The organism is bacterium, from assembly GCA_018830565.1.
GTDB lineage: Bacteria > UBA9089 > JAHJRX01 > JAHJRX01 > JAHJRX01 > JAHJRX01.
Genome location: JAHJRX010000071.1, coordinates 1 through 40,533 on the forward strand (window position 1 = coordinate 1; position 40,533 = coordinate 40,533).

Here is a 40,533-nt window from a genome sequence, read left to right on the forward strand (position 1 = left end):
GAAAGAGCTATTTGAATTTATCAACAAAAACATGTCTTGCACTTTGGCAACATGCGTTGATAACAAACCACATGTTCGGTGGATGTGGATGTATAGAGCCGACGAGAACGGGATTATATTTCACACTGGGGTTGTGAGAGAGGTTTATAAGCAACTTCAGGCAAATCCTAATATTGAACTATGTTTTTACAATGGTGATCCGCAAAATATGGTTCAAGTCCGCGTCAGCGGAATTGCTATGCAAGAAAACGATATGAAACTGAAAGAAGAAATCATTTCCAACAGGCCTTTTCTTAAAGCCGTTATTGCTCAACATGGGCATGAAATCATTGCAGTATTTCGGGTCCAAAAAATGGTGGCTACTGTTTGGTCCATGGCAAAAAATCTTGCTCCGAAGGAAGTCATTAATATAACATAATTTCTAACAAGTCGTTGCAGCGGACGGCGAGTACGCCGCTGAACTCTATCGTTAGACATACAAGAGAGCGGAAGATGGCAACTCAGAGGGAAGATATCACTCGGACAGAAGATAGCAATCAAGCGTAAGTTAGCAACCAAGCCTAACACGGCGATACGCCTAACAGCGGGGACTGGGTATCGCGATTAATGTTTTTGACTTATCAATATTTTATTTTACACATAACGGTTTGTGGTTATTCTCCCCGCTGATAGGTGAGCTTTACCGTTCAGTGAAGATATAAAGGACTACACATTTTGGAAAAGAAGTGCTATATATTAGCTGGTCCCAATGGAGCAGGAAAAACGACCTTTGCAAATGAGTTCCTTCCGATTGAAGCAGAATGCCTTAATTTCATAAATGCGGATTTAATCGCGCAAGGTCTTTCACCATTTCAACCCGACAAAATGGCAATTGAATCAGGAAGACTAATGGTTGAACATATTGATGATTGTGTTAGGAAAAATGAATCATTTGCATTTGAGACAACGCTCAGCGGAAAGGGATACATCAAGAAAATAAATGAATGGAAAAAAGAAAAATATGAAATCATCATTTATTTTCTGAAGCTCCCATCGGTTGAATTCGCAATCGAACGTGTAAAATTGAGAGTTGCCCATGGTGGACACAATGTTCCAGAGCAAGATGTTCGAAGGCGTTTTGAAAGAAGTTGGTATAATTTCACCATGTTTTACAAATTCTTAGCTGATTCATGGATTGTTTTTGATACGTCAGGCAATATACCAGTTATTCTTGATGAATCGGAGTGAATACTATGAAAAAACATAATAAGTATGCTATCATTGGATTAAAAGCCTTACAAAGAGCTGCAGAAAAGGTAGCTGAAAATGCAAGAAAAAATAAGCATAAAATCCCTGTATGGCGCAACGATCGTATCGAGTATGAAATTCCAGGAATTACCACCGAATAATCGTGTCAATTGGATATCGAGAAAGATGGTGCATTTGGCGTTAATCTTAGGCATCGTTGCCGCTTACACGCAGCGTTAGGCTCACAAGAGAGAGCGGAAGAACATACTCGGGCGTGAGAAAACGGTCAGTCGCGAGATAGCAACCGGGAGCAAGATAACAACCAAAGCCTAACAAGAAAAATCAACCTGACAAGGAGCAGGTTATTTTTATGGTTAGATGTTTGAAATAAACGATAATTTTATGTTCAACCGTTACGGAGTAAGTTGAATACATGGGAAAGTTTAGTATATACATAGAAACTTCGATTATTAGCTACTTAGCGGCTAAGCCAAGCCGAGACTTGCTTACGGCCGCATGTCAGCAAATTACAGCTGAATGGTGGGAGAACAAGCGAAATGAATATGATCTTTTCACCTCTGAGCTGGTAGTTGCTGAAGCCAGAGCAGGAGATCCAGATGTAGCAGCAAAACGACTTAAGTTACTCCAAGGAGTTTCTGAACTGAAAATTACTGATGATGTTCGTCAGATAGCTGACACATTGATAGGACAAGGTGCTCTTCCTGATAAAGCCCAAGCTGATGCACTTCATATCGCAACAGCTGCTGTTCATGGCATAGATTACTTACTAACATGGAATTGCCGTCACATTGATAATCCTGCGACGAAACCTTTAGTACGCAAGGTGTGTAGTGCAGAAGGTTACTTATGCCCGGAAATTTGCACCCCAATTGAAATTATGGAGGTAAGTGAAAATGCAAAATGAAATTCTATTAGAAGTCTGGCAAAACAGAGATGAATTCGCCAAACGATATAATTACGACCTTAAGGCAATGGTTGCGACATTGCAAGAGATGGAAAGTCATCCATTGAATGCTATAGTTGACAGAAGAAAAGAAATATCTAACCAAAAAAATGAACCAGGCAGAGCTGGTTATTTTTGTCGTTAGACAAAGAAAAAGAACCGAGAGGTCAAGCAACAGCAACCGAGAGATCAGGCGGATAACCACTCAACAAGTTGCTAACAAGGCAATCCAGCCGACCTCGTATCTTGTCGGCTGATTTTGTCATTCGGCATACTTGTTATCTGCACTTCGTGTGCTCAATTGTCTGATGTGCAGATAAAACTCGGAAGCGATACAACCGTTGTTTTCGCCACCGTTGATGAAGGCAAACAGATTCTCACTGCGCAAGATGACTTTGTTCGTTGCATGAGTCCTTTCGACCGTGCTGCTAGGATGAAGACGGACAGTGATGTCTCCGAAAAGGACTACCTGGAGTTTGTCGGTAAGAACGTTCTCGTGTGGAATGATGCTGAGAAGCAAAAAATTACTTCCTCCTTTCAAGGCATTCAGACAGAACTTAAGGCTTTGTCTTTGCCTTTTCCGAAGAAGGTGCTCCTCATCAAGACGACAGGAAATGAAGAAGGTGAGGCTGCATACACCCGAGCCAACGCCATTGTCTTCCCCAAAGACGATCTGAAAGCACCCACCGCGAAGATCCAGAAGACTATCTGCCATGAACTCTTTCACATCATATCCCGGGCGAATCCAGACTTGCGTGAGAAACTTTACACAACCATCGGTTTCGTAAAATGTAGCGAGGTTGCATTTCCATTGGAGTTGAAGTCGCGGAAAATTACAAATCCTGACGCACCGAGGAACGATCATTGCATCCGTCTTCAGGTCGGTGGCGCAAAGCGTTGGGCCGTTCCCATTCTCTTTTCGAGCGATGAGAAATACAACATGGGGCGAGGGGGCGAGTTCTTCGACTACCTCCAGTTTCAGTTCCTGTTGGTTGAACGAAACGACGATTCGTCCACTGTTAAACCGATCTATGATAGTCAAAATTCGAAGCTTGTAGGTATGCAGCAGGTATCCGGCTTCTTTGAGCAAGTTGGCGAGAACACAGAATACATTATCCATCCCGAGGAGATACTCGCTGACAACTTCACACTCCTTGTGTTGCAAAATCGTAACCTGCCCTCACCAGCAATAATCAAGAAGTTGGAAGGAACACTGAAAGACAAGAGGAACGCCGAACCAAACGCTCCAGTTAATGCGAAATAGCCCAGCGTAAAAAGCACGCTGGGCTATTTCGCATTAACTGAGCTAAAATAGAGGAAAACAGAGGAAAACAGAAGGACACATCCCAAGTTTTCTAATGAATTCCTCCAAGCATTTTACTATTTTTTCTTGATTTGAGTGGTTTTCATAAGGTATAATATTCATCAGATAAGAGAGAGTAAGATTCAGACCTTAAATGTTGAATTCACAATATTTCGGTAAACGAAAAGAAAAGAAAAAGACAGAGAACCAAAGCCTAACAAGAAATTAAAGGCATAAAAAATAATGAGAATCGTCACTTGAAACCTTGGTTATTGGCAACATAGTTTGTAGCATGTTTTATAAAATTTTTCTTGACTTGAGTGGCTTTTATATGGTATGATTTCCACAGATAAAGGAAATTATAGAGAAAAAATGCGATTGGAGGGCTAAAAGTAATGCATAAAACTATTCAAAAGATACTTCGGTGGATATCTTACACCTCCCCCAAAAATCAAATTTCCTATCATCTGTACAGAAAGAGAAAAAATGTTTAATAATTTAGAAGAAAATAAAATAACAGAAATAAACAGCTCGATAAAAAAAATTTCTAAAATCTGGAGTAGCATAAACAAATCTATTCCTTCGTGGGATTTTAATACTTTAAAAACATCGATGGAAGATTTTGATAAAAAGTTGATAACAGCAAATAAAGAGTGGGAAATCTTTAAAAATACTATTATTGAGAATATAGACAATAACTCAAAAAAAGTTGGTGACAAAGAATATATCACGGACTTAGATATAAGTTTAAGAGAACAAAAATTACCACTCATAGGAGAGTTTCCGGAATATTTAATTCCACCTTTTAAATTAGCAATAAATAAGGAATCCTTTGAAATCAAATTATTTTTTGGAAGAAAATTTGAAAAAACAACAATAATGAAACCCAAAGAAATCGCGATATGGGTACAAAATAAATATAAAAAAATTACTAACAAAAAATTTGACCCCTCAATCTTTATGAAAGAACTTATTGAAGCTTATAAATGGGGTAACAAAAATATTTATAGAGAAAAAGAGGTTTTATGGGGTAAAGCAGTAAAGCTTTTAGAGATATATAGTATTTTAACTATAAAAAGAAGTACAAAATTAGATTATCCAAAACAGTTGTATATGTATGAATTGGCACAATTAAAAGAAAATTCAGAAATGGTTTATGAAGATTACAGGTTTGAGCTCGGATTTGCCAAGAATCCAACAGATGCAATCGTTATTGTTGATAGTAAAGGGGTTGAATCAAGGGTAAGTAGTCTTACTATCTACAAAGAAGGAAAATAAAATGGAAATTACAACAAAAGATCTTTCTTTATTAAAAGAAGGAAAACCTCCTGAGAGTAAAGAGCTATTATTAGAAATGACTCTTGGTAAAGAAAAATGGTTAGATATTTTTACTAAATATTACTTACAAAATTATATCAATAATGGTGGCAGTAAGGTTAAAATACTCATTGGGAAGGAAGGCACAGGTAAAACCCATCTATTAAAGTTTTTAGAATATACCGCCAAAGAACTTGGATATAATGCTATTTATTTTTCAGCTAAAGATATAAGTGGAAAAATAAGCGATATTTCAAATTTTTATAAAATTATTGCAGATTGTATAGATCAAGAGCAACTAATTAAGGGATTAAGCTTAAAGGTAGCCAAACAAATGGGATTCTCCATAGAAAGATATGATGGAAAGTCAAAATTATTACCTTTATTAATAGAAGAAGGTCGGGGCCAAAATGATGCTGGTAGAGAAATAAGAAAAGCTATATATAACACCTTTAAAAAAGCCGATTTGAGTCCCTCTTTTTTTACATTTGCATTATTAGTTGCAGGAGATAGGCTTATAGGTTTAGATGATACTGATGAAAGTACAAAAATAGCATTTAAGTGGTTAAAAGGAGAAAAACTCGAAAGATTTGAAAAACGAGATACCCATCTTTTTGAAACTTTACAAAAATCAAATGCAAGATATTGGTTAAATGCTTTAATAAAAATACTTAATTTTGCCGGAATCAAAGGTTTGGTAATATTGTTGGATGATTTAGAGGTTTTAGCTGAAAAAAAATTAGATGGAAGATTTAAATATACCACAAACGCTGTAAAAGATGCCTATGAATTGTTAAGACAACTTATTGATGATATGGAGCTTTTAAGTAACTTTCTACTAATTCTTGCCGGTGATAAGGTTTTAATTGATGATGATGAAAGAGGACTTAAAAGTTATGAAGCCCTATGGATGCGTTTGCAAACAGGACTTGTTCCATTAGACAGATTCAATCCTTTTGCAGATATGGTCAATATAGATTTACACTTAAAATCCCTTGGAGAAGATTTTCATGAACAAGTTATGAAGAGATTAATAAAATTGTTTGAAGTAAGTGGATTAAAAAGAGATGGGACTATTCAGACGCCCGATTTATCAAAGAATAGTTTATTGAGAGCGGCAGTAATAGAAACTGCATTGAGAGCAAAAAAACTGGAGGAAGAATAAATGAAAATAATTCCAGAAGAAAGTTTAAATGCAATCTTTGCCATAGAATCCTTGAGAGCTGGAATTCCTACCCGTAAATCTACCAGAGAACTTCCAGATTTGAGAAAAGACATTATTAGTACAATTAAAGAAGATCTTGGAAAATTCCAAAATGGAGAAATACCATTAGGAAGATTAGTTTGGGGTCAGTATGGACAAGGCAAGACACACTTGCTAACAATGGTTGAACATATAGCACTCGACATGAATTTTGCGGTAAGTCGTGTTTCTTTAAGCAGAGAAGTATCTTGCCATAATTTATTTAAATTTTACACAAGAGTTGCTCCACGAATTATAACTCCGGATTCTACTGCATACGGTATCCATAGAATATTAAGTAAAAAAGAGGTAAAATATTTACCCGATACACCGATACAAAACTTTGATAGATACATCCATCCTTTACCAGCATTAATTTTTGAAACATCCCTTTCTACTGAAGGTGAAGAGCAACATAGATTTTATAGTGATCTTATGGGTGAAAGAGCACCAAAAGGAGAATTTAACAGAATTTATAGAGAATTAAAAAAAACAGCTCCTCCTAAGTTTGACACCTTTAAGCAAACCGACCATGCAACTGCATATTTTGGCTTGCTTGCAGATGTAACAAAATTTTGTGGCTATAATGGGTGGGTTATTTTAATAGATGAAGTAGAGTTAATGGGTAGATTAGGGAAGGTTGCCAGATTAAAAGCTTATCAGAATTTAAACTGGCTTTTAAATTGGTCAAAGGAACAAAAATACCCAATCTATACACTTGCGGCTGCAGCTAATAGATTACAGGATGATATTTGGTTTGGAAAAAACGATAATGATAGAGATATTATGCCAGAATTAGCTCAAGAAAGGTTTGGTGAAAAAGAAAAAGAGGAAATTAAATCATTTTTTTCAAAAGCTATTAGTGAACAATGCTTAAATGTATTACCTGTAACCGATGAGGAACTTGCACAATTATTAGATAAAGTAGCCTTGCTTCATAACAAGGCATATAGTTGGCAATCAGAGATTCCTTTTAATTCTTTGGAATTGATACAACGACAAGGTAGCCAACCTGTTAGAACTTATATCCGTGCAGCAATAGAAACCCTTGATATGCAATATCTATATAAAGATGATATACAACTAAATACCACAAAGTTGATTGAACAAGAATTAACTGAAGACCATGATTTCTTTGTTGAAAATGATAAACAAGATTAATGGAAGGGAAAAAATAGATTAAGGTTGGATTAGGGTCAAACCTTGAATGTAGAAAGCAGAATTTGCTCAACAGAAGAGAAAAAGAGAATAAAAGAAAAAAGACAGCGAAGTAAAGCAATTGCCTAACAAAAAAAATGAACCAGACAAGGAGCTGGTTATTTTTATGGTTAGACAAAGAAATAATAATATAAAGTGATGAAAAGTGCTACAATAAAACGAGGTTAAAAATGCAAACTTTAGTACAGTCAATTTATTATCCGATTTCATTAGATGAAATAAAATCAAAAGTCGCAAGAAAAAATGGCAGACGTAATGGCTTATCTGATAGTAAGCTTCAACAAACGGTTTTATTTAGTAATCATCAATTAGATAATATTAAAGAAATAGTAAATGAATTCGGAGAAAAAATTATTCGAGTTGATGGAGAAATTCCGCCAGATTTACCAGTTAAAGACGGAGATAGATTTTTATTTATCAGCTATGACCAAAGTATTCTTACCCACGGCTTACACAAATATCCTGCTAAATTTTTCCCCGAGCTTCCACGATGGCTTATAAAACGCTATTCTAAAGAAGGCAACTTAATTCTTGACCCATTTGCAGGCAGTGGCACAACAAATATAGAAGCACTTCTAACAAGAAGACCCTCTATTGGTATTGATATTGACCCATTTTCTCGCTATCTTTCAAAAGTAAAGATTACACCTTTAGATGAAGACGAATTGCAGTTAGCTCAAAAATATCTTTTGAGATTCATATTGAACTATAAACCTTCAAAAATTTCTGAAGAAGACATACCTGTTTTCCCTTACAGAGACAATTGGTTTAATAAAGAAATTATTCTTGAACTGGCATATCTAAAAAAAATCATAAACGCTCTTGATATATCTAAAAATATAAAAGATTTCTTCAGAATTTGTTTTTCGTCTATAATACGTAGTGTGTCAAATGCTGATGATAATTGTACAAGAACTGTAATACGGAAAAAATTAAATAAAAAAGTTTACCCTGCTGATGCCCTGAAAAAATTTACTGAAGTTATACTGATTAGTGTCCCAAAAATGATAGAGTTTTCTCAAAACTGTCCGTTGGGTATAAGTGTTAGTTTTCCTGATACAATAGATGCGAGGAATATTAACTATCAAGACTATTTTGACTTAGCAGTAACCTCCCCACCATATGCTAACGCGGTGGATTATCCAAGAACACACCAACTTGAAAGCTACTGGTTAGGATTAACCAGCGGCTCATTAACTCCTTTAAAGAAAAAATATGTAGGAACAGAGAGTGTTTCATCAAGCGAATATAAGAAATTACATGAAATCGGGGTTGAGGAAGCAGATATAACTCTTTCAAAAATTTTCAATAAGGATCCAAGGCGGTCATATATAGCTTTTAAATATTTGGACGATATGAGATTAAATTTATTAGAGGTTTATAAATCCTTAAAGAAGGAGGGAAGATATATAGTCGTTGTTGGAAATAATAAAATCCGAGGTGAATTATTTGAAAACTGGAAATACATAATGGAGTTAGCTAAGAATATCGGTTTTAAGGTTGAAAATTATTTTGCCTCAGAAATTATAAAACATTTTATAAAAGTTCCAAGAGGGGAAAGAATTAATACTGACTGGATTATAGTTTTAAGGAAGTAAAATATGCCAAATACAGAAGACAAAGGAAGACAAGCATCAATAGAAGGTTTTGCTAATGAGCATATCGTTGTTGGTCTTTTAATGAAAAAATATCAAAATGTTTCTCTTGTGGATTTACCTCTATCACCTTACGACATAATAATTGTCAGAAAACTTGAAACAGGCGGTGAAGACATTATTAGAGCACAAGTTAGAACAGCAAGAACAAATGTAAGTTTTACTGGAGGCACAAGAGGTGGAGTTGACAGAGAATATAAATCTGATGTTAAAACCTATACCCAATCTCCAGAAATTTCTGATGTCATCATTGGTTTAAAACCATTGGAGAATGGGGCATTTGATATGTATTTCATTCCGACTATCCTTATTGCCATCTGGGGAACAAAAAGCAAGGGACTTGGAATTATTGAGCCATTGAAAAATAATTACTCTATTCTTGAAAACTGTAAGAACAAAGATTTGATACTTAATAAATGCAAAGAATATGGAATTATTTGATTGCTATATTTCTTGTCCTTCAATATTCAGCAATTCTCGGTGAGACAGAGTTGGGGTCAGACCTTAAATTGAATATGGAATTCACAATAGTTCGATAAACCAAAAGAAAAGACAGCAAAGCAAAGTCTAACAAAAAAATGAACCAGGCAGAGCTGGTTATTTTTGTCGTTAGGGCGATAAACAAAGAAGGATAAAATGCCAGAAATAACAAGATTCTACGGAATTATAATCAAATTATTCTTTGGAGATCATCCACCACCACATTTTCATGCCATATATGGAGAATATATCGCTTTGTTCAATATTGAAACATTAGAAATGATAGAAGGTGATTTGCCAACTCGAGCAAAGAAATTGGTTAAGGAATGGGTAATAATGTATAAAGATGAGTTAAAAAACATCTGGGAAACACAGGAGTTTAGAAAATTGCCACCTTTGGAGTGATAACCATGAATATTCCAAGAATTCAAGATGTACAAATTTCTGACGCATATACACTTATCATTAAATTTACTAATGATAAAAAAAAGAGCTATGATGTCACCCCTTTATTAAACCGTGAGATGTTTGCTCCTTTGAAAAGCTTCGCTTACTTCAAGAATGTACATGTGGAACCAGGTGGTTATGCAGTTGCTTGGGATGCAAATATAGACATCAGTGAATATGAACTTTGGAAAAATGGGAAAGAAATGCCCTAACAAGTCGTTGCAGCGGACGGTGCGTAACGCCCAGCAAGCACAGTTACTATGCCTATAAGAAAGCTTACCACAAACAACAGGATTGACCAAATCCACCACACCGTTAAACACACCATTAAAACCATCTCCTGACGAGATAAAAGCAGAGGAGTCCTGCGCCAAACCCAATAGCCATATTCTTAGTCAGCACTGAGATGAATATCGTTATGCTCATAGGGAGAAGATCTTTCTTTGTCACATCCTTGGCAAACTTTAAGAGGGATATTCCAACCATAATGAGCATCGCTCCAATAATAGACCGAGGAAAGACATAGAAGATAGCGACAATGGATGAGGATAAAAACAGCCCTAAACTTATCTCAATTAAGCCCTCTATAATATTTGTCCCGCCTGTCCTTGCCCCAAAGTAGTATTGCCCGGCAAGACCTCCGGCACCATGACACATTGGCATACCTCCAAAGAATGGGGTAATAAGGTTCATCACCGCTTGATTGACAAGGAGCTTCTTCTCTGAAACGGGTCTGGCTGGAAAATACTCTCGAATAAGTGCGGCACAGGCAATGACGGCATTGGTCAGGGTCAAGGGAATCTGGGCAATCCCAGCTAAAATAAAGGTTTTACCCATCTCCTTTAGTTCTGGGATAAATATGGGTGGAAGGGAAACCACCAGGCTAACCTTTCCAGCTAACTCCCCTCTCAGGGCTGGAATTGCTACCCCAAGCACCATCAGAACAATAGCCGCTGGTGCAAATCTATTCTCTCTAAGAAGAATAATAATAAGAATAGAAAGTGCTCCCAAACCCCATCCATCTAAGGTTACACCTTTTATCATAGAAAGCCCAAAAATCCCAAGCATTATACCCAGTGAGACCTGAATCCCACGGACAACACATCTTGGAATAAGCCTCAAAACCTTCTCCATCAGCCCACTGAAGGAGAGAATGAGCCAGAAAAGCCCCAGACTAAACCCACAGGAATAGACCATAGACGGTGTCCAATGGTTAGCTATGGCATAGACGGCTACTGCCTTTTTTGGCTCAAGGGGCATCGGCAGTTTATAGATTAAACCAGTGACGATATTTGTCAACCCCATCATCACCAAAAATCCTGCTGGATTTAACCCACAGACAACAATATAGCCAATAGCCAGCGGAAACAAGGTGCCAAAATCACCCATAGACCCTGCCAATTCCCTCAGGCTAAACTCAAAACTTCTTATCTTCATCATCTTGTCTTTACTCCTTCAGGAATAAGGATATAGCTCTTGGCTTGCTCTTTTCTCTTGCATCCGGCACAGAGTTTCTTTATCTCAGGGATGTCCACATTTTTCTTTAGCAGGTCTGGTTCATTATAACTACATTGACAGTTTAAGGTTGTAACTTGTTCATTTTAAAGGGAATTTATTAATGGTAGGGGGAAGTTCCGTTTCAAGCACGGTAGAAACCTTTAGAATTGTTGCATAGGCTTCCAGGATAAACTACGGTCCATCATCAATAGTTAAGGGATTAACAATAAAATCAAGCGGCTTAAACGTATGGCTTACGGATACAAAGATATTGAGTCCTTTAGGCTGAAAATTCACCAGCCTTGCGGGTTACTAAATCATAGAAGATATCCACAATAACGAAAAACCAGAGTTTTTTGCAAACCAGTTTTCATTGGGCATAACAACTGACTAACTTCCAAGTCCTATTCACCATTAATCTTTTCTATTCCCACGAGGTGGTGATACCAATCTTGAGATGATAATACTCAACTCATAGAGCAGAAGAAGAGGTATAGCCAGAAATAATTGATTGACTATATCTACCGTTGGCGTAAGAATTGCAGCTACAATAAAAATGATTAAGATGGCGTATCTGCGATTCCTTGAAAGGAATCGAGGTTTTATAAGACCAATTCTTGTGAGAAATAATACCCCCAAGGGTAATTCAAAGGTTATCCCAAAAGAGATAAGAAGCGTCATCACAAAGGAGAGATAGGTCATGATGGAGATCATCGGCTCAAGAGACTCACCACCATAGCTAAGGAGAATCTTCACCCCTAAGGGAAGGACAAAAAAATAACAGAAACCTACCCCGACCAAGAAGAGAAGAATAGAGAAGGGAAAATAAATAAGGATGTATCTCTTCTCCTTAGCAGTCAGTCCACAGGAAATAAATCCCCAAACCTGATAGAGGACCACCGGTAGGGCAAGAAAAAATCCACCAAAGAGGCCAAGTTTTAATTTAGCCATTAAGGCCTCGGTTGGAGCAAGAAAGACAAGTTTACCAACCGGACGGACCAGGATAGATAAGAGCTTATCCGAAAATAAATAGCCTGGAATGGCCGAAAGGCCAATGGCAAAAAGACATACTATCAGTCTCCATCTTAACTCATTAAGATGTTCAATCAGGGTAAGCTTCTTAGTGTCCTCTTCTCTTCTCAATCTTTTGAATCCGGCTTTACCTCTTCTTCTATGTCCTTGATGCCTCGTTTGAACTCCCTTATCCCTTTACCCAGGGAAGAACCGATCCCCGAGAGTTTGTTTGCCCCAAAAATAACCAGGGCAATAGCCAGAATAATCAGAAGTTCTGGCATACCAAGATTAAACATAGTTCACCTCCTATCTTGAAAACGTTGTCAAGCATTTTCTTCTTAAAATCTTTAATTTACAATTTAAACCCAAAATTATTAAATCATAAAGTATATTAATCTGTCAAATAAAAAGTTTTAATGTGTCATCCGCAAATGAAAATGTCCCAATATCCGTAAATAAATCCTTTACATTTGCCACAAGATATAGTATTAGTAAAGTGTTTTTTTGGAAAATAATGGAGAAATTTTAGTCTAAAAATACCTTATCCGAAAGATGGTGAGAAATTAAGAGGCTTCTTAGGTAAAATAGAGTGAATTTATGCTTAGAGATAATTATCATCGTCAAATAAACTACTTACGGCTTTCTATCACGGATATGTGTAATCTACATTGTATCTATTGCCAATCATGGAAAGAAGTAGATAAGAAAAGGCAAAGGGATATCTTGAGCTACGAAGAAATTATCCGGCTTACTTTACTTCTGGTTCGGTTAGGTGTTAGTCGGGTACGGCTTACTGGTGGGGAGCCTTTAGTTAGACAGAATATCATCTATCTTATCAAGGAACTGATAAAAATAAAGGGGCTTGAAGAGATATCTTTGACTACTAATGCTGCCAAATTGGCAAAGTTGGCGGTAGGATTAAAAGAAGCAGGGATAAGAAGGATTAATGTGAGTCTGGATTCTTTAGATAAGGAACGTTATGCCAGAATTACTGGCGGTGGAAATTTAAGTGATGTGCTTGCTGGAATAGAAGAGGCATTAAGGGTTGGGCTTGGTCCTCTGAAGATAAATATGGTGGTTATGAAAGGAATTAATGATGACGAGGTGGAGAAGTTTGCTAACCTGACTTTGGATAAGCCAATTCAGGTTAGGTTTATAGAACTTATACCTATTGGACAACAAAAGGATTTTTGGGTAAGACGATTTTTATCTACCAATCTTATTAGGAAGAGATTGGCAGATAACTTTAATCTTATTCTCAGTGATGGGTTGCCGGGCAATGGTCCAGCAAAATACTATCAAATAACTGGAGCCGTAGGAAAGATTGGGTTTATCTCACCAATAAGTGACCATTTCTGTGAGAGGTGTAATCGTATTAGACTTACTCCAGATGGCCATTTGCGGCTTTGTTTGGGACAAAATATAGAGGTTAACTTGAAACAAGTTTTGCGTCAAGGGGCATCAGATGAGGAATTAGAAAGGATTATTGTTCAGGCAATGAGTGATAAACCAGCTGCTCATCAGTTTCAACTAAAAAGCCCAACTGGTCGTCAAATGTCAGCTATTGGAGGATAGGATGTATAGAAGATGACTAAAACAATTGCTCAGATTAATGAGCAGATGTATAGAAGATGACTAAGACGACAATTGCTCAGATTAATGATAGGATGTATAGAAGATGACTAAAACAATTGCTCAGATTAATGAGCAGATTAAAAAAGGTCAGGCCGTGGTGGTAACCGCCGAAGAGATTATTGATTTAGTGGATGAGAAAGGCCTTAGCCAGGCAGCCAAAGAGGTGGATGTAGTTACTACTGGTACTTTTGGTCCAATGTGTTCCTCTGGAGTCTATTTTAACTTTGGCCATTCTAAACCTAAAATTAAAGCCCAAAAAGTCTGGCTAAATGATGTTCCTGCTTATGCCGGATTAGCAGCGGTAGATGCTTATCTTGGTGCCGCCGAGCTTTTAGAAAATGACCCAACCAATACTATCTACCCAGGAGCATTTAAGTACGGAGGGGGACATGTGATTGAAGAATTAGTGGCGGGGAAGGATATTCGATTGAAGGCTACCTCTTATGGAACAGACTGTTATCCAAGAAAAGAACTTGAAACTTGGATTAATATTAAGGACTTAAATGAGGTGGTACTCTTTAATCCGAGAAATGCTTATCAGAATTATAATGTAGCGGTGAACCTTTCTGAGAAGATTATCTATACTTATTTGGGAGTCTTGTTACCCAAGTTAGGTAATGCTATTTACTGCAGTGCTGGGCAACTTTCTCCTTTATTAAATGATCCCTTATACCTTACCATTGGCATTGGTAGTCGCATCTTCTTGGGTGGCGGTATAGGATATGTAGTCTGGCAAGGAACTCAACATAATCCAAAGGTCTTCCGGGGAGAGAATGATGTCCCGAGGTGCCCGGCTGGAACTTTAGCGGTGCTTGGCGATCTAAAGCAGATGAAATCACAGTGGCTTAGAGGAGTAAGTATGACTGGTTATGGCGTTACTTTAGCGGTAGGAATTGGGGTGCCTATTCCCATTCTCAATGAAGAGATTTGTAGATATGTAGCCGTTAAAGATGAGGAAATCTATACCCAGGTGATAGATTACAGCGAAGCTTATCCCCAGGGAAAGATTGGAAGCTTAGCCGAAGTAAACTATGATCAACTTAAGAGTGGCAAAATAATGGTTCAAGATAAGGAAGTTCCCACTGGATCGCTCTCCAGCTACGCTAAGGCCAGAGAAATAGCTAATACTCTCAAGGAATGGATTAAAAAAGGTGAATTTCTTTTAAGTGAGCCGGTCCAAATGCTCCCCTCCGTTAATTCTGAGATTACCTCTAAGTCTCTAAAAGAAAGGCCAGAAGAGGTGAAAAGATGATTAAGAAACGAATGGTACTCACATTTCCCAAAGAGACTATAGAGCAGCCCATTACTTACCACCTGATTAAGGACTATGATTTGATGGTTAATATTCTAAGTGCTAAGATTAATCCTAATGAAAAAGGGAGAATGGTCTTAGAGATCAGTGGAAAAAAAGGATCATTAGACAAAGGAATAGACTATTTGAAGAATTTAAGAATAAGTATTCAGCCATTAGCCAAGGATGTCCGGTGGAATGAAGAAAGATGTATTCATTGTAGTGCTTGTATTCCTCTTTGTCCATCTCGTGCCTTAAGTATCGATCGAGATAAGATGAAAATTTCATTTAATTCTGAACGTTGCATAGTTTGTGGTTTCTGCCTTAAGGCATGTCCTTATCAAGCTATTGAGATCTTGTTTTAGAGAAGAAGAGTAATCTTTGTTTATTGGTGGAGATTATGGGGCTTTAGAAGAATGAGGAGTTGGAAGATGAGGAGTTGAAAGAAGTAGAAATAAAAGAAGGAGAGAATAATATCAATTGAGGCAAGAAGGAAAGGTTGTTTCCATCAATATTAGTCAAGACAAAGGTGAAAAAAAGATTCCGCTAAGTGGACCAGGTAAGTTAATAGCTAATTATGGACTTGAAGGTGATGCTCATAGCGGTAATTGGCATCGGCAGGTAAGTTTATTAGCGATGGAGTCGATTGAAAAGATGCGCCAGGATGGGCTTAATGTCTCTGGTGGTGATTTTGCTGAAAATATTACCACCAGTGGAATAAATCTTGCTGCCTTAAAGATTGGCCAACAGATAAAGATCGGAGAAGAAATAGTTCTTAAAGTAACTCAGATTGGTAAAGTCTGTCATCATAAATGTGCCATTTACTACCAGGCAGGAGATTGCATTATGCCTAAAGAGGGTATATTTGCTGAAGTAGTTTTAGGTGGAGAGATCAAGATTAAAGATAAGATCCAGGTAATAATGTGAATATAAGGAAAAAAGTGAAGGCAGTAAGAGTAGAGCTTGGAGATAGAAGTTATAATATCTATATTAAAGCAGGTATCTTAAGAGAAGCTGGAAAGTATATCAGAGATCTAAATTTAAACAAAAAGGTTTTCATTGTTACTAACCCTAAGGTAGGTGGGCTTTATTTAAAAGAACTAATAAAATATTTAAAAGAATATGATCTAGTTCCTATGATAGCAGAAGTTCCAGATGGTGAAGAATACAAATCTCTTCAGGATGCAAGTCATCTTTACGATCAGATGATAAGTTTTAAATTAGATAGAAGTACTCCTGTCATTGCTTTGGGGGGAGGAGTAATAGGGGATTTAGCCGGGTTTGTAGCAGCTACTTTTATGAGAGGTTTGCCTTTAGTGCAAGTTCCTACTACTTTATTAGCCCAAGTTGATAGTAGTGTCGGGGGTAAGGTAGCAGTTAATCATTCCCAAGCAAAAAATATGATCGGTTCTTTTTACCAACCTAAGGTAGTAATCATTGATGTGAACTTATTACAAACTTTAGAAGAAAGAGAGTTGAGATCAGGGTTAAGTGAAGTAATCAAGTATGGGGTCATTAAAGATAAAGAGTTATTTGAGGTTTTAAAAAAGAATATCTCTAAGATAAAAGAATTAGACCAAGATTGCTTAGAAGAGGTCATTGCTAAATCTTGTCAGATAAAGGCAGAGATTATTTCTCAAGACGAAAGAGAAAAAGATCTTAGGGCTATCTTAAATTATGGCCATACCGTAGGGCATGCTATCGAAGCAGTAACTAAATATGGAAAATATCGCCACGGTGAAGCTATTGCCATAGGAATGATGGTGGAATCTAATTTGTCTGTAGAGTTGGGCTTATTTAGCAAAGAAGGAGTTAAGGAACAAGAATGGTTATTTCAAGAAGCTGGTTTAAAAGTAAATTTTAAAGGTATTGACCTCTCTTTAATTATGGAGGCCATGAGGTTAGATAAAAAAAAATTAGGTGAAAAACTAAGATTTATCTTACCTCTAGAAATTGGAAAAGTCTTGATAAAAGAATATAACGATGAGAAGATTATTAAAAAAGTAATTAGGAGGCAAGAAGAAAATTGATTAATATCTTAGTCATTAATGGTCCTAATTTAAATACTCTGGGCAAGAGAGAGCCCTCTATTTATGGAAATCTTACCTTAGACGAGATCAATCAACAGATGGTTAAATACGGAGAAACACTTGATGAAAAAAAGATTAAGTTTGAGTTTTTCCAGACAAATCACGAAGGGGAGATAGTTGATAAGATTAATAATACTCAAGGTGATGCTATTATTATTAATGCCGCAGCTTTTACCCATACCAGTATTGCCATAAGAGATGCTATTTTAGCCTCTAAAATACCAACCGTAGAAGTTCACATCTCCAATATTCATCAGAGAGAAGAATTTAGAAGGCATTCTATGATTAGTGAAGTTTGCGTGGGCCAGATTAGTGGATTTGGAAGTAATAGTTATCTCTTAGCTGTTCAAGCAGTAGTAAGTATTGTTTAAATTAAGATTAATTAAAAAGGTCATAAGATAATTTAATGCTTAAAAAAACCACTGGTCGGTTAGAAATAATAAAGAGTAAACTTCTTCTAGAAAAAGTAGATGCATTTTTAATAACCAATCTTGTTAATGTAAAATATCTCTCTGGTTTTGCTGGATCTAATGGTTATCTATTTCTTTGCCCAGAAGATCAATATTTTATCACTGATTCTCGTTATTTATGGCAAGCTGAAAAAGAGATCAAAGATTATAAGATATTAGAGCAGAAAAATTCCTTATCAGAGGTGATTAAAAATTTAGTAGAGACAAAAAAAATAAAATATTTAGGAATAGAAGGAGATGTATCTTATAAAATTTATAATTCCTTGCAAGATAAGCTTAGCGAAGTAAAGTTAGTTATCATAGAAAAAGTTATTGAGGAAGCTCGATTAAGAAAGGATGAAGAAGAAGTAAAGAATATCAAGAGAGCTTGCCAAGAAATACAATTAACTTTAATCAAAGTTTTAAAATTAGCGAAAGAAGGAGTAAGAGAGGTAGAAATAGCTGCTGAAATCGAATATTTTTTAAAGAAGAAGGGAATGAATTCGGCTTTTGAGACTATTGTAGCTTCTGGAGTCTCTTCTTCCTACCCTCATGCTAAAGCTTCTCTAAGCAAGATCAAGAAAGATGATCTATTATTAATTGATGCTGGAGCAGTTTTTAATGGATACCATTCGGATATTACTCGAACTATTATTTTAGGAAGAATAAGTAAAGAAAAGAAGAAGATTTATGAAGTAGTGAAGGGTGCTCAAGAATATGCTTTAAGTCTGGTAAAAGTAGGACTAAGATGTAGCGACTTAGATAGAGAAGTCAGAAAATATATTGATGATAAAGGCTATGGTCAGTACTTTATTCATAATTTAGGCCATGGAGTAGGCTTAGAAGTCCATGAAGATCCAGTCTTGTCTCAGAAAACAAAGAACGGCGTAGTTATAGATGAAGGAATGGTGTTTACTATTGAGCCAGGAATATATATTCCTGGACTCGGAGGAGTAAGAATAGAGAATGTAATTTTAGCTAAAAAAGAAGGATGCGAAGTCTTAACCAACGGGTTACCCTTAGAGATAATTTTAGAGTAGTTGTAATGAGTCAGTTACCACAAGGGACAGCCGCAAGGGCTGTCCCTACTATTTTTGGTCTAATATGAGCAAGCAGAATAAGATAAGAAAGAGTCTTAAGTTTTCTCTTTTAGATGGAGTATTTGCTTCTTGCATGGTAGGTTTAACTACGGATTATATTACCCCTTTTGCTCTTGTTTTAAAAGCAACTAATAAACAAATTGGCCTTCTCAATGCCCTGCCTAATCTTATTTCTTCTTGCATCCAATTAAGATCAGCAGATTTAGTAGAAAAATTAAAGAGTCGAAAGAAGATTATTAATATCTTTGTACTTTTACAAGTATTGATGATGATACCTATCTTTCTTCTTCCTTATTTATTTAAACAACCATTAGTATCTTTTTTTATCATCCTCATTACTTTATTTGTTAGTTTTGGAGCTTTTGCTGGTCCCCCTTGGTCATCTTTAATGGCTGACTATATTCCACCTAAGAGTAGAGGTAAATACTTTGGTTGGCGAAATAAGGTTTTAACCATTGTCACTATTTTAAGTAGTTTTTTAGCTGGATTTATCTTGCATGTCCTTAAATGCTCTCTTTTAACAAGATTTATGATCATTTTTGGTTTAGCTTTTATCTGTAGATTTATTTCTTGGTATTTTTTAACTTTGATGTATGAACCACCTTTTAAAATAGAGAAAGAAGCTTATTTTAGTTTCTTTGATTTTATTAAAGGGATTAAAAAGTCTAATTTTGCCAAATTTGTTATCTTTGTTTCCCTTCTTAGTTTTTGTATAAATTTAGCGGCTCCATTTTTTTCAGTATTTATGCTTCGGGATTTATTAAGTCTCTTTTTTATCTCTACTATTTTAAGAGGTTTGGTGGTAACCTTATTTTTAGGAAAAATAAAAGAAGTAAGAAGGACAGAAAAGATTAAAAGCCAGGATTTATTTTATAGTATTATAGGAATAAAGCCTATTATTCAGGAATTACGACAATTTTCAAGAGAGAGGGACTAAATGCAAGCTATAAATAGGAAAGATAAAAGAAGTAAGAAGGACAGAAAAGATTAAAAGCCAGGATTTATTTTATAGTATTATAGGAATAAAGCCTATTATTCAGGAATTACGACAATTTTCAAGAGAGAGGGACTAAATGCAAGCTATAAAAGAGTTAAGCTTAAAAGAATTAAAAGAAATTACAGACAGTTGGGGTAAACCAGAATTTCATGCTCATCAAATTTGGAACTGGATATACAAAAAGAATGTAACTGATTTTGAAAAGATGTCCGATTTGCCTTTAGATTTAAGAAGACAATTAAAAGAAAATTTTTCTCTTGCCAATTTAAAATTAGTAGAAGTAGTAACTTCAAAAGATCAGACTAAAAAGTTTCTTTTTGAATTAAATGATGGTAATTTTATAGAGGCAGTAATCATTCCCGCTAAAGAAAGAATAACCGGCTGTATTTCTACTCAAGTTGGTTGTAAATTTTCTTGTCAGTTCTGTGCTAGTGGTTTATTAGGTTTTAAGCGAAATTTAAGTTATGGAGAGATTATTGATGAGGTTTTATCCTTAAAAGCCTCGTCTCAAAAATTAACTAATCTTGTCTTTATGGGTATTGGGGAGCCATTAGATAATTATGATCAGGTCTTAAAAGTAGTTAAGACTGTCAATTCTCCTCTGGCTCTTAATTTAGGAGCACGAAAGATAACTATCTCTACTTGTGGAATTATTCCTGGAATAAAAAGACTAGCTGAGGAAGGATTACAAATAGAATTATCTGTCTCTTTACATGCCGCTAATGAGAAGATAAGGAATAGGCTTATGCCTGTAAACAAAAAATATCCCATCAAGGACTTAATGGGGGCTTGCCGAGAGTATATCAAAAAGACAAATCGCCAGATAACCTTTGATTATATTTTAATTAATAAGTTAAATTCATCATTAAAAGATGCCCAGGAATTAAGTTTATTATTAAAAGAGATAAAATTGTCAAAGGTGAACCTTATCCCCGCTAACCAAATAAAAGAGCTTGAGATAGAACCTCCCCCGGAGTCAGAAATTTCATCATTTAAAAACTACTTAGATAAGGCTGGAATCAAAGTAGCCTTAAGAAGACCTCGGGGTCAAGATATTAAAGCTGCCTGTGGGCAACTAAGATTAAGCACCATGATCTCTTAAAATGAAAAAGAAAGAGATTTTTGCTTTTGGATCATTGTTAGATGAATACTAGTCTTAAACTTACCTCGTCTTTTTTTAATGCTTCTTTAGATAAAGAGATATTTATTTCTACGGTAAGCTGGCTTTTTTTTTCTGGATTTTTAGTCATCATCTCTCTGGCTTTGTTTTTCTTTGTAGGAAAGAGCTTTTTAAAGAATCTTAAAAATAAGGAGCGTAAATTTCGCCGAAGTTCATGGCAAGGATTATTAGCTTTAATGGTGGTATTTCTCTTAGGAACTACAGGTTCCATAAGAAACATAAGAGCATATTTTAACGCTCCTTGTGGCTATAGCATTAATGATACCGCCATAATTATTCATAAACATTATGGAAATATTACTATTCCAGTGAAAGAGATAAATAAAGCTTGGTTAGATGCAGCTAAGTTTTATAAAATAGACCGGTGTTACCGGTATTGCTGGATAGAAAAAGGATGGGTCTCTTATGAGATGTTTGGAACTTTTGGCAGTTTTTATACCTCTAAATTTGGATGGTTGGATTACTATGTAACTAATATGAATAACCTGGTTGTATTAGAAGGCAAGAAAAAAGTAGTAATTTCTCCAGATCATCCAAGGGAATTTATTGCTTTACTGATGTCAAAGCTATATAGTAGTTATTAACGAAAATCGGATATAAAGCAAATTAATTTGAGTGCCAACGAGTTTATCTTTTGTTGCTCGGCATTATTTTTTATGTCCGGTTTTCGTTAATAACTACTATATTGATATAATTTATAATTTCCTCTACCACTTCTTCTTTTGACTTATCGGAAGTATCAATGCAATATCCGGCTTTTTCATAAGACGGCTTTCTATGGACTAAGATCTCTTTTATTTTTTTGGGAAGATCAATAGTCTTCAATAAAGGGCGGCTCTTATCGTCCTTTACTCTTTCATAAATTACTTCTTCTGAAGCCATTAAAGAAATAAGAATGCCATTTTCTCTTAATAATTTAACATTTTCTTCATCTAAGACCACTCCTCCACCTGTAGAGATAACACAAGAATCCCTTTTAGATATTCTCTTTACTAATTCTTTCTCTAATCTTCTAAAATATGCTTCTCCGTATTTCTTAAAGAGATCATTAATGGTCTTATGATGCTCTTCTTCAAGAATTTCATCCATCTCTATAAAGAACATACCTAATCTCTCCGCTAACATCCTTCCAATACTCGATTTTCCACTTCCCATAAAACCAAAAAGCACAATGTTCTTCATAGCTTGTTTAAAAATTACCTTATCTTAATCTCTGCTTGTTGTTTTTCCCGCTTATTGCGAAATTTATCAGGTAGCTTCAAGACTACGATTATTCCACAATATTACACCTCAAAATACATCGCTGTCAAATCATTAATGATTCCCTAAAAATTTAAAAACTAATTTGAATGGAGTCAACTAAAACCAACTCTTTCGCCAGTGAATAGCCTATTACCCATACAAAAAAATAGTTTCTGCTTTACAAAAAAAGAAAATGGGAGTATAAGTTCTTAAGGGTAGTTACCTATAAACAATAATAAACAATATTTGTTTTTATTTTTATAAACAAAATATATGGTAAGTTAATAAAGTGATTGTAGTTATTGATTACAAAATGGGTAATCTTCATAGTGTCCAAAAAGCCTTAGAATATGTGGGTTTTAAAGTAAAAATAACTAATAATTACCGAGAGATTATTTATGCCCAAGGAGTGGTCTTGCCAGGGGTAGGGGCTTTTAAGGATGCGATAAAAAATATTAAAGAATTAAATATTGATCAAGCTATCTATAAAGTTATAAAAGAAGGAAAACCGTTTTTAGGTATCTGCTTAGGGTTGCAACTTTTATTTTCTAAAAGCTACGAAGATGGAGAGCACCAAGGTTTAGGTGTTTTAAGTGGAGAGGTAGTCAAATTTCCCGGTAGCGTCTTAGTTCCTCATATTGGGTGGAATACTCTGGAGATAAATCTTAATTTAGATCAGACTTCTTCTTTGTTTTTAAATATTCCAAATTGTTCTTTCTTTTATTTTGTCCATTCTTACTTTATTAAGCCTAAAGAGGAGAAGATTATAGCTACCATGACTGAATATGGACTAAAGTTTGCTTCTTCTATTGTTAAAGATAACATTGTTGCTACTCAGTTTCATCCAGAGAAGAGTCAGGAGTTAGGATTAAGGTTTTTAGATAATTTTAAGAAGGAGTTTTTTTAGAGAAGATGTTAATTATTCCAGCTATTGATATTAAGGATGGAAGAGTAGTTCGGTTAACTCAAGGAAGGTTTGACCAAGAAACAGTATACTTTGAAAAGCCTTACCAAGTAGCCAAAAGGTGGAGAGCAGAAGGAGCTTCTTTTCTCCATGTTGTTGACTTAGATGGAGCTAAGGGGGGGTCTCTGAAAAATAAAGAGAGTATAAAAAAAATTATTGAGGCGGTAGATATACCTATTCAAGTAGGGGGAGGAATAAGAACCTTAGAAATCGTGGAAGAATTAATCTTAATGGGTGTAAGCAAAGTTATTTTAGGAACCACAGCGGTAAATGATCAACTTTTGGTAAAAAAAGGGGTAGAAAAATTTAGAGAACAAATTGTTATAGGCATAGATGCAGTTAATGGTTATGTGGCTATAAAAGGTTGGCAAGAAAAAACAAAGATAAACGCCGTGGACTTAGCTTTAAAGATTAAAGAGATGGGTATTAGTGAAATAATTTATACCGATATCTTAAGAGATGGGACTCTTAACGGTCCTAATAGGGAAGAATTAATTAACATTGCTCAAAAGACAAAACTAAAAGTAGTTGCTTCTGGGGGTATTTCTAGCCTAGAAGATATCAAGAAGATTAAAGATATTGAATATTTGGGGATAAAAGGAATTATTATTGGAAAAGCTCTTTATGCTAAAAAGATAGATCTAAAAGAAGCTATCAAGGTAGCTGAGGAGTAGTTATTTATCCTCAAGCAAAACAGGTTTGCAAAAAATATTACTTGAAATCCCAAATTACCCGAGCGATTTACTGGGCAAAACTGTTTAAAATGAGAATATTTAACAATATTTTTCACAAACCAACTTTGGATAGTCTAATTAAGGCTTAATGAGGAGAAAGATATGGATATTGAAAATATCAGGGAAATTTTAAATGAATTTACCAATGGTCAGGAATGGAGTCGGATCCGAGAAACACAATTAAGAAGTATGGGCGCTACCTCTTATTGGATTATCGATAATGAAGGTAGCTTTGTATTTAAAGAGACCCAAGATAAAGAAGGATGTCAAAATGTCAAGTCTACTTCTTTAGATTATGAAAATTGCCAGGCTGCTTTTCTTTACTTATTTTATGAAACGAAGAAGAGAAAGAGATCTATCATTAACAAATGCCATCTTAAATATATTACTTTTAGTGTTCCTTTGATGGCCGAAAATGAGGTAGTGGGAATAGTGGGGGGGTGTCAAATTGAGAGTCCTGCTTTTATGGGAAAGAAAGAAAGACTTATTTCTTCTTCTGTGATTAGAGCTCCTCAAGTGAAAATGGTCGAATTGTTAGAAAAAGGGGTTGAGCTTTTAGCTATTCATTGCCAATCTGCTTTAGATTTAATTATTAAAGATCGAAAGCTTTTAGAAAAAGAAAGAGAGATTAAGGATATCTCCCTTTTTTATGAGATCATGGAAGGAGAAAGGGATAAGATCTTAAGTTTAGACCCAAATAGCTTGTTTCGTTATTTCTTAAGTATTATTTCTAGGATTATTAAAGGGCAAGTTTATGTCTTGATGTTATATAATCAAGCCGAAAATGAACTAGAAATCAAGATGAGTCTTGAAGAAGATGGTTCCTTAGTTTCTTCTTCAAGAGTAAGTATAGATAAGGATATTGCTGAATATGTTATCAAGACTAAGGAACCTATGTTAGTAAAGAATATTGGCCAAGATGAAAGATTGGCCAATCAAAGGACGATTAATCAGTATTACACTAAGTCTTTTTTAATAACTCCATTAATGCTTCAGAGAAAGCTGATCGGAGTGATTTCTATAAATAGCGAGCTAACTCATCATATATTTAATGAAAGTGAACTTAGAGTTCTTCAATTAATTTGTGGTTATATCACAGTGGCGATAGAGTCATCCCTTTTATCCTACCAAGAAATGAAGACTAAATTTAATTTAGAAAAAGAAGCTAGTCAGTTAAAAGAAGGGGCGCATAAAATAAAGACTCAAACAGATGCTCTTCGACAACAAATTGTTACTTTAAGTGAGCAAATAGAAGAGACAGTGAAATTAAAAAAAGAGACGGAGGAGTTAAAAATTCAGGCAGATAAAATAGAAAATCAGACTTTATTTACCAAAAAATTCTTAGAATTACAAACCTTAGAAGTAGCTACTCAAGAAGAAGAGACCATAACATTAAAGAGAGAGACGGAAGCCCTCTCTAAGCAGGTGGAAAAATATCTTTCCGAAGAAAAGATTACTCCTGATATTACCACTTATACTCAGGATCTAAAAAGACAAACAGAAAAACTTTATCAGCAAGCAGGGAAATTGTTTTCCCAAGTAGAGATGCTAAAGAATCAATTAAGGGAAGCAGAAGAATTACTTTCTAAGGTAAAAGAGGTAGAAGAGTTAGATAACCAGACTCAGCAATTAAAAGAACAAGCAGATACTTTAAGGTCTCAAGTTGATAAACTACAAAATAAAGCTGATAATTTAATTGTTCAAGCTAAAGAAGCAGAAGCTATTATTGCTGCTGCTTCGGATATGGAAAAGGAAAAGGATCTGGCTGATGAATTAAATTTATTAGCGGAGATTAGCTCCCAAATGAATAAATTTAAAAAACCAGAAGAGATCTTAAATTGGGTCTTACTAAAAATTCAGCCTTTATTTAATTCTAATTTAGGAGCTTTTCTTTATGCTAAAGGAAGAATCTTATCCATTAATATCCTTTATCAAAGCGAAACATCTGAAAAGCTTCTTGAAGAAATGAAGAGTAAACTTTTAACAACTTGGTCCGAGATTAAAAGTGAAAGCATGGCCAATAAAAGAGTTATTTGTAATTTATCTAAAGAGTCTTCCTGGGGAACTTCTTTAGAAGATCAAGAACAGATTGAGTCGTTCTTAATAACTCCCTTTAATATTAAGGATAAAGAAGTAGGTCTTTTAGTCTTAGCTAGCTCAAAAAAGGACTTTTTTGGTTTGGAAAAGAAAAGATTTTTCTCTTGTTTGAGCAACTATTTATCTTTAGCGGTGGAGAATAATGTTTTAAAAGAGAAGACCTTGTCCGAAATAGATGAGTTGACTAAAGTTTATGATTATCGCTATCTAAAGCATGCCTTGGATAGCGAGGTAAAGAGGGCTGAATTTTTTAATCATAACTTATCTATGATTTTAGTTGATGTAGATCATTTAGCTAAGATAAATAATCATTATGGATATCTGATGGGAAACAAGGTCTTAATTAATATAGCTAAGACCTTAAAGAAGAATATAAAGAAAATTGGCTTTGTGGCTCGTTATGGGAGTGATCATTTTGTATTAGTCTTGCCAGAAACAAGGGAAGATGAAGCTTATCAAGTGGCTAAAGAGATAAAAAGTGAAGTTTCAGCCACCGTGTATCATAGTAAAGACAGTAAGTTTGGCATTACAGTGAACATAGGATTAGTAAGTTACTCTAGTCTTATAAAAGATAAAACAGTCCCTGGCTTATTTAAGGCGGTTAATAAAGCCTTGTTAAGAGCTAAACATTCAGGAAAAAATGAAGTAGAGATTTATAGAGATAATAATCATAATGGTAAAACTTAAGTAACTATTCAGGTAGCAAGAATACAGAATTCAGGAGTCAGAATGAAAGAACCTGTGTGATTTATGCGATTATTTTTTGTTTGGATTCACTGATTACGAACAGTTGCGTTGCCTGATTTAATTCTGTATTCTGTATTCTGACTTCTAAATTCTACTGCCTGAATAGTTACAAACTTAAAATAATTGCTTGGTAGCTGATAGCTTACCACTTAGGAAGGATAATGTTAGCTAAAAGAATTATTCCTTGTTTAGATGTAGATAAGGGAAGAGTAGTAAAAGGAGTTAATTTTGTAAATATTCGAGATGCGGGGGATCCAGTAGAAGCAGCTCTTTTATATAATCAAGAAGGGGCTGATGAATTAGTTTTTTTAGATATAACTGCTTCCAGCGACCAAAGAGAGATTATGATAGAGGTAGTGAAGAGGACAGCAGAAGTAGCTTTTATGCCTTTAACGGTAGGGGGAGGAACAAGAAGCTTATTTGACATTGAGAGATTGCTTAAGGCTGGAGCGGACAGAGTTTCTATAAATACGGCGGCGGTAAAAAGAGCAACCTTAGTCAAAGAAGCTGCTCTTAGTTTTGGAAGCCAGTGTATAGTAGTAGCTATCGATGCCAAGAAGACTTTAAAAGCTGAGAAGACATTAAAAAGGAAAGATCTTCCTATGTTAACTTGGGAAGTTTATATCCATGGAGGGAGAACACCTACCAATATTGAGGTTATTTCTTGGGCTAAGAAGATGGAAGATTATGGATGCGGCGAGATCTTGTTAACTAGTATGGATAGAGACGGGACTAAAGAAGGATATGACCTTGAGCTTACTAAGGCTATTGCAGAAAGCTTGCATATTCCAGTGATTGCTTCAGGGGGAGCAGGTAAGTTAGAAGATTTTTATGAAGTCTTGACTATTGGCAAAGCAAACTCAGCTTTAGCGGCTTCTCTTTTTCATTATAGAGAATTAACTGTTAAACAAGTAAAAGAATATTTAAATCAAAAAGAGGTAGTGGTGAGACTATGAAAGAAAAGATAGAGGAAAATATAGAGAATTTAAAATACAATGAGCAAGGATTAATCCCAGTCATTATTCAAGATTATCTGAGCAAGGAAGTCTTAATGTTAGCTTATATGAATAAAGAATCTCTTCAGAAAACCGTGGAGAGTAAAAAGACTTGTTTTTTTAGCCGTTCTCGGGGAAAATTTTGGACAAAAGGCGAAACTTCTGGTCACTATCAAGAAATAAAAGATATTACCTATGACTGCGATAAAGATACTTTGCTTATTAAAGTTAAACAAGATGGAGTGGCTTGTCATACTGGTGAGTATTCTTGTTTTTATACTTCTCTGGAAGGAGAATATACCAAGAAAGAACCCTTAGCAGAAAGTATTATTGATGAAGTTTACAGGGAAGAAAAAGAAGAATGTAGAGGCCAGAAGAGAGATAGTAAGTCTTTAGAAGAAAGTATTTTAGAAGAAAGTATTATTGATGAAGTTTACAGAGTGATAGAAGAGAGGAAGAATAATTTTTCTCCTGGTTCTTATGTCTCTTCTCTAATTAAGAAAGGAGAAGATGAAGTCTTAAAAAAGATTATTGAAGAAGCAGGAGAAGTAGTGATTGATGGTAAAAAGAAAGATAAAGAGAAGATAATCATGGAAGTAGCTGATTTGTGGTTTCATCTCTTAGTTTTGTTAAACATTAATCATATTACTCCTTCGGATATTTATTTAGAACTTAAAAGACGAAGAAAGAAATAATGTACTATCCTAAATTTAGAGAGTTTAAAAAAAAGGCTTTGGCAGGAAGTATTGTTCCTGTATATAAAGAAATATTAGCTGATATGGAGACACCTGTCTCTGTATTTTGTAAAATAAATGATGGAAAGTATTCTTTCTTATTAGAAAGCGTAGAGGGTGGAGAAAGATTAGGTCGGTATTCTTTTATTGGAAGTAATCCTTTAGCTATTTTTCAAGTCAAGGATAAGGTGGGGACTATTTATCAAGATGGAAAGATTAATAAGCTTGGAGTTCTCAAAGATCCCTTAGCTTATTTAAAAAACTTGCTCCATTTTTATAGTTTTGTAAAAGATGAAGACTTGCCTGATTTTTCAGGAGGAGCAGTAGGATATATTGGTTATGATTATATTAGATGTCTTGAAGATATTCCCGATAGTAATCCTGATGATTTAAATGTTCCTGATTTATTCTTTTTAGTGGTTAATGAAGTAGTGATCTTTGATTATCTAAAACATGTGATCAAAGTAGTCTCTAATGCTCACATTAATAATGATCCTCAAGAGTCTTACCAAAAAGCTGTTTTTAAAATTGAAGAGATTATCAAAAAGATTAATCAGCCTCTAAATAAACATTTAGATATCCTTTACCATAAAGAAAAAAGGCTTAAGGTAGAATCTAATTGCACCAAAGAAGAATTTATTCATTTGGTCAAACAAGCTAAGAAGTATATTTTGGAAGGCGATATCTTTCAAGTAGTCTTATCGCAGAGATTATCTTTTGGCACCCAATTAGATCCTCTTAATGTTTACAGGATTTTAAGAAGAATAAATCCATCTCCTTATATGTTTTATTTACATCTTGATAAGATGAGTTTAATTGGGTCATCTCCAGAGCTATTAGTTAAATTTTCTAATCAGACCGTAGAAACACGACCTATTGCTGGCACTGTCCCTCGAGGGACAAATGCTGCTCAAGATAAACTTTTAGAAAAAGAGCTGATAGGGAATCCTAAAGAACGAGCCGAGCATCTCATGTTAATTGACTTAGGTCGTAACGATCTTGGTAAAGTGTGTAATTATAAAAGTATTGAATTGCCAGAGTTTATGGTGGTAGAAAAGTATTCTCATGTCATGCACCTGGTTACTTCAGTCAAAGGCCAGATTTGTCCAAAATATGATCAGTTTGATGCCATAAAAGCTTGCTTTCCAGCCGGCACGGTCACTGGAGCTCCTAAAATTAGAGCAATGGAGATAATTGAAGAGTTAGAAAAGACTAAAAGAGGTCCTTATGCCGGTTGTATTTGTTACTTTAGTTTTTCTAACTATTTTGACTCTTGCATTACTATTAGGACCATCTTAATGAAAGATGGTCAGGCTTATATTCAAGCTGGAGCAGGAATAGTAGCTGATTCTAATCCAGAAGCAGAGTACATAGAGACAATAAATAAAGCCAAAGCTTTAATAGAAGTTTTTAAGATTAAGTAAATTGTTGTCTATGAATTTGAAAAAATTGTGGTGACTAAGTAAATTGTTGCCTAATAGACACTATTGAGACACCACCTTAAAATCTACCTAAGATTCTTAGAGATGTTGAGATGATATTAATTATTGACAATTATGATTCCTTTACTTATAATTTAGTCCAGTATGTAGGAGAGCTATGCTTAAATTTTAACCAAGAATTAGAAGATTTAAAAGTATCTCGAAACGACAAGATAAGTATTCAAGAAATCAAAAGACTAAATCCTAAGACTATTATTATTTCACCTGGCCCTGGCACTCCCGACAAAGCAGGTATTTCTAAAAGTGTCATTGAGGAATTTAAGGGAAAAATACCTATTTTAGGAGTATGCTTGGGGCATCAATGTCTGGGGGAAGTATTTAAAGCTAAATTAGTCCATGCTGATAGACTTATGCACGGGAAGATTTCTTTAATTTACCATGATCAAAGAGGAATTTATAAAAATATTCCTAATCCTTTTGAAGCAACCAGGTATCATTCTTTAATCTTAAAAAAGGAGACCATTTTAGAGCCATTAGAAATTTCTGCGTGGACAGAGGAAGAAGAAGTAATGGGTATTAGACATAAAGAATATTCTCTGGAAGGAGTTCAATTCCATCCTGAATCTATTTTGACTAAGGAAGGCAAGAATATTCTTAGAAATTTTTTAAAGGAGCATTGTTTTTATGATCAAAGAAATAATTGAAACCTTGGTCCAGGGTCATCATTTAAACTTGGAAGAATCGAAACAAATTATTAACATGATTATGGAAGGAGAGCTTACCCAAGCTCAAATTGGCAGCATTCTGACTGCCCTTCGGATGAAGGGAGAGACAGCTACAGAGATTGCTGGAGCAGCTTTAGCGATGAGAGAAAAAGCTGTCAAGATTAATGTTCAAGGAGATTTAATTGATACCTGTGGCACCGGAGGAGATAAAAGAAGTACCTTTAATATCTCTACTATTGCTGCTTTAGTGGTAGCAGGATGTGGAGTTAAGGTAGCTAAGCATGGTAATAAGTCAGTCTCTTCAAAATGTGGTAGCGCTGATTTATTAGAAAGCTTGGGAGTAAATATTAACGTAGAAGTGGAAGTAGTAGAAGAGTGCATTAATAAGATTGGATTTGGATTTTTGTATGCCCCTTTATTCCATAAAGCCATGCTACATGTAGTTGGCCCTCGAAAAGAGCTGGGCATTAGAACTATCTTTAATATTTTAGGTCCTCTGACTAATCCAGCCGGAGCTAAGTATCATATTTTAGGGACTTACGAGCCTAATTTAACTGAAACCATAGCCTTAGCTTTAAAAAATTTAAATTCAAAGAGAGCTTTTGTGGTTCATGGAGAAGATGGGTTAGATGAGATAACTTTAACTGCAAGGACTAAGATTTCAGAACTAGCTGAAGAGGAAGTAAAGACTTATTATGTATCTCCTGAGAACTATGGCTTTAAAAGATGCCAACTTAGTGATTTAAGAGGGGGAACAATTGAAGATAATGCCAATATTGCCTTGAATATCTTACATGACAAGGATGACCCTTTAAAAAATATAGTTTTCTTAAATTGTGCTTTTGCTCTTTTGTGCGTTAATAAAGTAAAAACAGTAGAAGAGGGGATTAATTTAGCTCGAGAAGCTATTGAAAAGAAAAAAGCCTTAGAAGTTTTAGAAAAATTAAAGCATTTTACCCAACAAAGAGAATTATAAATTTGTTTTTAAATAAGATAGTTTCTCATAAATACCAAGAAGTTGCTGGCAAAAGACAAAGGGTCCCTTTAGAAAAACTACTGGCAAAGATAGGGGAACGGTTACCATTACGAGATTTTAAAGAAGCCATTTCTAATAAAGAAGAGGGAAGGATTAATATCATTGCTGAAATAAAAAAAGCTTCTCCTTCTATAGGAATGATTAGAGAAGATTTAGATATCTTAGAGATAGCCAGACAGTATGAATTAGCTGGAGCCAAAGCTATTTCTGTAGTCACAGAGAAAAACTTTTTTAAAGGAGATTTGCTTAATTTATTTAAAGTCAAAGAAGTTTCTAAGCTTCCTATTTTAAGTAAGGATTTTATTATTGATAAATATCAAATTGCAGAAGCTGCTCTTTATGGAGCAGACGCTGTCTTGTTAATTGCAGCTATTTTATCTAAAGAAGAGATCGATAATTTCTTGCTCTTTACCAAGGAGTTAGGTTTATCTTGTTTAGTAGAAGTTCACAAAGAAGAAGAATTAGATAAAGTCTTATCTACTAAGGCAGAAATTATTGGTATTAATAATAGAAATTTACATACTTTTGCTATAGATAAAAATACTACTTTTAAATTGCACTTTAAGATTCCTAAAGATAAAATTGTGATTAGCGAGAGTGGGATAAACTCGGTAGAAGATCTTATTCTTTTGGAAGAGAAAGGAATTGATGCGGTCCTGATAGGAGAGGTTTTGTTAAGAAGTAATGATCCAGGAGCTAAGATAAAAGAGTTATTAAGAGCTTAATGGTTAAGATAAAAATATGTGGAATTACTAACTTAGAAGATGCCTTGGAATGTACTAAATTAGGAGTAGAGGCTTTAGGATTTATCTTTGCGGAAAGTAAGAGAAAGATTAGTCAAGAAGTAGCTAAAGAGATAATTAGCCAACTTCCTCCTTTTGTAACCACGGTAGGTGTTTTTGTTAATGAAGAACAAAGAAGAGTAGAGGAGGTAGCTCAGTATTGCCATTTAGATGTTTTGCAATTTCATGGAGATGAGTCCTTTCAATATTGCCAAAGGTTTATAAACTATAAGATTATAAAAAGTTTTTTAGTTAAAGAAAGAGATTCTTTAAAAAAAATTCGTCGGTTTTTAGTTTCGGCTTATTTATTTGATACTTTTGAAGAAGGAATTTACGGAGGGACGGGCAGGAGTTTTAATTGGCAGATTTTAAAAGGAAATTCTTTTGAGAAACCTATTATTATTAGTGGGGGATTAAATTCTCAAAATGTTACCTCTTGTCTGGAATTATTAAATCCTTATGCGATAGATGTTGGTAGTGGTGTAGAGAAGTATCCAGGAAAGAAAGATAAGGAAAAGTTAAAAGAGTTTATTAAAAAAGTCAGGGACTTAAATAAGGTCTAAAACTAATTGGAGATTTGAATTAAAAGAGGTTTAATGGAGCAACCAGATAAAGAAGGATACTTTCGGGTTAATAAAGAGACTTACTTTGGGGGAAGATATGTTCCTGAATTATTAATGCCAGCTTTAGAAGAGTTAGAGAAATCTTATCAAGAAGCCAAAGAAGATCTTAATTTTAATAGTGAATTAAACTACTATCTTACTTATTATGCAGGGAGACCTACTCCTTTATACTATGCCAAGAGATTAAGCCAGAGATTAGGAAAAGTAAAAATATATTTAAAACGTGAGGATCTTTGTCATACTGGTGCCCATAAAATAAATAATACTTTAGGCCAAGTCCTTTTAGCTAAAAGGATGGGCAAGAAGAGAGTGATTGCTGAAACTGGAGCAGGTCAACATGGAGTAGCTACGGCGACCGCCGCGGCTATTTTTGGTCTAAAATGCGAAGTATATATGGGGAGCGAAGATATGAAGAGACAAGCTCTTAATGTCTTTCGCATGAAACTTTTAGGGGCGACGGTTGTTCCGGTTGACTCCGGAAGCAAGACCTTAAAAGATGCCATTAATGAGGCGATTAGAGATTGGGTAACCAATGTAAGAGATACCCATTATGCGATAGGGTCGGTAGTAGGTCCACATCCTTATCCAATGATGGTTAGAGATTTTCAGCTGGTGATTGGCCAAGAGACCAGATGGCAGATTTTAGATTTAGAGAAGAGGCTGCCTGATTATCTAATTGCTTGTGTGGGGGGAGGAAGTAATTCGATCGGAATCTTTCATCCTTTTTTTCATGATCCAGTAAGATTTATTGGTGTAGAAGCAGCTGGTTTAGGGTTAGAAAGCAGCCAGCATGCCGCTACTTTAATTTCTGGAGAGATAGGTATTCTTCATGGAAGTAAGTCTTATTTATTACAAGATGAAGATGGACAAATAAAGACTACTCATTCTATCTCCGCTGGTTTAGATTATCCAGGAGTGGGTCCAGAGCATGGTTATTATAAAGAAGTTAATCGAGCCACTTATGTAGGAGTAACTGACGAAGAAGCTTTAGAAGGCTTTAGACTACTTTCTGAAATAGAAGGTATTATTCCAGCTTTAGAGAGTGCTCATGCGATTATTTATGGAGTAAGATTAGCTAAAGATTTACAAAATAATGAAATAATTATTATAAATTTATCTGGTCGTGGCGATAAGGATGTAGAAAGTATTTCTAGTATTTTGAAGTTATAGTGAAATGGAAAAAGACAGTCAAGAAATATAGCACTTATTAATGAAAATTTGACATAGAGCAAATTAATTTGAGGACAAACAAATTTATCTTTTATCGCTCGGTATTATTTCCTATGTCTGGTTTTCGTTAATAACTACTATAAAAGATTTCTTATGAATAAAATCTCAGAAAAGTTTGAAGAATTAAAAAAGATTAATAAAAAGGCATTTATTCCTTACCTTACCGTAGGATTTCCTAATCTTGATTTAACTTACCGAATTGTTCTTAAAGTTGTCGAAAAGGGAGCAGATATTATTGAATTAGGGGTTCCTTTTTCCGACCCCTTAGCAGATGGGCCTACCATTCAAAAGTCATCCCAAAGAGCTTTAGAAAATAAGACCAATTTAAAAAAAGTATTTAGTTTAGCTAAAGAATTAAGAGATAAGACTAATATTCCTTTAGTCTTAATGTCTTACTATAATCCAATATATAAGTATGGAATAAATAATTTTATTAATGATTTAAATAATTGCCAAATAGATGGGATGATCATTCCAGATTTACCTCCCGAAGAATATGGAGAGTTAAAATTATTAGCTGACCAGTATAATTTAGCAACCATATTCTTAGTAACTCCTAATACTACACCAGAACGAATTAGGCTCATTGTTAATAAAAGTAGTGGTTTTATTTATCTCGTTTCAGTTACAGGGACTACTGGAGTTAGAGATAGTTTAAATCAAGATTTAAGTTTCTTAATTCGCCAAATAAGATTAATTACTAATAAGCCAATTTGCGTAGGATTTGGTATTTCTAATCAAGATCAAGTTAAAGAGATAGCTAAGATTGCAGATGGAGTGATTGTGGGTAGCGCCCTGATAGATCTTATTTTAAAAGAAGAAAAAAATCCAAAGATGTTAGACTTGTTAGGAGATTATATTCATCAACTAGTTGGATAGGAATTTTAAAAATTCTTAGGGTAGGCTGGGACTAATTTATTTTAGGCTAAGATTATTTTAAAAGAATGGGGAAAGATGATGGTCAAAGACTTTGAAGAAGAGGAATTTAGAGAGTTTAAGTTTGAGGAAGAAAAGCCCTTGGAAGATGGGCAACTGTTAGAAGTTACTTCTCCTTCGCCACTGCCGTCTACTTGGAAGAGACTACCAGCCTTAATTGTTTTAATAGGAGTAGCTTTATTTTTAATTTGGGGAATAGTTACCAAGATTTTACCGGGAGAGAAATATGGTTCATTATCTATCGTTTCTAATCCTCCAGGAGCCTTAGTCTATCTAGATAATCAAGAAAAAGGCTTAACCCCTATTTACTTACCGAAGATAGAAGCTAAGGAATATAATCTCAAGGTAACTCGAGGTGGGTTTAATGGCTGGAGTAATTTAGTTAAATTAGAACATAAGAAGACTTTAGAGTTAAAAATAGACTTAGAAGATGTAGCTCCTCCAGAAATAATGTCTTCTCCTCTTTCTAAGGTAAATCCAGGAGAAGATTTACGGATAGAAGCCACTGTTAAAGACAATTTTCAAGTAGGGACAGTAAATTTATTTTATCGCAAAAAGAATACGGAAGCATATACCTGTGTCAAGATGATTGATAGCGGTAATGATATTTATTGGGCTGTAATTCCCGGTCTATTTATCACTAAAGAGGGTATGGAATACTATATTAAGGCTACAGATGGAGTAAATGAAATAACTTATCCAGAAAATCCTCTTACCCCGCAAATTGCTTCACAAATAACTCCATCAGTCAGTGAACCTCAAATAGACATAGGTAGCGGAAATTTAACAATTAGTTCTTCTCCTTCAGAGGCAGAGGTTTATATTGATGGAAAATTAGAAAAGTCAACGACGCCTATTGAAAACATAAGTCTTAGAGAAGGAAAATATGGGATAAGAATCTGCCAAGAAGGGTATCTGCCTTGGCAAGGAAGTGTCTTAATTAAAAAAGGGAAAAAAAATCGACTATCGGTAATTTTAAAGACAAAACTAAGCAGTATTTTTGTAGATTCAAACATTAAAGGAGCAAATGTCTTTATTAATAAAAAACCTTACGGCAAAACACCTCTTAGAATTAAGGATTTAACTCCAGAGATCATTTATAATGTAGAAGTAGAACATAATGGCGAGATAGTTTATAGTTCTACTGTTTCTCCTAAGACTGGTGAAGAAAAGAAAATATTTATAGAACTTGCAACTAAGCTGGGAAAAGCTTATATTACCTCTCTTCCTTATGGAGCTAAAATATACACCGGAGGTAAGCTCTTAGGCATTACTCCTCTTCGTAACATTAAAATGCCAGTAGGTGAACATATCTTAAAAGCAGAGAAAGAAGGATTCCCAGAAGTAACTAAGACGATTAGAATTATAGAAAATAAGATCAGTTTTTCAAACTTTGATTTAGAAAGCAAGGAATAAAGTAGGTAAAAATAGCCAAAAAAAATAAAGGAAATAAAGGGACACTCTTTTTAAGTTCTTGAATTGGAAGGAGTTATGAATGATTATTGGCAGCCAAAAATACAAAGAGGCAATCTATGACTTGGTTTAGAAAACCTAAATATTCTATTGTTACTCCTTCGGCTATGAGAGCAAAAATTCCTGATGGTTTATGGGAAAGATGTAGTGGTTGTGGAGAGTTAATCTTTAAAAAAGAATGGGAAGTCAATTTGAAGGTTTGCTCTAAATGTAACTATCATTTTAGGCTAAACTCAGGGGAGCGTTTTGAAATTACGGTAGATAAAGGTACTTTTGAAGAAGACGATGGGCATTTAGCACCAGTAGATTTTTTAAAATTTACAGACCAAAAGTCATACCAAGAAAGAATTAAGGAAAATCAAGAAAAGGTAAACTCAAAGGATGCCGTCATTACAGGATGTGGATGTATAGAGAAGGTTAAAACAGCAATAGCTATCTTAGATTTTGATTTTATGGGTGGAAGTATGGGTTCGGTAATGGGTGAAAAGATTACTAGATTGATTGAAAAGGCTATAAATTTAAGATTACCCCTCCTTATTATTTCAAGTTCAGGAGGAGCTCGCATGCAAGAGGGAATAGTTTCACTATTTCAGATGTCCAAAACCGTAGCTGCCTTGGAATTGTTCCATCAGGCCAAACTTTTCTATATTTCTTTATTGACTCATCCTACCATGGGTGGAGTAACCGCTAGTTTTGCTTCTTTAGGTGATATCATCATTGCCGAAGCTAAAGCTCTCATAGGTTTTGCTGGACCCAGGGTCATTGAGCAAACTATTAAACAAAGCTTACCTCCTAACTTTCAACAAGCCGAGTTTTTGTTAGAGCATGGGCAGATAGACATGGTGGTAAATCGAAAGGCTTTAAAGACTACATTAGGAAAACTATTGAAATTTTTCAGCTAAAGATATTTACTTCATTAATTATCCTTCCTTTTGTCTTATGAATTATCAAGAGTCTCAAGATTATCTAAATAATTTATCTCAATTTGGCATTCAATTAGGACTTAATAATATAAGTCTGTTATTGGATAAGATTAAAAGCCCCCAGCAAAGACTTAAATTAATTATTCATGTTACTGGAACTAATGGCAAAGGATCAACCATTGCTTTTTTAAACTCCATCTTGAGTGAAGCTGGTTTTAAAGTTGGAGTTTACACTTCTCCTCATCTGATATCTTTTACGGAAAGAATAGCGATCAACCATACTCCTATTTTAGAAGAAGAAGTAGCGGAGGGACTTACTTATATTAGGGAGAATATTCCAGAAGGGTTAAATTTAACTTATTTTGAAGTAACTACGGCTTTAGCCTTTCACTATTTTGCTCAAAAGAAAGTAGATCTTACTTTATTAGAAGTAGGATTAGGAGGACGGTTAGACGCCACGAATGTAGTAAATTCTCAAATTAGTGTGATTACTAATATTGATTATGATCATACAGACTGGTTAGGAGATAGTTTAGCTAAGATTGCTTTTGAAAAAGCTGGTATTATTAAAAAAAATTCTGAAGTAATTACCGGAGTTGCTTCTGGAGAGGCTTTGTCAGTTATAGAAAGAAGAGCTTTAGAGATGAAATCTTCTCTCTATCTAGTAAACAAAGATATTAAGTATCGAGTAGAAAAAAGTAATACCATTTGGGGAGAAGATTTTAAATATCAAAACTTAGAGCTAGGACTTATGGGTAAACACCAGACAGCTAATGCTGCTTTAGCCTTAATGGCGGTGGAATTATTAAGAAAGAAGGGAGTAAATATTTCCGAAGAAGAGATTAAAAGAGGACTTAAAAAAGCCAAGTGGTTAGGAAGAGCTCAAGTGATAAGTGAAAATCCTACCATCCTATTAGATGGAGCTCATAATCCAGGGGGAGCTAAAGCTTTAAGAGAACTGATCGAAGAAAGATATTTCCAGAGACCAAGAATAATGATCATCGGTATCTTAAAAGATAAAGATGTCAGTGGAATAATAAAAGAGCTTTTAGGTAAAGATGAGCTTGTTCAAGTAATATTATGTGAGCCTGATTGCGAGAGAGCTCTTTTTACTTCAGAGATAAGAAAAGAGGTCTTAAAGTATATAAGTGAAGAAAATGTCCAAGAGATAAAGGAAATTAAAAAAGCTTTAAATTTAGCTAAAGATAAAGCTACTAAAGATCACTTAATTTGTGTTACCGGTTCTCTTTATACCGTGGCTGAAGTCCTTAATCAGGTAAGAGAAAGTAAGTGAGGGCAAGAGATTTAAATTTAGCTAAAGATAAAGCTACTAAAGATCACTTAATTTGTGTTACAGATTTTTTTATACCGTGGCTGAAGTCCTTAATCAGGTAAGAGAAAGTAAGGGGGAGCAAGAGATTTAAATTTAGCTAAAGATAAAGCTACTCCACTTATGGTCAGAAATTTAATTTCAAGTTAAGATCATAGCTAAAAATTACTGGGCTTAGCTAATATTTTACATATCTTAAGCTCAAAAAATTTATTAGAAGAATTAGCTTTGATAATTACGGCGGTATCAGCTCCCTTGCTAGTGCCTCCTACCGCTATTACCTTGTCAAAGGGAATAAGACCACTATCGGCAGCCATAGCTACTATTTCTACACAGACCTTAATTCCTTGACCAAACATCCGTAAAGTATCAGCTACTATTTGTTGATGAGAAAAACCAGTTGTATTTTTTATAGCTGCTCCTAAACTTCGTAAGACCATGGGACAAGTTAAGATTAATCCATCATTTCTTTCTATTTCCTTCTTAAAACTTTCCTTAATTTCTTGAACTCCCTCTTCTTTAAAACCTGTATTATGAGTAACGACGATTACTTTAAGATCTCTTCCCTTGGCTAATTTAACTAATTTAGCCCCTGTTTCACCAGTAGTTGAAGCGACAACTAGATGTTTAATATCATGAGCAATTGCCGCATTTATAGCTATTTCCAAAGTTTTTTCTGTATAAATAGGACCTGTTCTATCAAAATACATCAAACCTCCTCTTAGTAATAATTATCTTTTTATCTAAAATACATCAAATCTATCAAAATACATCAAATTTCCTCAGCGTTCAGGTATCAGTTTTCAGCTATCCAGGAATAATCTCTCTGTCTTCTTCTAATACATTAAATTAGTCGTTAGAAAATCTAATGCCCTGCCTATTTATCCAGGAATAATCTCTCTGTCTTCTTCTAATACATTAAATTAGTCGTTAGAAAATCTAATGCCCTGCCTATTTATCCAGGAATAATCTCTCTGTCTTCTTCTAATACTTCATATATTTCCCGTTGAATTATGGGATAAGAGACTACATTCCATTCATCTCCAAAGTGGTAAGTAATGAAGTTTAAGACAGAGGGATCGTCAGTATCAACCACAAAAAAGATCTTGAGTGGAGAGATACCTAAGACTTCATAGCGATTGATACTCCGACATCTCTTTTGGAAGAGCTTATCGCGGCCTTCCTTAATCCACTCTTCTCTTTCTCTTTGGATCTCCTTAAAAGAAGTACTGCTTTTAGCATCAAAGATCAAGATATACTGCATAAAAGATTCCTCCTCAATTAAGATTTATCTTTTTCTTTTATTAAATGCTCGACCACCGCACCGAAGAATCGGTTAGGGTGGTGGTATCTCCTATCTCATCTATCTTTCCCTAAAGAAGTACTGCTTTTAGCATCAAAGATCAAGATATA

Annotated in this window: 44 protein-coding genes and 1 pseudogene; 39 read left to right on the forward strand and 6 right to left on the reverse strand. The window is 34.8% G+C overall.

From position 1 onward, the window contains the following. The 13 genes from KJ849_06825 to KJ849_06885 all read left to right on the forward strand — a co-directional run. A partial coding sequence (locus tag KJ849_06825) for a pyridoxamine 5'-phosphate oxidase family protein (GenBank protein ID MBU2600271.1) occupies nt 1–418 on the forward strand: 418 nt, incomplete at its 5' end. 296 nt (nt 419–714) lie between these two features. Further along, a complete protein-coding gene (locus KJ849_06830) occupies nt 715–1,227 on the forward strand; it encodes a Zeta toxin family protein (protein MBU2600272.1) in 513 nt (170 codons plus the stop codon). A 5-nt stretch (nt 1,228–1,232) separates the two neighbouring features. Next, entirely contained in the window at nt 1,233–1,388 is a 156-nt protein-coding gene (locus KJ849_06835) for a hypothetical protein (protein MBU2600273.1), read from the forward strand. 272 nt (nt 1,389–1,660) lie between these two features. Next, nucleotides 1,661–2,152, forward strand: coding sequence for a type II toxin-antitoxin system VapC family toxin (locus KJ849_06840; protein ID MBU2600274.1), 492 nt, complete (start codon nt 1,661–1,663; stop codon nt 2,150–2,152). Then, on the forward strand, nt 2,142–2,336 hold the full coding sequence (locus KJ849_06845; protein MBU2600275.1) for a hypothetical protein: 195 nt from the start codon (nt 2,142–2,144) through the stop codon (nt 2,334–2,336). Before KJ849_06840 ends, KJ849_06845 begins: the two co-directional genes overlap by 11 nt. Nucleotides 2,337–2,492: 156 nt before the next feature. Then, a complete protein-coding gene (locus KJ849_06850) occupies nt 2,493–3,455 on the forward strand; it encodes a hypothetical protein (GenBank protein MBU2600276.1) in 963 nt (320 codons plus the stop codon). Nucleotides 3,456–3,980: 525 nt separating this feature from the next. Next, complete coding sequence (locus KJ849_06855) at nt 3,981–4,772, forward strand: hypothetical protein (GenBank protein MBU2600277.1); 792 nt, start codon at nt 3,981–3,983, stop codon at nt 4,770–4,772. A 1-nt stretch (nt 4,773) separates the two neighbouring features. Next, nucleotides 4,774–5,976 carry an ATP-binding protein gene (locus KJ849_06860; GenBank protein MBU2600278.1) on the forward strand — a complete coding sequence of 401 codons (1,203 nt, stop codon included), beginning with the start codon at nt 4,774–4,776 and terminating at the stop codon, nt 5,974–5,976. Continuing rightward, entirely contained in the window at nt 5,977–7,215 is a 1,239-nt protein-coding gene (locus tag KJ849_06865) for an ATP-binding protein (protein ID MBU2600279.1), read from the forward strand. Nucleotides 7,216–7,442: 227 nt separating this feature from the next. Further along, nucleotides 7,443–8,870: a site-specific DNA-methyltransferase gene (locus KJ849_06870; protein MBU2600280.1), complete on the forward strand. Its 1,428-nt coding sequence runs from the start codon at nt 7,443–7,445 to the stop codon at nt 8,868–8,870. 3 nt (nt 8,871–8,873) lie between these two features. Then, nucleotides 8,874–9,368, forward strand: a complete 495-nt coding sequence (locus tag KJ849_06875) for a hypothetical protein (protein ID MBU2600281.1) — start codon at nt 8,874–8,876, stop codon at nt 9,366–9,368. 195 nt (nt 9,369–9,563) lie between these two features. Next, complete coding sequence (locus KJ849_06880; protein MBU2600282.1) at nt 9,564–9,812, forward strand: DUF4160 domain-containing protein; 249 nt, start codon at nt 9,564–9,566, stop codon at nt 9,810–9,812. A 5-nt stretch (nt 9,813–9,817) separates the two neighbouring features. After that, nucleotides 9,818–10,066 carry a DUF2442 domain-containing protein gene (locus KJ849_06885; GenBank protein MBU2600283.1) on the forward strand — a complete coding sequence of 83 codons (249 nt, stop codon included), beginning with the start codon at nt 9,818–9,820 and terminating at the stop codon, nt 10,064–10,066. A 115-nt stretch (nt 10,067–10,181) separates the two neighbouring features. Here KJ849_06885 and KJ849_06890 read toward each other — a convergent pair whose 3' ends face one another. Beyond that, a complete protein-coding gene (locus KJ849_06890; protein ID MBU2600284.1) occupies nt 10,182–11,291 on the reverse strand; it encodes a putative sulfate/molybdate transporter in 1,110 nt (369 codons plus the stop codon). Between the two features lie 276 nt (nt 11,292–11,567). Here KJ849_06890 and KJ849_06895 point away from each other — a divergent pair. Further along, nucleotides 11,568–11,690 (forward strand): annotated as a pseudogene (locus tag KJ849_06895) (transposase). Nucleotides 11,691–11,765: 75 nt separating this feature from the next. Here the strand turns inward: KJ849_06895 and tatC are convergent. Together tatC and KJ849_06905 are read right to left on the reverse strand one after the other, a co-directional pair. Further along, on the reverse strand, nt 11,766–12,494 hold the full coding sequence (gene tatC, locus KJ849_06900) for a twin-arginine translocase subunit TatC (GenBank protein MBU2600285.1): 729 nt from the start codon (nt 12,492–12,494) through the stop codon (nt 11,766–11,768). Next, the gene (locus KJ849_06905) at nt 12,491–12,661 is read right to left on the reverse strand and encodes a twin-arginine translocase TatA/TatE family subunit (protein MBU2600286.1); all 171 of its coding nucleotides are present in this window, start codon (nt 12,659–12,661) and stop codon (nt 12,491–12,493) included. Before KJ849_06905 ends, tatC begins: the two co-directional genes overlap by 4 nt. A 301-nt stretch (nt 12,662–12,962) precedes the next feature. On the opposite strand from KJ849_06905, the gene moaA reads away from it, so the two are divergent. The 10 genes from moaA (at nt 12,963) to KJ849_06955 (ending at nt 21,691) form a co-directional block, all read left to right on the forward strand. Next, complete coding sequence (gene moaA / locus KJ849_06910; protein MBU2600287.1) at nt 12,963–13,940, forward strand: GTP 3',8-cyclase MoaA; 978 nt, start codon at nt 12,963–12,965, stop codon at nt 13,938–13,940. A gap of 103 nt (nt 13,941–14,043) precedes the next feature. Further along, a complete protein-coding gene (locus KJ849_06915; protein ID MBU2600288.1) occupies nt 14,044–15,252 on the forward strand; it encodes a homocysteine biosynthesis protein in 1,209 nt (402 codons plus the stop codon). Further along, nucleotides 15,249–15,656: a 4Fe-4S binding protein gene (locus KJ849_06920; protein MBU2600289.1), complete on the forward strand. Its 408-nt coding sequence runs from the start codon at nt 15,249–15,251 to the stop codon at nt 15,654–15,656. Before KJ849_06915 ends, KJ849_06920 begins: the two co-directional genes overlap by 4 nt. Before the next feature lie 115 nt (nt 15,657–15,771). Continuing rightward, nucleotides 15,772–16,218, forward strand: coding sequence for an MOSC domain-containing protein (locus KJ849_06925; GenBank protein MBU2600290.1), 447 nt, complete (start codon nt 15,772–15,774; stop codon nt 16,216–16,218). A gap of 14 nt (nt 16,219–16,232) precedes the next feature. After that, nucleotides 16,233–17,321: a 3-dehydroquinate synthase gene (aroB, locus tag KJ849_06930; protein MBU2600291.1), complete on the forward strand. Its 1,089-nt coding sequence runs from the start codon at nt 16,233–16,235 to the stop codon at nt 17,319–17,321. Next, complete coding sequence (gene aroQ, locus KJ849_06935) at nt 17,321–17,752, forward strand: type II 3-dehydroquinate dehydratase (GenBank protein ID MBU2600292.1); 432 nt, start codon at nt 17,321–17,323, stop codon at nt 17,750–17,752. Before aroB ends, aroQ begins: the two co-directional genes overlap by 1 nt. Nucleotides 17,753–17,787: 35 nt before the next feature. Beyond that, complete coding sequence (locus tag KJ849_06940) at nt 17,788–18,870, forward strand: Xaa-Pro peptidase family protein (GenBank protein ID MBU2600293.1); 1,083 nt, start codon at nt 17,788–17,790, stop codon at nt 18,868–18,870. Nucleotides 18,871–18,934: 64 nt separating this feature from the next. Continuing rightward, nucleotides 18,935–19,867, forward strand: coding sequence for an MFS transporter (locus KJ849_06945; GenBank protein MBU2600294.1), 933 nt, complete (start codon nt 18,935–18,937; stop codon nt 19,865–19,867). A gap of 136 nt (nt 19,868–20,003) precedes the next feature. Further along, the gene (gene rlmN / locus KJ849_06950) at nt 20,004–21,029 is read left to right on the forward strand and encodes a 23S rRNA (adenine(2503)-C(2))-methyltransferase RlmN (GenBank protein ID MBU2600295.1); all 1,026 of its coding nucleotides are present in this window, start codon (nt 20,004–20,006) and stop codon (nt 21,027–21,029) included. 41 nt (nt 21,030–21,070) lie between these two features. After that, nucleotides 21,071–21,691 carry a PH domain-containing protein gene (locus KJ849_06955; GenBank protein ID MBU2600296.1) on the forward strand — a complete coding sequence of 207 codons (621 nt, stop codon included), beginning with the start codon at nt 21,071–21,073 and terminating at the stop codon, nt 21,689–21,691. 70 nt (nt 21,692–21,761) lie between these two features. Here the strand turns inward: KJ849_06955 and KJ849_06960 are convergent, their stop codons facing one another. After that, a complete protein-coding gene (locus KJ849_06960; protein MBU2600297.1) occupies nt 21,762–22,289 on the reverse strand; it encodes a shikimate kinase in 528 nt (175 codons plus the stop codon). Nucleotides 22,290–22,638: 349 nt separating this feature from the next. Here KJ849_06960 and hisH point away from each other — a divergent pair, with 349 nt between their 5' ends. The 15 genes from hisH to KJ849_07035 all read left to right on the forward strand — a co-directional run bounded on the left by hisH (nt 22,639) and on the right by KJ849_07035 (nt 39,084). Beyond that, nucleotides 22,639–23,256, forward strand: coding sequence for an imidazole glycerol phosphate synthase subunit HisH (gene hisH, locus KJ849_06965; GenBank protein ID MBU2600298.1), 618 nt, complete (start codon nt 22,639–22,641; stop codon nt 23,254–23,256). Between the two features lie 5 nt (nt 23,257–23,261). Continuing rightward, the gene (gene hisA, locus KJ849_06970) at nt 23,262–23,987 is read left to right on the forward strand and encodes a 1-(5-phosphoribosyl)-5-[(5-phosphoribosylamino)methylideneamino]imidazole-4-carboxamide isomerase (protein MBU2600299.1); all 726 of its coding nucleotides are present in this window, start codon (nt 23,262–23,264) and stop codon (nt 23,985–23,987) included. Nucleotides 23,988–24,149: 162 nt separating this feature from the next. Beyond that, a complete protein-coding gene (locus KJ849_06975; GenBank protein ID MBU2600300.1) occupies nt 24,150–26,831 on the forward strand; it encodes a diguanylate cyclase in 2,682 nt (893 codons plus the stop codon). A gap of 221 nt (nt 26,832–27,052) precedes the next feature. After that, a complete protein-coding gene (gene hisF / locus KJ849_06980; GenBank protein MBU2600301.1) occupies nt 27,053–27,847 on the forward strand; it encodes an imidazole glycerol phosphate synthase subunit HisF in 795 nt (264 codons plus the stop codon). Then, nucleotides 27,844–28,581: a bifunctional phosphoribosyl-AMP cyclohydrolase/phosphoribosyl-ATP diphosphatase HisIE gene (locus tag KJ849_06985; GenBank protein MBU2600302.1), complete on the forward strand. Its 738-nt coding sequence runs from the start codon at nt 27,844–27,846 to the stop codon at nt 28,579–28,581. Before hisF ends, KJ849_06985 begins: the two co-directional genes overlap by 4 nt. After that, nucleotides 28,581–30,044 carry an anthranilate synthase component I gene (trpE, locus tag KJ849_06990; GenBank protein ID MBU2600303.1) on the forward strand — a complete coding sequence of 488 codons (1,464 nt, stop codon included), beginning with the start codon at nt 28,581–28,583 and terminating at the stop codon, nt 30,042–30,044. Before KJ849_06985 ends, trpE begins: the two co-directional genes overlap by 1 nt. Nucleotides 30,045–30,154: 110 nt before the next feature. Further along, entirely contained in the window at nt 30,155–30,766 is a 612-nt protein-coding gene (locus tag KJ849_06995) for an aminodeoxychorismate/anthranilate synthase component II (GenBank protein ID MBU2600304.1), read from the forward strand. Then, nucleotides 30,747–31,763, forward strand: a complete 1,017-nt coding sequence (trpD, locus tag KJ849_07000) for an anthranilate phosphoribosyltransferase (protein ID MBU2600305.1) — start codon at nt 30,747–30,749, stop codon at nt 31,761–31,763. The genes KJ849_06995 and trpD overlap by 20 nt, the downstream gene beginning before the upstream one ends. Before the next feature lie 2 nt (nt 31,764–31,765). Next, nucleotides 31,766–32,548: an indole-3-glycerol phosphate synthase TrpC gene (gene trpC, locus KJ849_07005; protein ID MBU2600306.1), complete on the forward strand. Its 783-nt coding sequence runs from the start codon at nt 31,766–31,768 to the stop codon at nt 32,546–32,548. Beyond that, entirely contained in the window at nt 32,548–33,168 is a 621-nt protein-coding gene (locus tag KJ849_07010; GenBank protein ID MBU2600307.1) for a phosphoribosylanthranilate isomerase, read from the forward strand. The genes trpC and KJ849_07010 overlap by 1 nt, the downstream gene beginning before the upstream one ends. A gap of 33 nt (nt 33,169–33,201) precedes the next feature. Further along, entirely contained in the window at nt 33,202–34,398 is a 1,197-nt protein-coding gene (trpB, locus tag KJ849_07015) for a tryptophan synthase subunit beta (protein ID MBU2600308.1), read from the forward strand. 153 nt (nt 34,399–34,551) lie between these two features. Then, a complete protein-coding gene (trpA, locus tag KJ849_07020) occupies nt 34,552–35,337 on the forward strand; it encodes a tryptophan synthase subunit alpha (protein MBU2600309.1) in 786 nt (261 codons plus the stop codon). A 75-nt stretch (nt 35,338–35,412) separates the two neighbouring features. Then, the gene (locus KJ849_07025; GenBank protein MBU2600310.1) at nt 35,413–36,810 is read left to right on the forward strand and encodes a PEGA domain-containing protein; all 1,398 of its coding nucleotides are present in this window, start codon (nt 35,413–35,415) and stop codon (nt 36,808–36,810) included. A 116-nt stretch (nt 36,811–36,926) separates the two neighbouring features. Beyond that, nucleotides 36,927–37,769: an acetyl-CoA carboxylase, carboxyltransferase subunit beta gene (gene accD, locus KJ849_07030; protein ID MBU2600311.1), complete on the forward strand. Its 843-nt coding sequence runs from the start codon at nt 36,927–36,929 to the stop codon at nt 37,767–37,769. Nucleotides 37,770–37,890: 121 nt separating this feature from the next. Continuing rightward, a complete protein-coding gene (locus KJ849_07035; GenBank protein MBU2600312.1) occupies nt 37,891–39,084 on the forward strand; it encodes a bifunctional folylpolyglutamate synthase/dihydrofolate synthase in 1,194 nt (397 codons plus the stop codon). 194 nt (nt 39,085–39,278) lie between these two features. On the opposite strand, the gene KJ849_07040 is transcribed toward KJ849_07035, so the two are convergent. Then, nucleotides 39,279–39,830 (reverse strand): hypothetical protein, encoded by a 552-nt coding sequence (locus KJ849_07040; GenBank protein MBU2600313.1) that lies wholly within the window; start codon nt 39,828–39,830, stop codon nt 39,279–39,281. A 245-nt stretch (nt 39,831–40,075) separates the two neighbouring features. Next, on the reverse strand, nt 40,076–40,384 hold the full coding sequence (locus KJ849_07045) for a hypothetical protein (GenBank protein ID MBU2600314.1): 309 nt from the start codon (nt 40,382–40,384) through the stop codon (nt 40,076–40,078). Nucleotides 40,385–40,533: the final 149 nt, after the last annotated feature.

What these genes read in the sequence shown, in the direction of transcription:
- KJ849_06835 (MBU2600273.1), top strand. Translation starts at nt 1,233, where the DNA reads ATGAAAAAACATAATAAGTATGCTATCATTGGATTAAAAGCCTTACAA.
- KJ849_06840 (MBU2600274.1), top strand. Translation starts at nt 1,661, where the DNA reads ATGGGAAAGTTTAGTATATACATAGAAACTTCGATTATTAGCTACTTA.
- KJ849_06845 (MBU2600275.1), top strand. Translation starts at nt 2,142, where the DNA reads ATGCAAAATGAAATTCTATTAGAAGTCTGGCAAAACAGAGATGAATTC.
- KJ849_06855 (MBU2600277.1), top strand. Translation starts at nt 3,981, where the DNA reads ATGTTTAATAATTTAGAAGAAAATAAAATAACAGAAATAAACAGCTCG.
- KJ849_06860 (MBU2600278.1), top strand. Translation starts at nt 4,774, where the DNA reads ATGGAAATTACAACAAAAGATCTTTCTTTATTAAAAGAAGGAAAACCT.
- KJ849_06865 (MBU2600279.1), top strand. Translation starts at nt 5,977, where the DNA reads ATGAAAATAATTCCAGAAGAAAGTTTAAATGCAATCTTTGCCATAGAA.
- KJ849_06870 (MBU2600280.1), top strand. Translation starts at nt 7,443, where the DNA reads ATGCAAACTTTAGTACAGTCAATTTATTATCCGATTTCATTAGATGAA.
- KJ849_06875 (MBU2600281.1), top strand. Translation starts at nt 8,874, where the DNA reads ATGCCAAATACAGAAGACAAAGGAAGACAAGCATCAATAGAAGGTTTT.
- KJ849_06880 (MBU2600282.1), top strand. Translation starts at nt 9,564, where the DNA reads ATGCCAGAAATAACAAGATTCTACGGAATTATAATCAAATTATTCTTT.
- KJ849_06885 (MBU2600283.1), top strand. Translation starts at nt 9,818, where the DNA reads ATGAATATTCCAAGAATTCAAGATGTACAAATTTCTGACGCATATACA.
- KJ849_06890 (MBU2600284.1), bottom strand. Translation starts at nt 11,291, where the DNA reads ATGAAGATAAGAAGTTTTGAGTTTAGCCTGAGGGAATTGGCAGGGTCT.
- KJ849_06905 (MBU2600286.1), bottom strand. Translation starts at nt 12,661, where the DNA reads ATGTTTAATCTTGGTATGCCAGAACTTCTGATTATTCTGGCTATTGCC.
- moaA (MBU2600287.1), top strand. Translation starts at nt 12,963, where the DNA reads ATGCTTAGAGATAATTATCATCGTCAAATAAACTACTTACGGCTTTCT.
- KJ849_06915 (MBU2600288.1), top strand. Translation starts at nt 14,044, where the DNA reads ATGACTAAAACAATTGCTCAGATTAATGAGCAGATTAAAAAAGGTCAG.
- KJ849_06920 (MBU2600289.1), top strand. Translation starts at nt 15,249, where the DNA reads ATGATTAAGAAACGAATGGTACTCACATTTCCCAAAGAGACTATAGAG.
- KJ849_06940 (MBU2600293.1), top strand. Translation starts at nt 17,788, where the DNA reads ATGCTTAAAAAAACCACTGGTCGGTTAGAAATAATAAAGAGTAAACTT.
- KJ849_06945 (MBU2600294.1), top strand. Translation starts at nt 18,935, where the DNA reads ATGAGCAAGCAGAATAAGATAAGAAAGAGTCTTAAGTTTTCTCTTTTA.
- rlmN (MBU2600295.1), top strand. Translation starts at nt 20,004, where the DNA reads ATGCAAGCTATAAAAGAGTTAAGCTTAAAAGAATTAAAAGAAATTACA.
- KJ849_06955 (MBU2600296.1), top strand. Translation starts at nt 21,071, where the DNA reads ATGAATACTAGTCTTAAACTTACCTCGTCTTTTTTTAATGCTTCTTTA.
- KJ849_06960 (MBU2600297.1), bottom strand. Translation starts at nt 22,289, where the DNA reads ATGAAGAACATTGTGCTTTTTGGTTTTATGGGAAGTGGAAAATCGAGT.
- hisA (MBU2600299.1), top strand. Translation starts at nt 23,262, where the DNA reads ATGTTAATTATTCCAGCTATTGATATTAAGGATGGAAGAGTAGTTCGG.
- KJ849_06975 (MBU2600300.1), top strand. Translation starts at nt 24,150, where the DNA reads ATGGATATTGAAAATATCAGGGAAATTTTAAATGAATTTACCAATGGT.
- hisF (MBU2600301.1), top strand. Translation starts at nt 27,053, where the DNA reads ATGTTAGCTAAAAGAATTATTCCTTGTTTAGATGTAGATAAGGGAAGA.
- KJ849_06985 (MBU2600302.1), top strand. Translation starts at nt 27,844, where the DNA reads ATGAAAGAAAAGATAGAGGAAAATATAGAGAATTTAAAATACAATGAG.
- trpE (MBU2600303.1), top strand. Translation starts at nt 28,581, where the DNA reads ATGTACTATCCTAAATTTAGAGAGTTTAAAAAAAAGGCTTTGGCAGGA.
- KJ849_06995 (MBU2600304.1), top strand. Translation starts at nt 30,155, where the DNA reads ATGATATTAATTATTGACAATTATGATTCCTTTACTTATAATTTAGTC.
- trpD (MBU2600305.1), top strand. Translation starts at nt 30,747, where the DNA reads ATGATCAAAGAAATAATTGAAACCTTGGTCCAGGGTCATCATTTAAAC.
- KJ849_07010 (MBU2600307.1), top strand. Translation starts at nt 32,548, where the DNA reads ATGGTTAAGATAAAAATATGTGGAATTACTAACTTAGAAGATGCCTTG.
- trpB (MBU2600308.1), top strand. Translation starts at nt 33,202, where the DNA reads ATGGAGCAACCAGATAAAGAAGGATACTTTCGGGTTAATAAAGAGACT.
- trpA (MBU2600309.1), top strand. Translation starts at nt 34,552, where the DNA reads ATGAATAAAATCTCAGAAAAGTTTGAAGAATTAAAAAAGATTAATAAA.
- KJ849_07025 (MBU2600310.1), top strand. Translation starts at nt 35,413, where the DNA reads ATGATGGTCAAAGACTTTGAAGAAGAGGAATTTAGAGAGTTTAAGTTT.
- accD (MBU2600311.1), top strand. Translation starts at nt 36,927, where the DNA reads ATGACTTGGTTTAGAAAACCTAAATATTCTATTGTTACTCCTTCGGCT.
- KJ849_07040 (MBU2600313.1), bottom strand. Translation starts at nt 39,830, where the DNA reads ATGTATTTTGATAGAACAGGTCCTATTTATACAGAAAAAACTTTGGAA.
- KJ849_07045 (MBU2600314.1), bottom strand. Translation starts at nt 40,384, where the DNA reads ATGCAGTATATCTTGATCTTTGATGCTAAAAGCAGTACTTCTTTTAAG.